This window comes from Pseudomonas sp. LBUM1660 (assembly GCF_059695935.1).
In genome coordinates this window covers 5,008,849-5,065,535 of the sequence record NZ_CP166795.1, presented here as the reverse complement: position 1 = coordinate 5,065,535, position 56,687 = coordinate 5,008,849, and the positions used below count along the sequence as shown (strand labels likewise).

Genomic DNA, 56,687 nt, shown 5'->3' with positions numbered 1-56,687 from the left:
GCAGTTCACTCTGGGTATCCCTGAGCTCGCGGGTGCGTTCTTCGACCCGTTGTTCGAGGTCGTCATTGGCGGTTTTCAGGGCTTTGTTGACGCGATTGATCACCGTGAAACTGCGCATCAGGTGAATCGCCAGGTACACCAGCAACATCACCAGCAGCACGGAAAACACCAACATGTAAAAGTGATAACGCTGATCGACCGCATCGGTGCGCTGCTGATCGTTGTTCAGCAGATCGGTGATGCCGTCCAGCCGCTCGGCCACGGGAACGGCCTCGATGTTTTCCAGCAAGCGGTTGACCACCGGTTGCTCACGCAGAATCAACTCAATGTGGTTACTGAGAACATCCAGCGGACTGTGGAACTCCTCCGGCAGTCGCAGTTTGTTCACTTTCAGTTTGCTCAACCCCACCAGGATTTCGGCGGCCTTGTAGTCAGAGGTGACCATGGCGAACTCCATGGTGCTGAGGACCAGGTCATAGGTGTCGTTGGCGATGTTCTGCAGTTGTAGCTTGTCGCCGTCCTGCAACTGGGCGAGGGGCTCCTGAATGTCGTCCTCGGCGGTTGGCAGAAACGCCAGTGAGTTGCGCAACACGGCATTGTGGGATTTGAACTGCTCCACCAGCCGGATCTTTTCCTCGAAGGCGCTCAGGTACGCATCATGGCTGGTCAGCCAGACAGGCGAGGCGTTGCGGCCATGATTCGACTCCATCGTGTCGAACCGTTCCCACAGCTGCGTCATCTCGGTCAGCGGCGTGACCAGCGGATCGTAGTTGTGGTTGATGGCAATCCTGGCCTTGAGGATTTCCGTTTCCCACTGCGCATTCAGCTGTTTCATTCGGGAAATCAGATCCCGGGACTCCGTGTACGTCGATGTCTGGTTCGAGCTGGATTTGAGGTACAAAAACAGCAGCGTCGAGGCCAGTAACAGGGCCACGACACCGAGAAGTGCCAAGCTGCGTCGGCGGGACATTTTCATAACGGTTTGCCGTCCCATTCACCGGTCAGGGTCTTGAGGAATTTGATAATCAGCACCTTGTCTTCGGCGGAGGGGATGCGCCCCAGCTGAAACTTGAACATCACGTCGACCGCCTCTTCGAGAGTTTTGGCCGAACCGTCGTGAAAGTACGGCGCGGTCACGGCGACGTTGCGCAGGCTTGGGACCTTGAACACGTTGCGGTCCTCTTCGTCCTTGGTGACCAGGTAGCGGCCCAGGTCGGTTTCGGTCGGGTTGCCCCGGGTCTTGAAGTAATCGCCCATCACTCCGAACTTCTGGAACATGTTGCCGCCGATGTTGACCCCCTGATGGCAGGTGATGCAGCCGTATTCCTTGAAGCGTTGGTAGCCGTATTTCTCTTCGCGGGTGAGGATGTCGGTATCGCCTTGCAGGTACTGATCGAAGCGCGAGTTGGCGCTGATCAGCGTGCGCTCGTAGGTGGCCAGGGCGTTTTGCACATTGTTCAGGGTCACGCCATCCGGATAGGCGTCGCCGAACGAGGCTTGATAAGCCGGATCGGCGGACAGCGTTTGCACCACGTGTTCCCAGTTGCTGCCCATTTCACTGGGGCTTTGCACCACGGCGTGGATCTGGGTTTCCAGGGTGGCGACGCGGCCATTCCAGAACTGCCGGAAGTTCAGGCTGGCGTTGAACACGCTCGGGGTGTTGACCACCACTGGCTGGCCGTTGAAACCGATGGAAAACGCCTTGTTATCGGCGCCACCGCTTTCCAGGCGATGGCAACTGGCACAGGACAGACTGCCGTTGACCGACAAGCGTGGTTCATTGAACAACTGGCGACCGAGTTCGACCCGCAGAGGGTTTTGCTTTGGCACGGCCGGTAGCGGTTTGAGCGGTTCGTTTAGTGGTGCGCCGCTGGCCGTCAGACAAAGCCCCAGCAGAGGCATCAGGAGCAAGCGGTGGAGAAATGGCGACATCTGATAATTCCTTGGCTGGTAGCCCGTGTGTCGCTGCTGATCGGTCATGTGGCGGCAGAGGGAGGGGATTTCACCGACATCAGGTACTGCACAAAGGCGTCCGGTGGCACGGCTTTGCTGAAGTAGTAGCCCTGGCCTTCTTCGCACTGATGGGCCTTGAGGAAGTCCAGTTGTTCGAGGGTTTCCACCCCTTCGGCGATGATGGTCAGCTTGAGGCTCTTGCCCAGGCTGATAATGGCGCTGACCAGGGCTGCGTCATTGCTGTCACGGCTCAGACCACGAATAAATGACTGGTCGATTTTCAGCACGTCGATGGGAAACCGTCGCAGGTAGCTCAGGCTGGAATAACCGGTGCCGAAGTCATCGATGGCCAGCCGCACCCCCAGTGCCTTGATCTGCTTCAGGGCGGTGACGGTGGCATCGACGTTCTGCATCAGCACGCCTTCGGTGATTTCCAGTTCGAGCAATGACGGGTCCAGACCGGTTTGTTCGAGGACCTGTTCAATGCCTTCGACAAAGCCTCGTTGGCGAAAGTCGATGGCCGACACATTCACCGACATGCACAGCCTCGGCAGCCCCGCCGCCTGCCAGGCGCAGGCTTGCCGACAGGCCTGGCGCAAAACCCATTTGCTCAACGGCACGATCAAGCCGCTGTCTTCGGCCACACCAATGAAATCCGATGGGTAAACCCAGCCATGCCCCGGTTTCAGCCAGCGGATCAAGGCTTCTGCACCGACCACCTCACCGGTGCCCAGATCGAGCTTGGGCTGGTAATGCAGCACAAATTCGTCCCGCTCCAAGGCCAGGCGAATACCCGACTCGATGGTCTGCTGGTCCCGGGCGCGCTGGTTCATGTCTTCAATGAAAAAGCGGAAGTCGTTGGGGCCGCTTTCCTTGACGTGGCGCATCGCGGTCTCGGCTTTCTTGATCAGTGCGACGGCATCGAAGCCGTCATCGGGGTAGATGCTGATGCCCAGGCTGGCGGTCACGCTCAGGTCATGGCCGGCGATGTGCTGTGTCGTACCGATGGCGTTCAAGAGTTTTTCGGCGATGCCTTTGGTCTGCTGGGGATGGCGGATGTCAGCGAGGATCACCACGAATTCATCAGAACCGTAGCGAAACACCGAATCGGATTCGCGCACCGTGGACACCAGGTTATGCCCGACCCGTTTGAGCATTTCGTCACCGGCCGGATGGCCCAGGGCATTGTTGATACGCTTGAAGCGGTCAAGGCCCAGGAACATCACCGCCAGCTGCTTGTCATGGCGACGGGACAACGCCAGGGACTGGTTCAGCCGATCACCGAGCAACGTGCTGTTGGGCAACTCGGTCAACACGTCGTATTGCAACAGGTGGGACACCTTGAGCAGTTCGTGGACCCGCGCCTCGATGGTTTGCTCCAGGCTTTGCACTTTCGTCTCCGCGTCCTGGGTCATCTGCCATTTCCAGGTCAGGGCGCTGGCCATCTGGCGGATTTCCAGACTGTCGAAGGGTTTTTTCAACACCAGTAACTGGTCGCCGAACTCCAGCCGTTCAGCAATGTCCTCCCAGCTGTAATCCGAATAGGCGGTGCACAGCGCGATTTGCAGGTGCGGGTCGATCTTCCAGAGCTGTTCGATGGTTTCCAGCCCGTCCCAACCCGGCGGCATGCGCATGTCGGTAAACGCCATGGCGTAGGGGCGACCTTCGGCCTGGGCCCGCTTGACCATTTCGAAGGCTTCCTGGCCCTGATAGGCAGAATCGAGCTGGAAGGTGAGCCGAGCCGGCTGTTGCGTGCCGAACAGCGCCTCTTCAGTACCGGCCAGGCTCTGTTCACCTTCGGTATCGGGGCCAAGGATCTTGCGAAAGTCCTGATGGATCGACGGCGTGTCATCGATGATCAGAATGCGCCGGTTGGTCTGGACGGACGAAGTTTTCATCCCTTGTCCTCCGTGGCGTGCGGATTGTCCAGGATCGGTCCGTTTTCGTGGCTTGCGGGCACGATGCTGCCGGCTTTGAGCAACTGGGCGGCTTGTTGGCTGCTGACCGCTTTACTGAAAAAGTAACCCTGAGCGTTCATTGGCGAGCCTGTGGCCATCAGCGAACTACGCTGTTCCTGGGTTTCGACACCTTCGGCGATGATTCCGATCCCTACCTCGCGAGCGAAGTTGATGATTGCGCGCAACGTGTTGGCGCTCGCCGGGTCGCGGGCAGCGGTGTCGATGAAGGCCTGGGCAAGTTTCAGGTGATTGACCTGGTAGGTCTTGAGGTAGTCGAACGAGGAGTATTCGGTGCCGAAGTCGTCGATGGCGATCTTCACCCCCAGCTCGCGCAAGCGCGGCAGCACGTCGTTGTGGGTCCATTTGGTCTGGGCCAGGGTTGCTTCGGTGACATCGAAGCGCAGGTCCCAGGCGCACAATTCCCAGCGCGCGGTGGTGCGCAGTACGTCATAGATCAGCTCGGGTCCGCTTTTCAGTTGGGCCAGGGACAGCTTGATGGCAATCACCGGGGGCGCCATGCCTTCGTCGCGCCACTGGCGCATTTGCTGGCAGGCGCGATCCAGCACCCAGTGACCGAGGGCAATGATGGCGCCGGTTTTTTCCGCGGCCGGCAGGAACGCCGGCGCTTCCAGCAAACCACGCTTGGGGTGGTTCCAGCTGACCTGGGCTTCCATGCCGAGGATCTTGCCGCTGCTCAGGTCGACTTCCGGCCAGTAATTGAGCTCGAGTTCTTCATGGTCGATGGCCGCGCGCAGTTCGCTGGCGATGGTCATGCGCTCGACCACCTCCTGATTGATCTCCTCGGAGTGGAAGTGATACTGGTTGCGGCCCTTTTCCTTGGAGCGATAAAGCGCCATGTCAGCCTGGTTCAGCAGGCCGTCGGCGCTGGTGATGAGCGGCGAATAACTGCTGATGCCGATGCTCACCGAAACGCGTACGTCATTGCCGGCCAGGGAGTAGGGGAGCACCAGCGCATCGCGGACCTTGGCGGCCAGGGACGCGGACTGGGTCGGGTCGCTGACGTCCAGTTGCAGGATGGCGAACTCGTCGCCGCCGAGGCGGGCGACCACGTCGTTTTCGCGCACACAGGCTTTGATGCGCCGGGCCACTTCCTGCAGCAACAGGTCGCCCACCGGGTGGCCGAGGGTATCGTTGATCCGTTTGAAGTGATCGAGGTCCAGGTAGAACATCGCGAACGGCGTTGCGCCGCGACGCGCGGCGGCGAACGCCTGGTGCAGACGCTCGATCAAGGTGGCACGGTTGTCCAGCCCGGTCAGCCCGTCGGTGCGGGCCAGCAGGGCGATTTTCTCCTCGGCGACCTTGCGTTCAGTGACGTCGATGATGATGCCTTCGACTTCCAGCAGACGTCCTTCGTCGTCACGCACCGGGATATAGCGGTTTTCGACCCAGCGCCAGGCACCATCGCCAGTGCGCATCCGGAACTCGATGGAAGCGCCCGCCGCATGGCGATCCAGCACCCGGGCCATGGCCGTGTCGACCTTCGGCTGGTCGTCCGGATGGATCAACTCCTGGGCCCAGTTGGCCGAGGCGACCAGGTTCGCCGCGACGTGACCGTACTTGGTGATGTTGTGGGAGATGTACATCAGCGGGAACAACGGTTCGCCCCGCAAGCGATACAGAATGGTCGGGCTGTTCTGCACGATGATGTTGGCGTCGGACAGCTCCCGGGTGCGTTCTTCGACGGCCTGTTCCAGCAGCGACATCTTCAGCTCGGCGTCTTCGGTCATCTGCCATTTGGCGGTCAGGGCGCTGGCCAACTGACGGATCTCGATGGCATCAAACGGTTTTTTGAGGATCAGCAGGCGATCGCCCAGCTCCAGGCGTTCATCGATGTCTTCCCAGGAATAGTCGGAATAAGCGGTACAAAGCGCCACTTGCAGCTTGGGATCGACTTGCCACAGCCGTTCGATGGTTTCCAGGCCGTCCCAGCCTGGCGGCATGCGCATGTCGATGAAGGCCATCGCGTAGGGCAGGTCGTTGGCCAGCGCTCGCTCGACCTTGTCCAGCGCTTCCAGGCCCTGAAACGCCGAGTCGAGCATGAAGCTTTGCAGCGTTGCCGTCGCTTGCGACCCGAACAGGGCTTTTTCGGCGCTGATCAAGTCGTCGTCATCGATCGAGGTCGGGCTGAGGATCTTGCTGAAGTCGGCATGAATCGACGCGGTGTCGTCGACGATAAGTATCCGACGGTTGGTTCGTGCCAGCAGCGTATTCATAGGCATACGCCGGGAGCGGTGGCAGTGTGGTGCGGTGTGCTCATAGGGGCATCCTTTCCCTGATCACGTGGCCAAGCGGTATAGATAATGGATCCGAGTGAACTGAGCATAGTCGCCCGTGCAGCACTTCGCCCGGCCGACGCTAACGAATCATTTCCAGGGGACTGGCTGAAAATCATCTAGCCTGTAGCTCAGGCAGGGCCAGAAACGGAATGTTTTGGCTGATGACTGACGCAACAATGCCCGTTTCGCTTGAGGTAATGCCATGGAAGAGCAACTCCCCACGACTGTCACCTATAAACCCACGGTTCTGCTGGTCGACGATGAGGAATCGATCCTCAACAGTTTGCGCCGGCTCTTGCGCGGCCAGCCCTACGACGTGCTGCTGGCCACCAGCGGGGCCCAGGCTCTCGACATCATGGCGAAACAGCCCGTCGACCTGGTGATGAGCGATGCGCGCATGCCCAATATGGACGGCGCCACGCTGCTGGCGCACATTCACCAGCGCCATCCCGGCACGCTGCGCATTCTGCTGACTGGTTATGCCGACCTGACGATGATCGTCAAAGCGATCAACGAGGGGCAGATTGACCGTTACATCAGCAAACCCTGGCACGATGAGGAATTGCTGCTGACGCTGCGACAATCCCTCGCCTACCAGCATTCCGAGCGCGAGCGGTTGCGTCTGGTGCAGGAGACCTGGGACCGGAACGAAGAATTGAAGTTGCTCAACGCGACCCTGGAAAAACACGTCGCGTCCCGCACCTCAGAGCTGCAGCAGACCGCTGACATGCTCGACCTGGCCTATGAAGAGCTCAAACACAGCTATGTGACCGGCACGGAGGTGTTCTCGCTGCTGGCCAACCTGCGGTTGCCGCCGGCCAAGCAGACGAACCGGCAGATCATCGAACTGGTGCGGGTGTACTGCAGACTTCATGGCCTGGACGAGGGCAGTACCCGCGACCTGACCATGGCCGCGGCGCTCTACAACATCGGCAAGCTGAGCTGGACCGACAGCATGATGACCGCGCCTGCTGACCTGCTGCACCACAACGATAAGGAGCGTTATCGCGGTTATCCGAAGCAGAGCGAGTCGTTGCTGATGACCCTCGACCCGATGAAAGACGCTGCACGCCTGATCCTTCACCATCAGGAGCGCTGGGATGGCACGGGATTCCCCGACCGGCTCAAGGGCGAGGCGATTCCGCTCGGGTCGCGGTGGCTGAAACTGGCGGTGGATTTCATCGAGTTACAGCGTGGGCTGATCCTTGAGCGCCAGATGAACAGCGATGAAGCCCTGGTCTACATCCGCCAGTACGCCGGTCGGCTCTACGATCCTGATCTGGTCGAGGACTTCATTCAGGTCTGCGCCGCCTACCTGAGCGATGTGTCGCTGGCCGATCCGACGGTGAGGGTCATGAGCACCCGGGACCTGGCGGCCGGCATGATTCTGGCGCACAACCTCAATGCCGATAACGGCATGCTGCTGCTCAATGCGGGCAAGGTACTGAGCGGACCGCTGGTGGAGAAACTGATCGCTTTCGAGGCGATGGAAGGGGCGAAATACAGTGTTTTTGTGAAAGTGCCGGAGGAAGTGGAGGGCGCGATGCTCGAGGCCGGTCCGCTGGTCCAGGCTCAGCCCTGAACCCCTTTGGAAGACTCAACCCTGAACCCCTGTGGGAGCGGGCTTGCTCGCGAAAGCGGTGTATCAGCCAAGTAGATATCGACTGACACGACGCCTTCGCGAGCAAGCCCGCTCCCACAATGGACTCCGTAGTGCCTGACAGCTATTTTTCCCCGTGACGCCGGCGCGACACCCATGTGATCCTTTGCGCCTTTCACCCAAGGCCCCTTCAGATCCATGACCTTTTCCACCACTACTTCCCCTCGCATCATCCGCATCGCCGCTGCCCTGTTGATCGGCCCCGACGGTCGCACGCTGTTGGTTCGCAAACGCGGGACCGAAGCCTTCATGCAACCCGGCGGCAAGATCGAGGCCCATGAACTGCCGGTTCACGCCCTGGCCCGTGAACTGGAAGAAGAGCTTGGGCTGGTCATCGACCCCGCGCACGCCACCTACCTGGGACCCTTCTCGGCACCGGCCGCCAACGAGCCGGGTTTTGTCGTCCAGGCCGAGCTCTTTCAGCTGACCATCGATTCAGACGTATCGCCAGCAGCGGAGATCGAAGAGGTGCGCTGGATTGATCCGGCCACCGACGGCGATCTCACGCTGGCGCCATTGACACGGGACCTGATCCTGCCGTTTTATCGAGCTTCGTTGACCGCGATCGCTTGATCGTCTACGGACCAGGACTGCCCATGATCCCGCTTCAAGATTTGCTGATTTTCGCCGCCGCCGCGTTGCTGATGGTACTGACGCCGGGGCCGAACATGATCTACCTGATCTCCCGCTCGATCTGCCAGGGGCGCAAGGCCGGCGTGACTTCGTTGCTCGGCGTGGTCGCGGGGTTTTTCGTGCATTTGTTCGCCGCAGCGGCCGGTTTGACCGCCGTGTTTCTGGCCGTGCCGTTGGCCTACGAAGTGCTGAAATGGGCCGGTGCGCTGTATCTGTTGTGGCTGGCGTGGCAGGCGGTCAAACCCGGTGCGCGTTCACCCTTTGAAGCGCAGCAGTTACCGCCGGACTCGTCGCGCAAACTGATCACCATGGGGTTTCTCACCAGCGCCTTGAACCCGAAGATCGCGGTGTTTTACCTGTCGGTGTTTCCGCAATTCATCACGCCTGAGCATGGCTCGGTGTTCACCCAAAGCATCGTGTTGGGCCTGACCCAGATCAGCGTCAGCTTCTGCGTCAATCTGCTGATCGCGATCTTCGCTGCGGGCATCGCGTCGTGGTTCGTCAACAACCCGACCTGGCTGGTGGTGCAGCGTTATTTCATGGGGTTTGTCCTGTCAGCGCTGGCGGTGCGGCTGATGCTTGAGCAACGACGGACGGCTTGACCATGTGGATTGAACGACTGGATGCCAGCCATGCCCTGGATTATCGGGCACTGATGCTTGAAGCCTACGACCTGCACCCGCAAGCCTTCACCTCGAGTGTGCGCGAACGTGCCGCGATGCCGCTGAGTTGGTGGGAATCGCGCCTGACCAGCAAACTGGATGTGGTGCTCGGGGCGTTTGACGAGGGCAAGTTGGCGGGCATTGTCGGCCTGGCCTTTGAACCTCGGGAAAAGGCCCGGCACAAGGCAACGCTGTTTGGCATGTACGTGTCCGGCAAGGTCCGGCAGCGGGGCTTGGGTCAGCAACTGGTGCAAGCCGCGTTGGATGAAGCGCAGAACCATAAAGGCCTGCGGCTGATCCAGTTGACCGTCACCGCCGGCAACGAAGCCGCGTTCAACCTGTACCAGCGCTGCGGCTTCATCCAGTTCGGCCTCGAACCCATGGCGGCCCGCGTCGGCGAAGACTACTTCGACAAAATCCACATGTGGCGTGAGCTCTAAACCCACCACACCCCTTGTAGGAGCCAGGCTTGCCCGCGAAGGCGTCGTGACAGTCGACATCGACTTGGCTGATACACCGCTTTCGCGGGCAAGCCTCGCTCCTACAGGGGTTGTGGGGTGTCAGCGTACGGCGCTGACCCCGTCAAGTGTCGAGAGCGACGTGTCCTTGGCCGTCAGCAAGAAATCGCGCATGTACGGTGCATCCAGCATGTCCGCGCGAATTCCCGCATACAGTGTCGCAAACAATCCCTTCTCGCCCAGCCGCTTGGCCTTCACATGACCCCGTGAGCTGTATGGCGCGAATTCCGAAATCACCATAATCCCTGTAGGAGCGAGGCTTGCCCGCGAAGGCGTCGTGACAGTCGACATCGACTTGGCTGATACACCGCTTTCGCGGGCAAGCCTCGCTCCTACAGGGGTTGTGGGGTGTCAGCGGACGGCGCTGACGCCGTCCAGTGTCGAGAACGACGTGTCCTTGGCCGTCAGCAAGAAGTCGCGCATGTACGGTGCATCCAGCATGTCCGCGCGAATTCCCGCATACAGTGTCGCAAACAATCCCTTCTCGCCCAGCCGCTTGGCCTTCACATGACCCCGTGAGCTGTATGGCGCGAATTCCGAAATCACCATAATCCCTGTAGGAGCGAGGCTTGCCCGCGAAGGCGTCGTGACAGTCGACATCGACTTGGCTGATACACCGCTTTCGCGGGCAAGCCTCGCTCCTACAGGGGTTGTGGGGTGTCAGCGTACGGCGCTGACGCCGTCAAGTGTCGAGAACGACGTGTCCTTGGCCGTCAGCAAGAAATCGCGCATGTACGGCGCGTCCAGCATGTCCGCGCGAATCCCGGCGTACAGCGTCGCAAACAATCCTTTCTCGCCCAGCCGCTTGGCCTTCACGTAACCCCGTGAGCTGTATGGCGCGAATTCCGAAATCACCATAATCCCTGTAGGAGCGAGGCTTGCCCGCGAAGGCGTCGTGACAGTCGACATCGACTTGGCTGATACACCGCTTTCGCGGGCAAGCCTCGCTCCTACAGGGGTTGTGGGGTGTCAGCGTACGGCGCTGACCCCGTCCAGTGTCGAGAACGACGTGTCCTTGGCCGTCAGCAAGAAGTCGCGCATGTACGGTGCATCCAGCATGTCCGCGCGAATTCCCGCATACAGTGTCGCAAACAATCCCTTCTCGCCCAGCCGCTTGGCCTTCACGTAACCCCGTGAGCTGTATGGCGCGAATTCCGAAATCACCATAATCCCTGTAGGAGCGAGGCTTGCCCGCGAAGGCGTCGTGACAGTCGACATCGACTTGGCTGATACACCGCTTTCGCGGGCAAGCCTCGCTCCTACAGGGGTTGTGGGGTGTCAGCGGACGGCGCTGACGCCGTCAAGTGTCGAGAACGACGTGTCCTTGGCCGTCAGCAAGAAGTCGCGCATGTACGGTGCATCCAGCATGTCCGCGCGAATTCCCGCATACAGTGTCGCAAACAACCCCTTCTCGCCCAGCCGCTTGGCCTTCACGTAACCCCGTGAGCTGTATTCATGCAGCGCCCAATGGGGCATGCCGCACACGCCGCGTCCGCTGGCCACCAATTGCATCATCATCACCGTCAGTTCCGAGGTGCGGACCTGCGCCGGTTCGATGTCGGCCGGTTCCAGAAAGCGAGTAAAGATGTCCAGCCGATCGCGTTCCACCGGGTAGGTGATCAGCGTTTCCGTGAGCAAATCTTCCGGAACGATGTAGGCCTTGCTCGCCAATCGGTGCTGGTTGGCCACCGCGAGCATCGCTTCATACGTGAACAACGGCACGTAAGTGATCCCGGCCAACTCCAGCGGATCGGAGGTCACCACCAAATCCAGATCACCACGGGCCAGGGCTGGCAGCGGTGCGAAGGAGAAGCCCGAAGCCAGGTCCAGTTCGACTTCCGGCCAGGCATCACGGAACTGATCGATGGTCGGCATCAGCCACTGAAAGCAACTGTGACACTCGATCGCCATGTGCAAGCGGCCCGCCGTGCCGCCCGCCAAACGCGCGATGTCACGCTCGGCACCGCGCAGCAGCGGCAGGGTCGCGTCGGCCAGTTGCAGCAGGCGCAAACCGGCGCTGGTGAAACGCACCGGTTTGGTCTTGCGCACGAACAACGGCATGCCCATGCGCTCCTCCAGCTCCTTGAACTGGTGGGACAGGGCCGACTGGGTCAGGTGCAGACGGTCGGCGGCATCGACCAGGCTGTCGGCTTCGCGCAAGGCGTGCAGGGTCTTCAGGTGACGGATTTCAAGCACCGGGGGCTCCATGAGGAAAACTTGTGATCAACACGAAAAGGTTGAGTTTGTCTCATGTTGGGTTGGCTGTCGACAATAGCGCCATGTTTTACAGCTTCTTTTATAGAGAGAATTCACCATGGCTCTGGCCCACACACTTGGTTTTCCACGCATCGGCGCGGACCGCGAACTGAAAAAAGCCCTCGAATCCTACTGGAAGGGCGACCTCGATCAGGACGCGCTGAAAAGCGTCGGGCGCCAATTGCGCGCCACCCACTGGCAGTTGCAGAAAGACGCCGGCATCGACCTGCTACCCGTCGGCGACTTCGCCTGGTACGACCAGGTGCTGACCCATTCCCTGACCTTTGGCGTGATCCCCGAGCGTTTCGACAGCGCCAAGGACTCGCGCGGCCTGCCGACCCTCGATACCCTGTTCGCCATGGCCCGTGGCGCCACGGCGACCTGCTGCGGCGGTGAACACACCAAGGCCCAATATGCCCAGGAACTGACCAAGTGGTTCGACACCAACTACCACTACCTGGTCCCGGAATTCAGTGCTGACCAACAATTCAAGCTGAGCTGGGAACAGCTGTTCGACGAAGTCGACGAAGCCAAGGCCCTGGGCCACAACGTCAAACCCGTCATCCTCGGCCCGCTGACTTACTTGTGGCTGGGTAAGGCCAAAGGCAACGACTTCGACAAGCTCGACCTGCTGGAACGCTTGCTGCCGATCTACGGTGAAATCCTCGGCCGCCTCGCCGCCCAAGGCGTGGAGTGGGTGCAGATCGACGAACCGATTCTGACCCTCGACCTGCCGCAAACCTGGAAAAACGCCTTCGAACGCGCTTATCACATCCTCCAATACTCGCCGCTGAAAAAACTGGTGGCGACCTACTTCAGTGGCCTGGAAGACAACCTCGGTCTGGCGGTCGGCCTGCCGGTGCAAGGCCTGCACATCGACGCGGTGCGGGCGCCCGATCAACTCGGCCAGGTGCTCGATCGCCTGCCGACCTACAAGATTCTTTCGGTGGGCCTGGTCAACGGCCGCAACGTCTGGCGCTGCGAACTGGAGCAAGTCCTCGCGCAACTGCAACCGGCGCAAGAGCGCTTTGGCGACAACCTGTGGGTCAGCAGTTCCTGCTCGTTGCTGCACAGCCCGGTAGACCTGGAACGCGAAGACAAACTCGATCCTGAACTGAAAAGCTGGCTGGCCTTCGCCGTCCAGAAGTGCGGTGAAATCGCCGTGCTGCGCGATGCCCTGAACGACCCTCAATCGCCCAAGGTGCAAGCGGCTTTGGCCCAGAGCCGAGCGATTCAGGCGAGCCGCGCCGAGTCGCCGCGTATCCATAAAGCCGAGGTGCAGGCTCGCATCAACGCCATCGGCGCAGCGGACAGCCAACGTCACTCGCCGTTCGCCAAACGCATCGAGCAGCAACGCGCGCGCCTGAAACTGCCGCCATTCCCGACCACCACCATCGGCTCGTTCCCGCAAACCGGTTCGATCCGTCTGGCACGCCAGGCGTTCAAGCAAGGCAAGCTGTCGGCCAACGATTACACCGATGCCATGCACAGCGAAATCCGCCACGCGGTGCACATTCAGGAACGCCTTGGCCTGGACGTGCTGGTGCACGGTGAGGCCGAGCGCAACGACATGGTCGAGTACTTTGCCGAGCAACTGGACGGCTACCTGTTCACCCGTTTCGGCTGGGTGCAGAGCTACGGTTCGCGCTGCGTCAAACCGGCGATCATCTACGGCGACTTGAGCCGCCCGAGTGCCATGACTGTCGACTGGATCACTTATGCACAGAGCCTGACCGACAAAGTCATGAAAGGCATGCTCACCGGTCCGGTGACCATGCTGATGTGGTCGTTCCCGCGTGAAGACGTCTCGCGCAAAATCCAGGCGCAGCAATTGGCGTTGGCCCTGCGTGACGAAGTGGTGGACCTGGAAAACGCCGGCATCAAGATCGTGCAGATCGACGAAGCCGCGTTCCGCGAAGGCTTGCCGCTGCGCCGGGCGCAATGGCAGGAATACCTGGACTGGGCGGTGGAAGCGTTCCGCTTGAGCGCGTCCGGTGTGCGGGATGAAACCCAGATCCATACCCACATGTGCTACAGCGAATTCAACGACGTGATCGAGTCCATCGCGGCGATGGACGCCGACGTCATCACCATCGAAACCTCGCGTTCGGACATGGAATTGCTCGAGGCTTTCGAAGCGTTCGACTACCCGAACGACATCGGCCCGGGCGTCTACGACATCCACTCGCCACGGGTGCCGGACACGGCTGAGATGGTCAAGTTGATGAGCAAAGCCGTGAAGCGGATCCCGGCGGAGCGGTTGTGGGTGAACCCGGATTGCGGGCTGAAGACCCGGGCGTGGCCGGAGACTGAGGCGGCGTTGGTCAACATGGTGGCGGCGGCAAGGCAGTTACGCAGTCAGTTGGCTTAACGACTAGCGGCATTTTGTGGCCAATGAAAACCCGCTGAACCGGTCAAGGTCAGCGGGTTTTTTTGCGCGTCTCGCCCGTTAATTGGAAAGCTGTCTGACGGTCAATAGGTGAATGTAAAAGTCATTGCCTATATCCCCTGCTTCATAATTATGTATATAGAAATTGGCGGAGGCAGCGGAGGCGGTGAACGTCCCGTGCACCGTGTTCCATCCGGTGTGTTTATTGATATTTGCATAGGCGGTGCTGAGCATATAGTCGACAAGTAAGCTTATTTTGGGATCGACGTCGTAACCGTTCACGGCGGTGTTGTATATCTGGCAAGAGAACTCGTATCTGGCGCCAATCACTAACGGAAAGTTACGTGAGAACAGCACGCCTGAATTGTTTATCTTGCCAGGCGTCCAGATATGAAAGAGATAGTTAGGCGCTGTGCCCAGCAAGCGACCCGTTTGTGCACCAACGCCTGGTGTCCAGCCATTGAAGTTGCCGTTGTTAAAGTCGGTAATGGAGCTCAAGTCTGCTTGCACAGTCACAACCCAGGGAGGGGACGCTTGAAGACCATCCTGCGTTTTCGCCGTCAAACTATGTCGACCCAGACCGACACTGATGTCTTTCGTCCAGATCCCGTTTGTGTTGGCAATGGCTGACCCCACTTGAGCCGCACCATTGAATAGATTCACAGTGCTATTGGGCGATGCAGTTCCGACCAGTGTTGGTGTGACGTCATCACACGTGCCTCCATTTCTGACCTGCCCGGTAATTGCCCCTTGATTGTCAATCAGTTGGGTAATCATTGGCTTGGCGAGCATTTCCGATTTGATCGTCAGTTCCCGCATCGGGAAGAACGTATCAACGCCGCCCTTATCGCTGAAATTGGCGACCGACAGCCCGAATACCTGCGTGCCGTCCTTGAACAGTTTTAGCTGTTCCCGGGAGATGACCCCGCTCAAGCCGGTGCTCAAGTGGTTGGCGGTGATCACCCCATCGAACAGCATGATGACGTTTTCGCTACCGTCGGATTTTTGCCCACTCAATGCCACCCGCATCCGGGTCCCGATGGCAATGAACAGCCAGGCAATCAGCGTCCAGTGAGCATCGCCCGTGAAGTTGTTGAGGTTCAGGACCTTGTGATCCGGCGCCTCCTTGATGCTCATGCGCGGGTAGTTGATATCTTCATTGGCAATCGAGGTGACTTCGTACCTGGTGGGTGCGGAGCTTTGATCATGTATGCCTTCCTGCGTCACGACATACCAGAAGGACATGAATGTACCCATGTTGGCGGGGACGGCGGTCAGGGGCAGGGTGAAGATCAATGTTCCGCTGGCGCTTCCTTTAAGTGTCGCAAGCACCGGGCTGCCAAAACCATCGCGCCCTTTGACGAAGAGGGTGACACGATGGGCGGGGTCCATCCCGGTGTAGGTGACTTTGACCGTGGCAAGTTTCTGAGTGTTTTGCGGATTGATAATCGTGCCAGGTGAAGCCTGCACGAGCGCGGGCGGCGGTAGCACCAAGGCCTTGGCGCCGATTCGCAACACCAGTTCGGGCGCTGTCAGCGGGAGTTCGCGCTCGCGCTCGATGTACCAGTCCACCGTGATCACTTGATTGAGCAGTGAATTGATGAGCTCGTAGGCCAGTCTGAATTCAATGTCTTTGTCGAGGTGGGCCGCCGTAATGGGCAACCTGTCTGCAAAAACAAGATTACCGTCGGGTCCCCGTACTTCCAGATGAACCGTGTCGCCGATACGCGTGTGAGCTTTGGCTGGGCAAATGGCTGGGGTACCGAAAGGAATGTCCTTCGGATCGAGTACACCGTTTTCGTCTCTGCCGACATCGACGATGCCCAGGAGATTGGTCACTTGCCCGATGCGCAGCCGACGGGTGTAGGACTCCAGAGGCGCGGCATGCCCGGTGCCGGTGACGGTATAGGACAGCTGGACCGAACCGTTCTGATAAGTCTCGAAATGGGTGGTTTCACAGTCGAATGGCACGACGATGCCCACCCCCGGAATCACCATGGACTGGGTAACAAACCGTTCGTAGGTTTGCAGGCGGGTGGTGCCGCCGGCGCTGGTACTCAAGCTGGTCAGTGTCACTTTGTCACCGACCTCCAGACCTTCGATTCCAGGTCCGGCATAGATCACCGTCTCTGCCAGAGCCGGCGACAGGACTGCCCCGTGAGCTTGCGGCGCAGTAGGCGCCGGCGCCCGGTATTTTTCGCCGATCAGCTCCAGAGAATAGGAGTAGGACGGAGTGCGTTCCTCTACACCCGCCACGACTCTGATGCGCTCGTAGTAGATTTCTATTGTCGCGTCGGCCAGATTCTTCACTATTTCGTAAAGCACCTCGACCGTGACGATGCCTCTTTGGTAATTAAACGGACCAAAGGACTGAGTGAGTCCAGTCTTGGGGTTGTAGATAAAGCATTCCACTTTATCTCCTGGGGTGGCGTCGGCTCGCTCTACGAAGATTTCAATTTCCATGGGATTGCCATTGAGATCGTCGATTTTTAGAACATTGCCGTTCGAGCGAACCACTGAAGGCGCTTCAAGATAGGTGATATTCGGAACCAGTTTTCCTTCACCTGTTTTGGAGGTGAGACTGCTGTTTTTTACTTGGTCACCGATCTTGTAACTCACCGATAACGGGTCAGCGGGGCCGATCAGCTCGAGGACGGCAGCCGGCACAAATACAACGATGTTCTGACCGACCTCCTCGGGCTTGAGGGTGTACTCGACGATTTGATTACCGAACATCAGGGTAATGACGTCACCGACGGTCATGATTCGCCAGGCAGGAATAGTGACGTCCACACCCACCTTCACCATAGCCTCATCAATAATGGCCGGGAACCGAGGGGCCTCCAGAGGCACTCGCTCGAGGGTGTTGCCGGTTCGATCAAGGCTGTCAGGGAAGGTTGGCTTGAACCATACGGTTATCTCTACTGAAGGATCCAGGTTGCCACTGGTGCGTTCGACGGTGTACCACATCAGATGGATGCCGGGTTTTTCGACCGCCGTCCTGGGAATGAAGCTGGCGATGTTCTCATTGTTGTGATTCTGGGGGACGATTTCGGTCTTGATCAATGTGCCTCGATCCGTCGGGTCCGGGGCCTGACCGGGCTCAAGGCGTTTGCCCATGTACAGGCGTAGCGTGTCAAATGCTGCCATTAACGTGTAGGAGGGGAAAAGCACCCACCATCCCCGGCCGGGACCGACAGTTTCGTCCGCGTTGACCCCATGGGAGGCAGTGGGGTAGTCGACTACATGCCAACCCGGAATCAGGATGGGGAATATGACGAATGCGCCATTTTCTGCGAACAGGCCCTGCGACCTGATTTCGGCAAACAGGTCGACCTGTTGTTGCGGGCTTTCTTTTTTCAGCGCGGCAAGTTGCTTTGGTGTGTAAATAAATAAAGCAGTCATAGAAGTTCTCCGACTCGCACGAAAGCGCGCGAACCGGGGGTGGCAAGGCGCGTCAGAGACTGATTGAAAGCTCAAACGGGCAGGCTGGCTACTGTCAGAAATAACAGGTACAGACTGTTTTCTGACCAACGGCAGGCGTCAACGCTTCACACGACCGCTCAGCAATCTTCATCAAACTGTCACGTAACTGTGGCAGCGCGCTTGATCAAACTTCATCAGACTCGCGCTCTACTGGGGTTCTGCGTTTCGGTGTTTTTTCATGCGTGCATTCATTTTTCTGGCCTTGCTGTTGTTTGGCCTGCCGTCCTTGGCGGCGTCTCGTTGCGATGTCAATGTTCCCACCCAACACGCCGATCTGGCGCAGGTGAGCCTGGCGTACCAGAGCATCGGCCGTGCGTCCGACCCGGCGTTGCTGCTGGTGATGGGCCTGGGCGGGCAGTTGATTCACTGGCCGGATGAGGTGGTGGTCGCGCTGTGTCAGCAGGGTTTTCGGGTGATTCGTTATGACAATCGCGATGTCGGCCTCTCGACCTGGCGGCAAGCGCCCGTCGACGCCAACCTGACCTTCGAAGTGCTGCGTTACAAGCTCGGTTTGCCGGTGTCGGCGCCGTACACCTTGACCGACATGGCCGACGATGCCTTTGGCCTGATGGATGCGTTGAAGGTTGAGCAGTTCCACGTCCTGGGCGCAAGCATGGGCGGGATGATTGCCCAGCACATGGCGGCGATGGCGCCGCAGCGGGTCGAGAGCCTGACCCTGATCATGACCAGTTCCGGTGCCGAAGGCTTGCCGGCACCGAGTGCGGCGTTGGTACAGCTGTTGTCCCGTCGTGGCGCGCCAAACCGCGAAGTGGCGCTGGAGCAACAGGCGGATTTGCTGGCGGCGCTGGGCAGCCCGACGGTGAGCGATGATCGGCAGGCGCTGCTGCATCAGGCGGCGCTGTCTTATGACCGGGCGTTCAACCCTGAGGGCGTGAAGCGCCAGATCATGGCGATCCTCGCCGAACGCAGTCGTGTGGCGCTGCTTAACCAGTTGCGCGTACCGACGCTGGTGGTTCACGGCACGGCCGATCCACTGTTGCCGGTGATGCATGGCGTGCATCTGGCGGCGCATATCCGTGGCAGTCAGTTGAAGCTGATTCCGGGTTTGGCGCATCGATTCCAGGAAGCGTTCAAGGCGCCGTTGCTGGCGGCGGTGTTGCCGTATTTGCAGACCCACCGCGAAGACACTTCGCATTGGGCGCAGATCGATCCGGTGCCGGTCCCCAATCTCCTATAACTCCCAATCACGATGTGGGAGCGAGCTTGCTCGCGATAGCGGCATGACATTCAGCATTAATGTTGACTGACACACCGCCATCGCGAGCAAGCTCGCTCCCACAGTTTTGATCTTTGGTGTTAGTGAAGCATCGCCAGACAGTTAGGTAGCTGAACCCGGTGGAACGAAGTTATCCAGCATCCGGTTCACCGCCAGTTCACCCAGCATGACGGACTGCTGAATGCCCAGCACGGTGTTGCGCTGCGGGCCTTCCAGCAACCCGGCGAAATCACTCAGCATCACGCTCGCCGACGCCAGGGATTCGCAGGCGTTGGCCAGCAGGGTTTCGTGATCGATGTCGGGGGCGATGGTGTAGATGGTGCTGGGGCGGCGGGGAGTGTCTTTGGGGATGACCGGTTTGAGGTAGTAATCGAGGGCGCGGTCGGCGGCTTCGTTGAGTTTTTTGGAGTCCGGGGTTTCGTAGGGGGAAACGTCGTCGGTTCCCGGTGGATTTGGTGTGATCTTGAACATTGGAGGGTACTCCTGATAGTGGAGCCGCAACCTGTCTCGCTACTAAACGGAAGGGTGGCGGCTGTACGCAAGTTAGTAGACCGGCCACCCACCAAAACCGGCGCGCCCGAGGGCGCCATGCGCACAGCCACCATCAAGTGCAGGCGAATGCCTGACTAGATGACACTTATGCGGTCGGTAGGAAAAGCCGGGCTACTAAACCCGATCACTGGAAATCAGTGACGGAACCAAGTTACCGACGGGCCTCCAGGCGCACAAGCCGGCGGATTCTGACGCGGTTGTAGGCGACGGCGCAAGGCGCTGTAGCTTTCAGGAAGTAACCTTAAACAGAACTAAACACACGTCCAAAAACACCGAAAATCCCCTGTGGGAGCGAGCCTGCTCGCGATGGCGGTGTATCAGTCAAGCGGATGGCGACTGACACGACGCCATCGCGAGCAGGCTCGCTCCCACAGGGGGATGGGGAATGGCTGCCACCCCGGTCTTTCAGGTGTATCGTTCAAACTTTCCGGCGCGATTCAAGCCTGCGAGGTGAATGATGAGTACCCCTTTGAAAATCGATTTCGTCAGCGATGTGTCCTGCCCGTGGTGCGTGATCGGCCTGTATGGGCTGACCCGGGCGCTGGAAGTGTTGCGTGATGAGGTCCAGGCCGAGATCCGTTTCCAGCCGTTCGAACTGAACCCGAAGATGGGGCCAGAGGGGCAGAACATCACCGAACACATCACTGAAAAGTACGGCTCGACCCCCGAGCAATCGCAGAAGAACCGCGAGATGATCCGTGCCCGTGGCGCCGAGGTCGGGTTTGCGTTTCGCACCGATGGCAACAGCCGCATCTACAACACCTTTGATGCGCACCGATTGTTGTACTGGGCGGGGCAGGAAGGGTTGCAGTTCAATTTGAAAGAAGCGCTGTTCAAGGCGTATTTCACTGAGGGCGGCAATCTGTCCGACCACGGGCAGTTGGCGCAGATTGCTGAAAGCGTCGGGCTGGATCGGCAGCGGGCCGAGGCGATTCTGGCATCCGATGAGTTTGCCAAAGAGGTACTCGAAGAAGAGCAGTTGTGGCTGTCGCGCGGGGTGAGTTCGGTGCCGACGGTGGTGTTTAACGGCCAGTACGCGGTGACGGGCGGGCAGCCGGTCGAGACCTTTGTCGGAGCGATTCGGCAGATCATGAGTGAATCAAAGGGCGGGACTGTGAGCTAATTGCCGGGAGTGCTTCTGTGGCGAGGGAGCTTGCTCCCGCTGGGCTGCGAAGCGGCCCCAATGTCAGCACCGTTGTAGCCAGGCAGACCAGCATTCGCTGGATTTACGACTGCTGCGCAGCCGAGCGGGAGCAAGCTCCCTCGCCACAGGGGGGGCGGTTACCTGACGATTTTGTCTACGTGGATGCCCAGTTTCTTCAGGCGATACCAGAAGCTGCGCTCCGAGATCCCGATCAACTGCGCCGCCGCAGCCTGCACGCCATTGCTCTGCGCCAGTGCCGCCAGAATGTAAGCCTTCTCGACCTCGGCCAACGCCGCTTCCAGATCCGCCGGTACGCTGCCTTCGGTGACCAGCGCACCGCTGCTGCCGGCATTTGAGGCAAACAGATACGCCGGCAAATCTTCCTCTTCAATCACCGCCCCCGACGCCACAATCGTCGCCCGCTCCACGCAGTTCTGCAGCTCGCGAATATTCCCCGGCCACGAATAATGGGCCATGGCCTGCAAGGCTTGCGCGCTGAACCCGGTAAAACGCTTGCCCGCCGTGGCGCCCAGGGTGTGAGCAAAATGCCGGGCCAGCGGCGCGATGTCTTCCACCCTTTCGCGCAAGGCCGGCAGCGGGATCGGGAACACGTTGAGGCGGTAATAAAGGTCCTCGCGAAACTCCTTGTTGGCCACCGCGTCCAGCAGGTTCTTGTTCGTCGCGGCAATCACCCGCACATCGACCTTGCGCTCACGCGGATCGCCCACCGGCTCGATCACCCGTTCCTGCAAGGCCCGGAGGATTTTCGCCTGCAAGGCCAGCGGCATTTCGCCGATTTCATCGAGGAACAACGTGCCTTTGTCAGCCTGCATGAAGCGCCCGACGCGATCCGCCACGGCGCCGGTAAACGCGCCTTTGCGGTGGCCGAACATTTCGCTTTCCAGAAGTCCTTCCGGGATCGCCGCACAGTTCACCGCTACAAACGGTTTGTCAGCGCGATTGCCGTGTTTGTGGATCGCCCGGGCGACCATTTCCTTGCCGGTGCCGCTTTCGCCGGTCAGCAGAATCGTCGCGCTGCTCTCGCGTACCGAATCGATCGCGTGCAGCACCCGCCGAAAGCTCGGGCTGTCCCCGATCAGGCTGTCGATCTGCTGGTGTTCGTCGAGCTCGGCGCGCATGCGCTGGTTGTCTTTGAGGATGTCGCGAAATTGCAGGGCCTTGCTGACGGTGATGTCCAGTTCGTCAATGTCGAATGGCTTGGCGATGTAGTCGAAGGCGCCGTTGCGCATCGATTGCACGGCGTTTTTCACCGTGCTGTAGGCGGTCATGACGATCACCGGCAGTTGCGGAAAACGGCTTTTGATTTCCGCCAGCAATTGCGGGCCGTCCATGCCGGGCATGCGCCAGTCGCTGATTACCAGGTCGATGTCCTCGCACTCCAGCACCTTGAGCGCGTGCAGGCCATTGCCGGCGGTGAACACCTGGAGGCCGTTCTGACCCAGTGCCGATGCCAGCAAGTCGCAGAGCTTGGGCTCGTCGTCGACCACCAGTACGTTATGTGTCATCGCTGCCCTCGTCGAAGTCTTCACCATTGGCCGGAATGTACAGGCTGAAGGTGGTGCCGGCATCTTTTTCACTCACGCATTCGATGCGCCCGTCATGACTTTCCATGATCGAGAACACCTTCGCCAGCCCTAGGCCGGTGCCTGAGGCCTTGGTGGTGACGAACGGCGTGAAGATCCGTTCGAGCATGTCCGGTTCGATGCCCTGGCCGGTGTCGCTGATGCTGATCACGGTGTACGGCGATTCGCTGCTGATCGCCACGGTCAGCCGCCCACCGTCGGGCATGGCGTCGATGGCGTTGACGATCAGGTTCAGGCCGGCCTGCTTGAGTTGCCGCGCGTCGGCGTGAAGGGTCGCGCCGGGGGCCTGATCGTCGATTTGCACATCGATGGTGTGGCTGGCCAGTTCCGGGGCGCAGAAGCCCATCAACTCATTCACCAGCGGCCGCGCCGGTTGCGTCGAGCGCATCGGCGCGCTGGGTTTGGCGAAGTCGAGGAAGTCGGTGATCAGGTCGTTGATGCGGCTGACTTCACTGACCACGTATTCCAGATGACGCTTGTCGGTCTCGGGCAAATCGGCCCGCCGGTGCAGCAGTTGCGTGGCGGTTTTGATGATGCCCAGCGGGTTGCGGATTTCATGGGCCAGGCCCATGGCGACTTCGCCCAGCGCGTGCAGACGGTCGCGGCGGCGCAGTTGCGATTCCAGGTGCTGCAACTCGCCGAGGCGTTCGCTCATGTGGTTGAAGGTGCTGCTCAATTCCGCCAGTTCGTCGCCGCCGGTGACCATCAGGCGTTGGCGGTAATCCCCGGCAATCACCGCTTGCACGCCTTTGGACAACCCGCGCAAGGGCTTGGTCAGGCGTTGCGAGACAAACCAGCCAACCGTCAGGGACGCCGCCGAGCTGAGCAGGAAAATCAGGATGAACAGGTTGCTCTGGTTCACCAGCCCGACCAGGCTGGTGTGGCGCAGCAGGCCGCTGAAGATTACGCCTTGCAGCTCACCGTTTTCATTGAGGATCGGCCGGTAGATGCCGCTGTAGCGATTGGTGAATTGTTCGATCGGCTGCTTGGTGTTGCGCAGGATCTGTTCGATGTTCTCCGGCACCGCCGCCGGGTGATCTTCGAAACGCTGGGTGGAAAAGATCTCAGAGAAGTCATTCGCCTTGGCCAGGTACAGCCGCAGGTCGAGGGAATGCACGTCGGCGACGCTGGTGAGGAAACTGCTGTCGAGGTAGGTGGCGATGACCAGTTTGTAATCGACGCCGTCCTGATCGGTCTCGAAGGTCGAGACCACCGTGCCGGTGGGGATGCCGCCGACTTGCAGGGTCTGCAACAACGCCTTGGACTCGGTGCTGATCTGCCGGACGATGTCATCGGCGGCGGTGCTGAACACCACTTTGTGATCGCTGTTGCGCACCAGCGCCACCACGTCGATGCCCATGGAATCAGCGATGTCGGTGGTCAGTTTGTCGTGTTTGCTCGACAACCGATCGGTGGGCGAGCGTGTGTAGCGCAGGAACAACTGCGCGGCCCGGGCGTTATCCCGGCGGATTTCAGTGATCTCGTCCTCGACGATCTGGGTCGATTCCTGCAGCCAGATCCGCACGTTGCTGTCGAAAATCTGCGACAGGGTGGTGGCCGCCAGTTCCGCGGCGATCATCGTCGGAATCACGCTGACCAGCCAGAACGCCAGCACCAGTTTGCGCTGCAGGCTCCAGCCGGAGAGGGCGAAAGGTCGGGCGGTGGCGGGGCGGTTTTTGATCATGAGGTTTCGCTTATTGCAGCAGCCATGGCAGGGTCGGAACGGTCCGGTCGAATGAACATTTTCACCAGTCGCAACAGACCGTCGAGCACGCGGTTGCGATGGCGGAAAAACACGGTGTTGCCGGTGAACGAGCAACCCAGGCGCAGCTTACTGGCATAGCCGGCCTGACCGCACGCGTAGATCGGGATGCCGTGTTCAATACAGTAGTCGACATTGGCCAGCCAGCTGCGCACGTACAGGTTGTGCTCGCGGGTTCGGGTCAGGTCGTGGGCGAAGAATTTGTCGACCAGGCGTTGCTCGTCCAGCAGCACCAGGTTGAACGCTACCAGCTCATCGCCGACCCAGTACAGCACGCACGCGGCGCGTTCATCGAGGTGTTCGAGGACCTGACGGAAGTAGTCCGGTGGCAGGCGTTCGAAGGTCAGATCGCTGCGCTCGAGGGTGGCTTCGTAAAGCGCCATCATTCTCGGGAGCAGGTCTTCCACGGTGCGCCGCCATTCGATGCGCGGACCTTGCCCGCGCAACGTGCGGCGCAGGTCTTTACGGGTGGATTTGCCGAGGGTGCCGAGGTACGCGTCCACGGAGCCAAAACGGATCGGCAGTTCGGCGCTGGGCAGGCCGGGCATGCTTTGCAGACCGACCGCCTGGCACACCTGCAACCACTGCGGATCCCGGTGAGACGCATCCTTGACCGCCAGCAGACCGATCCCGGCCTGTTCGGCGTCGTTGCGCGCCAGGGTCAATAATTGCTCAAGCAAGGCCGGGCGCCGGGCGGCGTCGATCTGGCGCGCGGTCCCGACATGGCATTGCTCGGCCACTGGCGAACCGAGGGCGTACAGGCGCACGTCGAACAGCCCCGGCCACCAGCGGCGCAACTGTTCGGTGACGCGTTTACCCGGTCCCTGAACCGTGGTGTCCAGCGAATACAAGGTGGTGAATGCCACCGCCGCCGCGACCAACACCTCGTCTTCGTACAGCGCCAGATAGCGCCATTGGAAATCCGCAATGCCCGCCTGTTCGACGGCCCGGTAATAATCCCAGTCCTCCAGTTCTGCGGGGAAACAGTCATTCCAGGCACCGCGGTCGATGGCTTCGATGGTCGAAAAGGCAAGGGCAGTGATCACTTCAGTTCCTTGAGTTACGCCAGCTGCCGGTATGCCTGGCGAATGGGTTGCGGGGCGGTGACTTGTTGCATGAACCGGTGCTGGATGAAGTCCGCGCTCAGCTCCACCACGCGGCGGTATTGCAGGTCGACGGTGATCATGTGGTAACAGTCGTCGAGCAGGATTTTCACCACCGGGCCGCCGAGTTTGCGTTCCACATAGTCGGCGTTCCAGCGGCTGGTGATGTCGTCTTCCCGTGAGTGCAGAACCAGCGCCTGCGTGGTGATCTGCGGCATGCGCTTTTTCACCGCCGCCACCAATCGATGCAGTTCCCGCACACTCACCCCGTACATGGTCAGCAATCCGGCATTGGCGCTTTCACCGGCCTTCATCTGCCGTTCGACGATGGCGCGCAAGCGTTCGTCCTTGATGCCGAACGGTGATTTTTCGTTGAAGCGGCACAGGTGCACGCCAAACGGAATCGACATCACCAGGCTGCTCAATTTGGCGACCCAAGGCATGTTCCAGCCGTCGTAGCGCAGGGTGGTTGAATACAGTAGCAAGCCTTCGATCTGCCCCGGATGCTCGGCCGCCAGGTACATCGCCAGCACCGCGCCCATCGACAAGCCGCCGACGAACACATGCTCATGCTTGCGCCGCACACCGACGAAGGTGTTGCGTGCGCTCTCGTACCAGTCGCGCCAGCCGGTGGCTTGCAGGTCGGCGTTGTCCCCGCAGTGGCCGGCCAGGGTCGGCACGTAGACCGTGCAACCGGCCTTGGCCAGGCCCATCGCGACCCGACGCAACTCGGTCGGCGTGCCGGTGAGGCCGTGGATCAACAACACCGCGACCTCCCCGTTGCCGAGAACGAAACCGGCGCTGCCTTCGCCCATGTCGATCTTTTCGGTGTTCATCGTTTCATGGCTCGATCAAGTAGACGGTCGAGCAGCGTGATGCCGAGGTCGATTTCCGGGTAGCTGATTTCCAGCGACGGTGCGAGGGTGATCACGTTTTTGTAGTAACCGCCCACATCGAGGATCAGGCCCAGGCGTTTGCCGTCGATTTCGATGTCGCCTTTCATGCCTTCTTCGACCATGAAATCGAGCGTTGCCTTGTCCGGCGTGAAGCCGTCCGGCCCGCAGATTTCACAGCGCAGGGCCAGGCCCAGGCCGTCGACGTCGCCGATGATCGGATAGCGTTTCTGCAAGTCTTTCAAGCCTTCGAGGAAGTACTTGCCCTTGTTCATGACCATCGCACCGTAGTCGATTTCGCTGGTCATTTTGAACATTTCCAGGCCGACCGCCGTGCCCAACGGGTTGGAGGCGAAGGTCGAATGGGTCGAGCCTGGCGGGAAGATCTTCGGGTTGATCAATTCTTCCTTGGCCCAGATACCGCCCAATGGGTTGAGGCCATTGGTCAAGGCTTTACCGAAGACGATGACGTCCGGTTTGACGTCGAAGTGTTCGATCGACCACAGCTTGCCGGTGCGCCAGAAGCCCATCTGGATTTCATCGACCACCATCAGGATGCCGTGCTGATCCAGCACGTGCTTGAGTTCGCTGTAGAAGTTCATCGGCGGAATCACGTAGCCGCCGGTGCCCTGGATCGGCTCGACGTAGAAGGCTGCGTATTCGCTCTGGCCGACTTTCGGGTCCCAGACGCCGTTGTATTCGGTCTCGAACAGGCGGGCGAATTGCTGCACGCAATGGCTGCCGTACTCTTCCTTGGTCATGCCTTTCGGGCCGCGGAAGTGGTACGGAAACGGGATGAAATTGGCGCGCTCGCCGAAGTGGCCGTAGCGGCGGCGATAGCGGTAGCTGGAGGTGATCGACGACGCACCGAGGGTGCGGCCGTGGTAACCGCCTTCGAAGGCGAACATCAGGCTTTTGCCGTTGGTGGCGTTGCGCACGACTTTCAGCGAGTCCTCGATGGACTGCGAACCGCCGACGTTGAAGTGCACGCGACCGTCGAGGCCGAACTTCTTCTTCGCGTCCACGGCGATCATTTCCGAGAGCTCGATCTTGCCTTTGTGCAGGTACTGGCTGGCGATCTGCGGCAGGGTGTCGATCTGCTGTTTCAGCGCGTTGTTCAGGCGCGGGTTGGCGTAACCGAAGTTGACCGCCGAGTACCACATTTGCAGGTCGAGGTAGGCCTGGTCTTCGGTGTCCCAGACGTAGGAGCCTTCGCAGCGGCTGAAAATGCGCGGCGGATCGATGTAGTGAACGGTGTCGCCGTAGGAGCAGTACTTGGCTTCTTTATCCAGAAGGACCTGGTCTTCAGGTGTGGCGATTCGAATATCAGACATGGTGGAAGAGTTCCTGATTTTCTGGGTTGAAAGTTTCTATGTTGAAAGAGGTGGCGTTGGCGGCGCTGGCGCTTGGCAGCAGGGCGAGCAACGCGGGCAGTTCGGCGAAGCTGTCGAAGCGGGCGTAGGCGATGCCGTTGCGCTCGCAGTGCTCGGCCAGGCGATCCTTGGCGAACACGAAATCGGCGGTGGCGGCCACGCACATGTCGGACTGGCCGTCGCCGATCACCAGCACCCGTTTGGCGCTGGGGGTGGATTTGCATTTGCAGTTGCCGGAGGCGGCGCGGCAGGCGTCGCTGGCATGGGGAAAGTCGATGCGCCAGCTCTGGTGGTCGAGTTGCCGCAGGCGGTTGGCGAGGATCGGCAAGAGGCTGACGTAGTGGCGCGCCAGGATCCGTGCGATGCCTTGCTCGATGCCGTCGCTGACCACTTCAAGGGAAGCGCCGAGGCCGATGACGTGGTCGACGAAGTCGGGGAAGTCAGGGTCGATCTCGATGGTGTCGAAGAACCGTAGCAGTTCGCCCGGTGTGGCCTTGACCAGCGAGAGCTGGCGGCTGAGGCATTCACGGGAACCGATGTCACCTGCCAGCCACTCGTTTTCGATTGCTTCCCAGCTCGGGTCGGCGAACCGTTGGAGGATGCTGTCGATCACGTCGGTGCGGGTGATGGTCCCGTCGAAATCACACACGATATGCCAGTCAATCATCTGTTGTACCTATCTTGGCAGGAGGCGCTGTTTGCGCTTGCCAAGGGGGTAGAGCAGGGACTGTGCCAACCGGGTTCGGCCCAGCGGGGCTGGGGTTCTGGCGTGTGTGGGTATCGGTGAAGCTACAATTTTTGTAGGTCGCTACAAACAACATGAGTGCTTGCGCGGGAGGGGCGATTCGGGGATTGATGCGCGCACATCCAGATCAAGGAATGGCCTCATGTCGAGGATTACTGTTGCTCTATTTGCCGCGCTGACGTGCCTTTCGGCCAACGTTTCAGCGGACGGCATCACCGGTGAAGCAGGGGCTGGCCTCAGCTATCAGCCGCACGATCCGACTGGTAGCCGCTACGAAACCCGGCCGGTGCCGTACCTCGATCTGGATTGGGGCGATGTCAGCCTCAGTACGGACGACGGGCTGACCTGGGACGCGTTGAGCGCCAATGGTTTCAGCGCCGGACCGTTCGTGAATTACCTGCCGGGGCGCACGTCCAACGGCGAATTGCAGGGGTTGCGCGATGTGCCGGACATGGCCGAGGTGGGCGGCTTCGTGCAGTACGCGCCCGCTGATTTCTGGCGGGTGTTTGCGTCCGTCGGGCAAGCGGTGGGCGGGCGTGGCGGGCAGGGCGGGGTGTTGGGGCGCGTCGGCGGGGAGTTGGGTTATCCACTGGGCGGCGGGGTAATTGGCAGCTCCAGTCTGACCGCGCATTTTGCTGATGCGCGGCAGAATCAGACGTTTTTCGGGGTGAGTGCCAATGAGTCACAAGCCTCGGGGATTCGGCCGTACAACGCTGGCGGTGGATTGCAGAATGTGGCGTTGACCCAGAGCTTTGAGTTCCCGCTGGCGCCGCAGTGGTCGTTGCTGACGAGTGCGAGCTGGGTTCATCTGACGGGCTCGGCGGCGGATAGCAGTATTGTCAAAGCCGTCGGGGAGACCAACCAAGGGGAAGTGCAGGCGGCGGTTGCTTATAAGTTTGACTGAGGATTATTCGTTGCCTGAGTTGACGCCTTCGCGAGCAAGCCCGCTCCCACATTCGACCGAGCTCTTTCAGTAAGAACTCGGTCGAATGTGGGAGCGGGCTTGCTCGCGAAGGGTCCCTTACATTCAACAAGTATCTATTTTTCTTCACCCTCGGCCAGCAACGCAATCCCCCCCATAATCACCGCCACCCCCACCCAGTGCAGCACGCTGATCTGCTCCCCCAGCCCCAGCCACGACCCGAGCAAAACCCCGACAAACACCAGCGAACTCAGCGGAAACGCCAGGGACAAACTGCTGCGCCGCAAGATCAGCATCCACACGAAAAACGCGCCGATGTAGCAGACAATCGCAAACCACACCCCGGCATTTACCGCCACGGCCAGCAGCCATTGCAGGTTGAAATCCATCTGCCCCAGTTGATCGCCTCCGACCTTGGTGGCGATCTGGCCGGCACTTTCAAAACCGATCAACAACGCCCACAGCACCACCGTACCGAGGCGCTCATGCAGCCAATCGGTCTTGTTTCTGATCATCGCTTGAGCCTCATGCATGGGTGACACACACGAGCATCACCCCCGCCGTAATCACTAAAGTGCCGAGCCAGCGCCGGCGGCTGACGGTCTCGCCGAGGATCAGCTTGCCAGCCAACACCACGCCGCAATACGCCAGCGCCGCCGCCGGAAACAACAGGCTCAGCGGCGCCCGCGACAGGGCTTCGAGCCAGACGAAAAATTCGATCACGTAGGCGCCGATCCCGCACCACAGCAGCGGCGCGTTGAACACTTGGCCCCAGAACGCATTCAAGCGAAACCCGCCTTCGAGCTCCGGTAAACGGTCCAGGCCGAGCTTGAAACAGAGCTGGCCGATGACGTCCAGCACGATGGAAAACGCCACCAGCACAATCACGGTGAAGGTCATGGAAACAACTCCTCGAACAGATCGATCAACGCCTGGTTGGTCGCCGCGTTGCGCAGCAGATCCGCTTCGCTCCAGCGTTCGGCCGGGGGCTGGTCCGACTTGGCTTCCCAGCGCTTGAGGGCGTTGCTGAAGGCCGGCCGGGCGTACTCGCCGCAGATGTCGATGCCGAGGATTCGCTTGCTGGCCGCCAACGCTCTGATGGCTTGCAGCAAGTGGCTCAGGCGCATGCCGCCCTGGTCCCAGTTGGTCGCCGCGTCTTCGCTGGCCAATACATCCTTGTCGACGGTGATCCACACCGCGCGGGAGGGCAGGCTGGCGATCATTTGTTCGAGAAAAACCGGCCAGTCGAGCTCCGCCAGATTGCGCCAGTGCAGCAGGTTTTCCTGTTGTTGATGACCGGCGCCGTCACCGACCCGGCCCCACACTTTCGAGGGCGGGCGCTGCCACGGAAACAGCTGCAACACGCCGCGTTTGAGCGCCCTGACATTGCCGCCCTTGAGCTGCGGATTCTGCAGGTCGTCGCTGCACGGGCCGAGGGTGACGATGCGCTGGATGTTCGGCAGTTTCAGCGCCTGATTGACCCACGAACCGCAATGCCGGCGCGGGGCGAAGCGGACCCAGTCGGGGTGGTTGTCGAAGTGGATCAGGCTTACCGGCTCCGGCAAATCAGTCAGGAACGCCGGGGTCAGATGGTGGTAATCACCGGAGCCGACGAAGAAGATTTCCGGCTGCGGGCCGCTGTGTCGGGGCCGTTGCTGCAAGCGTTCGGCGAACCGGCGCCAGGTCCGTTCGCTGGACCACAGCCGCAGTTTCGGGCCGAGGTCGAGCAAGTCGAGGCGTTTGGCACGGCCGCTTTCCAGCAGCCGCGAGATGGGCGCCTGGGCCGTCAGGCTGTGGTCGAGATCTAAAATGTTCAAGGTCGCAATTCACCCTTGGCAGACCCTCCCAGACACCGGCTTCATCCATCATGAAGGCCGGCCGAGGGGGCTTTGGGGGTAAATGCAAGGGACGGGCCAGCCGCCACCGATCAGACACCGCAGATCCTTTGATGATCATTCCCACGCTCCGCGTGGGAATGATCACACACCGCAGACCCTGTAGGAGCGAGGCTTGCCCGCGAAGAGGCCGGTGCGTCCGATGCATCTCCTGCGATAGGAACACCGCCTTCGCGGGCAAGCCTCGCTCCTACAGAACCTGCGGGATCAGGCGTGCAGGCGGACCCAGACGGTGACGAGGACGGTGGCGGCCATCAGCCACGCCACTGCCGCCACGGCGAGCGATGCTTCAAGCCGCATCCGGTCGACCATCACATACAACGTCGCCAGGTAAACGAAGTACGGAATGATCGACCACATCCCGAACACGATGGTGGTCTTCAAGTCATCCAGCGAACGCCCCTTGCCGACGATGTAGTGCGCAATCAGCGCAAAGGTCGGAAACAGCGGCACCAACCCTGCGATGTAATAGTTTTTGGTCTTGGCCAACGCAGCCAGAATCACCACTACCGCCGCACCCAGCGCTGCTTTGAGGATCAGGTCCATCAGTGGCTCAGCCCGTACTTCTTCACTTTGTCGAACAGCGTGGTCTTGGCCATCCCGAGTTCCAGGCTGGCCTGGGTCAGGTTGCCGCCGCTGCGTTGCAAGGCGTCGCTGAGCAGGTTGCGTTCGAACGCTTCCACCGCTTCAGCGAAGGCCAGCCCCTGAGCGCTGCCGCTGGCGCCGGATTTCTTGAAGGCCGGCAGGCCAAGGGCAAAACGCTCGGCGACGTTGCGCAGTTCGCGCACGTTGCCCGGCCAGTCGTGGCTCATCAGGTGCGACAGGGTCTGGTTGTCCAGCTCCGGCACGGCGCGGTCGAAGCGCAGGGACGATTGCTGCAGGAAGTGTTCGAACAGTTGCAGGATGTCTTCGCGACGTTCGCGAAGGGGCGGCAGTTCCAGGGTCACCACGTTCAGGCGGTAATACAGGTCGCTGCGAAACTCGCCGGCCTTGCTCGACTCGTCGAGGTCGGACTTGGTCGCTGCGATCACCCGGCAATCCACGGCCACGCTCTGGTTCGAACCCAGGCGTTCGAGGGTGCGTTCCTGCAACACCCGCAGCAGTTTGATCTGCAAGGGCAGGGGCATGCTTTCCACTTCATCGAGGAACAGCGTACCGCCGTCGGCGTGTTCGATTTTGCCGATCCGCCGTTTGCCGGCGCCGGTGAAGGCGTTGGCTTCATGGCCGAAGATTTCACTCTCGAAGAGGTTCTCCGGCAGGCCGCCGCAGTTCAGCGCGACAAATTGTTTGGTGTGGCGGCGACTGAAATCGTGCAGGCAGCGCGCAACCAATTCCTTACCGGTGCCGGTTTCGCCTTCGATCAGCACGTTGGCCGACGTATCGGCGACGTTGGCAATCAGTTCGCGAAGGTTCTGCATGGCCGGCGAGCGGCCAATGATCCGGCCTTCGAGGGAATCGCGCTCCGCCAGTTGCCGACGCAACGAAGACACTTCCCGCGCCAGGCTGCGTTGTTCCAGCGCGCGGCGGGCGACATCGACGAGGCGTTCCGGGGAGAAGGGTTTCTCCATGAAGTCGTAAGCGCCTTTCTGCATGGCGCCGACGGCCATGGAAATGTCGCCGTGACCGGTGATCAGCACCACCGGCAGGCTGCGATCGCGGGCCTTGAGCCGGGTCAGCAGTTCCAGGCCGTCGATGCCCGGCAGGCGGATGTCGCTGATGACGATGCCGGCAAAGTTGTCGCCAACCCGCTCCAGCGCTTCTTCGGCGCTGCCCACGCCCACGCAGGGAATGTCTTCCAGGGTCAGCGCTTGTTGGCAGCCGAGCAGCACATGGGGGTCGTCTTCGACGATCAGCACACTAAGGTCGTTGTTCATATTGGCTCGGCGTGAATGGGGCTTACCAACGGTAAACTGAGGACGAAGGTGGTGCCACCGCTGGCCGGGTGTTCGACACCCAGGTGCCCGCCGGTGGCGGCGGCCAGGCTGGCGGAAAGGGTCAGGCCCAGGCCCAGGCCTTGTTCGCCGGGCTTGGTGGTGAAGAACGGTTCGAACAAATGCTTGCGCGCTTCGGCATCGATACCGTGGCCGTTGTCGCGCACGCGCAGGCGATATTTGCCATCGAATGCTTCGCCCTCCAGCCACAACTCGGGCAACGGTTGCGCCTGCATGGCGTCGAGGGCATTGCCGATCAGGTTGACCAGAATCTGCTCGAGGCGGGTCTGGTCGATCTGCACCTGCACGTCTTTGAAGTCACGATGCAGTTGCAGATGGACACTTTCCACGCGACCGCCGAGCAATTGCAACGCGGCGTCTACCGCTTTGCCCAGGCAGGCCTGGCCCTTGTCGTCACCGCGACGGGCGAAGGAGCGCAGGCTGGCGGTGATTCGGCCCATGCGGTCGATCAATTCGTTGATGGTCTTGAGGTTGGTGCTGGCCACGTCCAGTTGACCGCGCTCTAAAAAGCGCACGGTGTTGCCGGACAAGGTGCGCAGCGCCGCCAGCGGCTGGTTCAGTTCGTGGGCGATGCTGGTCGACATCTGGCCGATGGCGGCGAGTTTGCCGGCCTGCACCAGCTCATCCTGGGCGCGGCGCAGTGTCTCTTCGGCCTGGCGCCGTTCGCGGATCTGGCCCTTCAGGCGTTCGTTGCTGGCGCGCAGATCCGTGGTGCGTTCGGTAATCCGACGCTCCAGTTGATTATTGGCTTCCTGCAGGGCTTCACGGGCGGCGAGGCGGGTGGCGATCACCTTGCGCCGCTCGTTCCAGGCAATCAGCAGGAACGCCACCAGGGCAAACGCCACCGCCACCAGAATCCCCTGATTGATCGCTTCACGGCGCAAATCCTGAAGCGGCGTGAGCAGGGTGAAATTCCATGGGGTGTCGCTCAAGGGGCGGGTCTGCGAGAGGTAGCTGATGTCCTCTTCGTCGGACTCCACTTCACTGTTGGCAGGGAAGGTCAATTTTTCCTCGCCTTCGGCCAGTTGCTCCCGGGCCAGTGGCTGCAATTCGTTCAGCGGGAACCAGTAGTACTGCAGGCTGCGGGCGAGTTTTTCCTTGGTTTCGTCGCTCAACGGAACCACCGATTTCAGCCGTCGCGCCGGGTCGCTGGAGAGAATGATGATGCCATTCTCGTCGCTGACAAAGGCTTCGAGGCGCGCACGCTGCCAGCGTTCTTCCATGGCTTCGAGGCGCACCTTGACCACCGCGACGCCGATGATCTTGCCGTGCTCTTCGAGGCCGTGGGCCAGGTAGTAACCGGGTTCGCCGTTGGTGCTGCCGATGCCGTAGAAGCGCCCCGGCTGACCGCGCACGGCGTTCTGGAAATAGGCGCGGAAGGACAGGTCTTCGCCCAGGTAACTGTCGACATCGCGCCAGTTGCTGGTGGCCATGACGCGGCCGGTGGTGTCCATCACGTAGATGGCCCGACTGCGGCTGCGCCGGTTCAGGCCTTCGAGGTAATCATTGACTGTCTGCCGGTGTTCCGGTGACGGATTGGCCAGCAGTTTTGAAACACTGGATTCAAGTTCCAGCAGGCTGGGGAGGTAGGTGTATTTGCTGATCTCGCTCTCGACGGCGCGGGCGTGCAGTTCGAGCTGACGCTGGCCGTTCTCGCTGAGGCTGCGAATCCCGTAGTGTTCACTGACCCAGAAGCCGAGGTAACCCAATCCGATCATCAGGGCGATGACCAGGGGTGGCAGGAACAGATGGCGAATCAGACGGGGTTTCACGGCGAGTGATGGCGGCGCGGCGCGATAGAGAGTGGGGTCGCATTTCATCACAGATGCCTTGGGTCAACCAGCGTGGCAACAGGCTTGCTCTGGTTTCCAGTCGAATGCGGAACCTGTGGCGAGGGAGCTTGCACCCGCTCGGCTGCGAAGCAGTCGTAAAGCCGGTCAATGCGGTATGTCAGACATCATGCATTGGCAGGTTTTGGGGCCGCTGCGCGGCCCAGCGGGAGCAAGCTCCCTCGCCACAAGGGCAAGCCAGTACCGTCTTAGTGCTGCAGAATCTTGTTAAGGAAGTGCTGTGTACGCTCGGCGCGGTGGGTGATGTCGCCGAAGAAGTCCTCTTTCTTGCAGTCTTCGATGATTTTGCCCTGGTCCATGAAGATCACGCGATCCGCCACTTTGCGGGCGAAGCCCATTTCGTGGGTCACGCACATCATGGTCATGCCTTCGTGGGCAAGTTGCACCATCACGTCGAGCACTTCGTTGACCATTTCAGGGTCCAGCGCCGAGGTCGGTTCGTCGAACAGCATGACGATCGGGTCCATCGCCAGCGCACGGGCAATCGCCACACGCTGTTGCTGGCCACCGGAGAGCTGGCCCGGGTGCTTGTGGGCGTGAGCCGAGAGGCCGACACGTTCAAGCAGTTGCAGGCCTTTCTTGGTGGCTTCTTCCTTGCTGCGGCCCAACACCTTGATCTGCGCGATGGTCAGGTTTTCGGTGATGGTCAGGTGCGGGAACAGTTCGAAATGCTGGAACACCATGCCCACGCGCGAACGCAGTTTCGGCAGGTCGGTCTTCGGGTCAGCGATGGACGTGCCATCGACCACCACGTCGCCTTTCTGGAACGGTTCCAGGGCGTTGACGCATTTGATCAGGGTGGATTTGCCGGAGCCGGACGGCCCGCACACCACGATCACTTCGCCTTTTTTGACCTCGGTGCTGCAGTCAGTCAGCACCTGGAAGTCGCCATACCACTTGTTGACATTCTTGATAGAGATCATACGGCAAACCTTTTTTGCAGACGCTTGACCAGCAGCGAGGCGGCAAAGCTGATTGTGAAGTACGTGAGACCTGCAAAGATCAGGAACTCATTGGAGCGACCGATGATGTCGCCACTGGCACGCGAGGCATTGAGGAAGTCCACCAGGCCGACCGCGTAGACCAGCGAAGTGTCCTGGAACAGGATGATGCTCTGTTGCAGCAGCAGCGGGGTCATCTTGCGGAACGCTTGCGGCAGGATGATCAAACGCATCATCTGGCTATACGTCATGCCCAAAGCCTGGGCAGCACCCATCTGACCCTTGGGAATCGACTGCACGCCGGCCCGGACGATTTCGCAGAAGTACGCCGCTTCGAACATCATGAAGGCCACGATGCAGGAGGCGAACGCGCCGATCGGGGTGTCTTCGCCGGTGATCCAGCGCAGCACGAACGGCACCGCCAGGTAGAACCAGGTGATGACCAGCAGCAATGGAATCGAACGGAAGTAGTTGACGTAGGCGCCGGCGATGTTCGACAGCAGCTTGCTGTGGGACAGGCGCATCAGGGCCAGGATCGTGCCGAGGATGATCCCGCCGACGACGCCCAGCGCCATCAGTTGCAGGGTCATGACCATGCCGTTCCACAGGCCCGGCAGGGACGGGACGATGCCCGAGAAGTCGAATTCCATCATTTACCCCCTACGGAGATCAGGCCCGGTACGGCGACTTTCTTCTCGACCCCACGCATCAGCAGCATCAGGCTCATGTTCAGGGTGAAGTAGATCAGGGTGGCCAGGGTGAACGCTTCGAACAGGTTGGCGGAGAACTCGGCGGTCTGTTTGGTCTGCGCGAGCAACTCCATCAGGCCGATCAGCGATGCCACGGACGAGTTCTTGAACACGTTCAGGAATTCCGAGGTAAGCGGCGGAATGATGATCCGGTAGGCCTGGGGCAACAGCACGTTCCAGTAGATCTGCGGCAGTTTGAAACCCATGGCGCGAGCGGCCGCTTCCTGGCCACGAGGCAGCGCCTGGATGCCGGTACGCACTTGTTCGCACACGCGGGCGGCGGTGAACAGGCCCAGGCAAACGACAACGCTCAGGTACGCCGAGGTGGTCGGGTTCAGATCCTGCTTGTACCAGTCCTGCAGGTTTTGCGGCAGCAGATCGGGCACCAGGAAGTACCAGATGAACAGCTGAACCAGCAGCGGCACATTACGGAAGAGTTCGACGTAGCAGGTCGCGATGCCCGATACGATGCGATTCGGCACGGTGCGCATGACACCCAGAATCGAGCCCAGCATCAGGGCAATGATCCAGGCCACGACGGCGATGGCGATGGTCCAGCCCAAACCGGAGAGGTACCAGTCGAAATAAATTTCGCTGCCCACGCCGGTGGACTTGAAGAACACGCTCCAGTCCCAGTTGTAATTCATTAGGGTCTCCCCTCAGATCGTTCGATGTACAAGTGCCCGCCTGGGGAAGCTCCGTTCCCGCCCTAACCTTGACGGTCAGGCACACACGAGCGGCTCGACAGCCACCGGTTCGAGTGTTTCCAAAAATGCCAGCAGGGAGTGACTATCCCCCGAAAGGGCAGTGGCCCTCTCAGGAGATAAGGTTAGTCAGAAATCAGGATTTCTTGTCGTCAGCCGCTTTATCGGTCGGATTGGCAATCAGGGCCTTGAGCTCGTCGCTCATCGGGAAGTTCAGGTTCAGGCCTTTTGGCGGGATTGGCGCCATGAACCATTTTTCGTAGATCTTGTTGATCTCGCCGGACTTGTAGGTCGCAACGATCGCGTCGTCCACGGCTTTCTTGAACGGTGCGTCGCCCTTGCGGACCATGCAACCGTAGATTTCGTAGGACTGTGCAGTACCGGTCACGGACCAATCGGTTGGCTTCTTGGCCTTGGCCATTTCACCGGCCAGCAAGGCGTCGTCCATCATGAAGGCAACGGCACGGCCCGATTCCAGCATCTGGAAGGACTCACCATGGTCTTTGGCGGAGATGACGTTCATGCCCATTTGCTTGTCGGCGTTCATCGACTTGAGGATGCGCTCGGACGTGGTGCCGGCGGTGGTCACGACGTTCTTGCCTTTGAGGTCGGCAAAGTCTTTGTAAGGCGAATCTTTCTTGGCCAGCAGCTTGGTGCCGATTTCGAAGATGCCGACGGAAAAGTCAACTTGCTGCTGACGTTCGACGTTGTTGGTGGTGGAGCCGCACTCGACGTCCACGGTGCCGTTCTGCACCAGCGGGATACGGGTTTGCGAGGTGACCAGGTTGTATTTGACCTGGAGGTTGGGCATGTCCAGGTCTTTCTTGATGGCTTCGACGATTTTCAGCTGGATATCGTGGGAGTAGCCGACTGGTTTGCCGGAAGCATCAGCGATATAGGAAAACGGGATGGAAGCGTCACGATGCCCGAGGGTGATCACACCGGACTCTTTGATCTTCTTCAGTGTGCCGGTGAGCTCGGCAGCGAAAACTGGAGTGCTAATCAGAGCGGCAGCAATGGCTGCGCCCAGGATATGGGGAACGATGCGCATCAAATTTTCCTCGACATTGTTTTTTTTATGGAGCCAGTTCATCGGCCCTTTTGTGCTTCGAATGCCTGACGGCTCCTGAAGGGGGCGTAAGGGCATTCGTCCAAGAGTGTAGAGCATGACTCGTGCCAGGCCAGGCTGGCAAGGTCAAGTTATTGATTTATAAGGGTATTAAATATTTATAGCGTTCTTTTTTTGCGAAGGATAATCCGGTTAACCGAATCGACCGACAGGTCGCGTTCGGAAAACCGAATAGTGTTTGGGGGGGGCTGCCAGCTGTTCATACGAGAATCAGCTTTCCTGGCTTGACTGCGTTTCATGCAGGTAGATCCATTGGGCGTTGTGGTGATGCAAACCAATGATCGCCACCGAAACCCGTGAGCTCTCGCTTTGGTCGAGGCGATGGGTTTCCGTGTAGCGGATCGCCACGCTGTGGCCTTCCTGCCAGACCGTCTGCAGGTCGCTGATGACGATCTCCAGGCCGGGCTTGGCGCCGACTGCACCCTTGAACATCTGTTCGACCATCGCCCTGCTGACAATGGCGGCCGAGGTGGTGACCATCGTGAAGTGCTCGGCGAATGCCGACATCAGCGGCTCGAGCGCGGCCTGCCCCTGTTCGTTTGCGTCGGTGAACAGGGTGTGGATCAACTCGTGCACGTGATGAATGCTGTGGTGCGCCTGTTCAACTATTTTGTTGTGCATGACAGTCCTTTTGAGTGTTCAACTGACTCAGTTGAAAGAGAGGAAACAGGCCCACCAGCGCGGCGATGGCGAAGGTCACGTGATAGGCCTGGGTGGTATCGAAATGCTTCAAGAGCAGGTTGAAAACCATCAGGAAGAGGGCGGCGCCGATGCTGAATGACATCTGTCGGTTGATGTTCCAGATGACACTGGCCTTGTGGGTGTCATTGCCCTCGAAGTCCATCAGCGACGTGGTTTGTGCGGTGTTGGCACCGATGCCACCGCCAATCCCCATCAAGCTGTAGGCGATGACGATCACCCAGAGGTCCGAGGGATCGTTGACCATTAACAGGGTGGCGATGCCGGCGCTGTGCAAGAGCATGCCGAGGGCAAACAGCCGCTTGGCGCCCATCCGGTTGTAGACCCGGCCACAGATCAGCATCGCGATGAATGCGCCGATGGCGTAGAGGATCATGAACATCCCTGTCAGTCGGGCGCTGAAGTGCAAGGTGTTTTGCAGGAAGAAGATGCTCATCAGGTTGACCCCCGTGAACACACCGGGAATCGCGTAATAGATAAAGATAGAGGTGCTGAGCTTTTTGCTTTTGAGCAGGCTCAGTTCAATGATCGGGTTTTTGCAGCTGCGGTAGTGCAGCCCGTACAGCACGACAAACGTAACGCCGGCCATGACGAAGAGGGTGGCCACCCAGGCCGGAGCGTCGCCGCCATACAGCGACATGCCCATCAGCAGGCTGCCGAGTGCGGCGCTGACCAGCAGTAAGCCCTTGATGTCGGGACGGGGCAAACTTATGGGCCGCGCTTCGTTAATCCAGCACCAGGACAGCAATGCCGCGATCAGCGAGAACGGGATGTTGCTGTAGAACACCCAGCGCCAGGAACTGCTGTCGACGATGATGCCGCCGATGGTCGGTGAAATGGCGGGCGCTATCAGGGCAACAGCCATGACCAGCGTGGATATTTTCGCCCGCTGCTCACCGTTGAACAGGTTGAATGTCAGCGCCTGGCCGACCGGAATCAACAGGCCGCCGCCAATCCCCTGGACGAAGCGCCAGATCACCAGCTCGTTGAAACTGTCGGCTAGCCCGCACATCCACACCGAGGCTGTGAACACGATCATCGAGGCGGTGAGGATTTCCCGACTGCCAAAACGACCGGCCAGCCAGGTGCTGACCGGAATGATCAGTGTCAGCCCCAGAATATAAGCGTTAGCCACCCAGGCAACGTCTGAAGTACTAACATGCAGCGCCGCCGATATACTCGGTAGTGCGACCGCCGACATAAAGATGTTAATGCAGTCTATAAAAAAGCCGATCAGAAATATCAGTGCAACTTTGTAGCGATAGGTCATGTTATTTCCCCTTTGCCGCAAAGCATAGGGGCGTTGGACTTGAACTGTCGATACGACTATCCTTGAAACAATGTTTGACGGGATTTAACAGTGAGTTCTATTGCTATGCACACTCATCTTAATCGGGTTCAGACATTCCTGGCGGTGGTCGATTTTGGTTCTTACACCAAGGCCGCCAATTACCTGAGCATCAGCAAGGCCATGGCCAGCCTGCATGTCAAGGCGCTGGAGGACGTGCTGTCCGCGACGTTGTTGATTCGAAATACCCGAAATATCTCCCTCACTGAAATAGGTCTGGATTTTTATGAAGAGTTCAAAGGTATTGTCGCGGACATCGATAATGCTTTTGATAATGTATTAAAAGGTCATGATCGCGTTACCGGAAAGTTGCGTTTCAGTTCCACCAGTGAATACGGCGAGGCTTATATTCTTCCGTTGATACCGCAATTTATAGAGCGCTATCCGGAAATAAAGCTCTGCTATAACTTCAACTCTTCACTCAATGACCTGGTGGCGGAAAAGTTAGACCTGGTTATTCGTCTGGGCAGCTTGGCGGACTCGGCTTTCAAGAGCCGTAAACTGGCGGATTATGAAATTGTCCTGGTGGCTACGCAGACGTTTTTTGCACGTCACCCGGTGCAAACGCCTCAGGACCTGAACTCGGTCCCGTGGATCGCCAACAGCAACCTGCAGGCACCGACCCAGTGGACGTTGCGTCATCCGCACCTGGGGACTGTCGAGATCAACGGGATCAATCAGTTTGAATCCAACTCTTCCACGGCCATTCGCTCCATGACGTTGTCGTCGCTGGGCGTCTCGGTGCTGCCCGCCTGGGTGGTCAAGGACGACATTGCCAACGAGCGGTTGATTCGTCTGTTTCCCGACTATTCTCTGCCCTCGCAGTCCGTCAACGTGGTGTTTCCCAACAGCCCGCATTTGCCCCACAAATCGAGGGCATTCATTGATTTCCTGTTGCTGCATCTGGCGCAATGAACACCTGCAAAAAAGCCCCTGAATCGTCGAATTCAGGGGCTTTCGTTCAAGCGGCTTTCGTTTAGACGGATTGCGATCAGGCCGCTTCGATCTTGCTGCGGCTCTGCTCGACCTTGCTCAAGTAATCCACCAGTTTCTGCTGTTCGGCAGGCGTGGTGAACAAGCCCAGCTTGCTGCGACGCCACAGAATGTCGTGCGCGGTTGTCGCCCACTCATCGCTGCACAGATAGTCGACTTCGCGGGTGTAGAGACCGCCGCCGATGTGTTCGCCCAGGTCGCTGAGGTTCTGCACGCCTTCCATCATGCGCCAGGTGCGGCTGCCATAAGTGGTCGCCCAGCGGCGTGAGATCTCAGTCGGGACCCAGTCGAACTTGTCGCGAATCAGCGAGCTCAGCGCCTGCGGGGTGGTCATGTCTTCGCCGCCCGGCAGGGTGGCGCTGGCGGTCCAGCTTGGCTTGATGTGCGCAAAGTACGGCGCCAGTTGTGCCAGCGCCGACTCGGCCAGTTTGCGGTAGGTGGTCAGCTTGCCGCCGAACACCGACAGCAACGGCGCTTCTTCACCAGTGCCCGAGAGCGCCAGGGTGTAATCGCGGGTGACGGCCGACGGGTTGTCGGATTCGTCGTTGCACAGCGGACGAACACCGGAATAGCTGTGCAGGATATCGTCTCGGCTGATCTGCTTCTTGAAGTGGGCGTTGACCACTTTCAGCAGGTAATCGGTTTCGCCTTCGGTGATCGCCACTTTGGCCGGATCGCCGGTGTACTCACGGTCGGTGGTGCCGATCAGGGTGAAGTGGTTCAGGTACGGAATGGTGAAGACGATGCGCTGATCTTCGTTTTGCAGAATGTGCGCGTGTTCGCCTTCATACAGTTTCGGCACGATCAGGTGGCTGCCCTGAATCAGGCGGATGCCGTAGGGCGATTCCATCTTCAGGTCATCACGAATGAACTTGGCGACCCATGGGCCGGCGGCATTCACCAGGGCCTTGGCGCGGATCGAAAACAGACTGCCATCGGCGCGTTCCAGGTGCAGATGCCACAAGCCTTTGGTGCGACGGGCGCTGACACAACGGGTCTGGGTGTGAACGTGGGCGCCTTTCTCGCGGGCAGCCATGGCGTTCAGCACCACTAGACGCGCATCGTCGACCCAGCAATCGGAGTATTCGAAGCCTTTGGTGATTTCGCTTTTCAGCGGGCTGTCTGGACCGAACTTCAGGCTTTTCGAGCCTTCGAGTTTTTCCCGCTTGCCAAGGTGGTCATACAGAAACAGGCCGGCGCGGATCATCCAGGCTGGACGCAGGTGCGGACGGTGCGGCAACACGAAGCGCATTTGCTTGACGATGTGCGGCGCCTTGGCCAACAACACTTCGCGCTCGGCCAGGGCTTCTCGCACCAGGCGGAACTCGTAATGTTCGAGGTAGCGCAGACCACCGTGGATCAGCTTGCTGCTGGCCGACGAGGTATGGCTGGCCAAGTCGTCTTTTTCACAAAGGAACACCGAAAGGCCGCGACCGGCGGCATCCGCTGCGATCCCCACGCCATTGATCCCACCACCGATGACGGCGATGTCGTAGATCTCAGCGAGAGGGGGCGTAGGCAAGGTAGAAGTGGGCATCGGCTGGCCTCGGGCTCTTTTGATTTTCTGTATTGGAATTCGAACATTAATGTTCATTTGCGAAAATGGTAGCCCATAAAGCCGTCCACAGCCAGTCAACTTCGATTGAAAATACTGATCGAAGGGCTGGGAAAGGAAAATTTACGAACATTTAAGTGCGCGATCAGGCGCGAAAGGTGTGCCGAATGGGCGACCGTATTCGCGAGCAAGTCGAATCGTCGCACCGCCGCTCCCGCAGGGTATGCACATAACCTGTGGGAGCGAGGCTTGCCCGCGAAGGCGCCAGAACAGGCACCCAATATGTGGGGGGGTTAAACGACTTCCAGCCGAATCTTGTGCTGACTCAACAACTGCGCCAGCGCTGGCGAAGGCTGCTGATCGGTCACCAGGCAATCAATCAGACTGATCGGACCCAGGCGAATCATGGCGTTGCGCCCGAACTTGCTGGAGTCAGCCGCCAGAATCACTTTCCGGGCATTGGCAATGATCGCCTGTGACACCCGCACTTCCTGATAGTCGAAGTCCAGCAGGCTGCCGTCTTCATCGATACCGCTGATGCCGACCAAGGCAAAGTCGACCTTGAACTGGTTGATGAAGTCGACACTCGCCTGACCGACCACGCCGCCATCGCGCCGCACATTGCCACCGGTCAGCAGAACGTCGAAGTCGTCCTTGGCGCTGAGCATCGAGGCCACGTGCAGGTTGTTGGTGATGATTTTCAGGTGGTTGTGGTTGAGCAACGCCCGGGCAATCGATTCGGTGGTGGTGCCGATATTGATGAACAGCGAGGCGTGATCAGGGATCTGAGCCGCAATGGCTTCGCCGATACGCTGCTTCTCATCGCGCATCTGGTCGGCGCGCATGGCGTAGGCGGTGTTTTCGACACTGGAATCGTAGGCGGCGCCGCCGTGGTAGCGACGCAACAAATTGGCTTCCGCGAGCTGATTGATATCGCGGCGGATGGTCTGCGGTGTAACGACGAACAGCGTAGCCATTTCCTCGATGCTGACATAGCCGCGTTCGCGGACAAGTTCGAGGATTTGCTGCTGACGGGGAGGCAGATTCATGGGGCTTCCTTTGGCTGCCGTGCAAAATTTGCCCATGATGCCGCAGGAATCTGCTCCCTACCAGTTACATACCGATACGAGTACTCAGGTTGGCTTATTCAGCGCCTTCATGTGGTTCCCAGTCGCGGGTGCGGCTGACGGCTTTTTTCCAGCCGGCGTAGAGTTTTTCCTTGGCGGTTTCGTCCAGGGTCGGTTCGAATTCGCGCTCGATTACGGCCTTGCCGCGCAACTCGTCCAGGCTGCCCCAGAAACCACACGCCAGGCCGGCCAGGTAAGCGGCGCCCAGTGCGGTGGTCTCGCGCATTTGCGGACGCTCGACCTGAGTGCCGAGGATGTCGGCCTGGAACTGCATCAGGAAGTTGTTCGCGACCGCGCCGCCGTCCACGCGCAGGGATTTCAAACGTTCGCCGGAATCCTGTTGCATGGCGTCCAGAACGTCGCGGGTCTGGTAGGCAATCGACTCCAGGGCTGCACGAATAATGTGATCCACGCGCACGCCGCGGGTCAGGCCGAAGAGGGCGCCACGGGCATACGGGTCCCAGTAGGGAGCGCCGAGACCGGTGAAGGCTGGCACCAGGTACACGCCGTTGCTGTCCTTGACCTTGTTGGCGAAGTATTCGGTGTCGTGGGCGTCGTTGATGATCTTCAGTTCGTCACGTAGCCATTGAACGGTGGAACCACCGTTGAACACTGCGCCTTCGAGCGCGTAAGCCACTTCGCCGCGCGGGCCGCAAGCGATGGTGGTGAGCATGCCGTGCTTAGACTTCACGGCTTTGTCGCCCGTGTTCATCAGCAGGAAACAACCGGTGCCGTAGGTGTTTTTCGCCTGGCCTGGCTCGACGCACATCTGGCCGAAGAGGGCTGCTTGCTGGTCGCCGGCGATACCGCCGATAGCGATGCCGCTTTTGGTGTGGCCATAGATTTCCGACGAGGACTTAACTTCCGGCAGCATCTCGCGCGGAATATCCAGCACCTCCAGCATCTTCGCGTCCCACTCCAGGGTGTGGATGTTGAAGAGCATGGTGCGCGAGGCGTTGGTGTAGTCGGTCACATGGACTTTGCCGCCGGTGAATTTCCAGATCAGCCAGCTGTCGACCGTGCCGAACAGCAACTCGCCGTTGCGCGCACGCTCGCGGCTGCCTTCGACGTTGTCGAGGATCCACTTGAGTTTGGTGCCGGAGAAATACGGGTCGGTGACCAGGCCGGTGGTCTCGCTGATGTATTGCTCATGGCCATCGCGCTTGAGCTGCTGGCAGATCTCGGTGCTGCGGCGGCACTGCCAGACGATCGCGTTGTAGATCGGGCGGCCGGTGGTCTTGTCCCAGACCACGGTGGTTTCGCGCTGGTTGGTGATGCCGATGGCTGCGACCTGGTCGTGATGCAGACCGGCTTGAGCCAGGGCCTCGACCATCACGGCACTTTGGGTGGCGAAGATTTCCATCGGGTCGTGTTCAACCCAACCGGCTTGCGGGTAATGCTGGACGAATTCGCGCTGGGCGGTGCAGACCACGTTCGCATCGCGGTCGAAAATGATCGCGCGGGAGCTGGTCGTACCCTGATCGAGGGCAATGATGTAGTTCTTATTCTGAATGTCGGTCATGTCGATTGCCTTGGACGAAAAAAGGGAGAGAGGTCCGGCGCGCGATCTTATGGGCAGGATCACGCGCCTACGGTATCAAGAAGTTCTTGGTTTGCCGTCAATGGCCGGTGTTGCGTCCTTTGTAGCAGGTATGGCGCTGGGCAGATGACGGGCAATGAGCCCGCGATACGCGGCAGCGCCGAGGCAGGCACCGACAATCGGTGCAAAAATCGGAATCAGGAAATACGGGATATCGCGGCCGCCGGTGAAGGAAATTTCACCCCACCCAGTGAAGAAAGTCATCAGCTTCGGACCGAAATCACGTGCCGGGTTCATCGCGAAACCGGTCAGCGGGCCCATCGAGCTGCCAATCACGGCGATCAGCAGGCCTATCAGCAGCGGTGCCAGAGGCCCTTTCGGCAGACCATTGTTGTCATCGGTCAGGGACATGATCACGCCCATCAGGATGGCGGTGATGATCACTTCAACCAGGAAAGCCTGGGCGGTGGACAGGGCCGGATTGGGGAAGGTGGAGAACACCGACGCCAATTCGAGGCTGGCCTGAGTGCCACGAACCATATGGTGAGTTTGTTCGAAATCGAAGAATAGATTGCTGTACAGCGTGTAGACCAAAAACGCGCCACAGAAAGCGCCGGCCACTTGAGAGAAGATATAGAGCGGCAGTTTGCGCTTTTCGAAGTCAGCGAAAATGCTCAGTGCGATGCTCACGGCAGGATTGAGATGAGCACCGGAAACGCCGGCGGTCAGGTAGATCGCCATGCTCACGCCGATACCCCAGATGATGCTGATTTCCCAAAGGCCAAAGCTGGCACCCGCGACCTTGAGCGCGGCAACACAACCGGTGCCGAAAAAGATAAGCAGTGCAGTGCCCAGAAACTCGGCCATGCATTGGCTTGAGAGCGACGGTTGTTGTAAAGCAGTTGTCATTGAAAACCTCGTTTTTGTTGTTGTCCGGCGCTTCTTTCGTCATGGCCAAAGCGCGTTTTCCACCGAGGCAGAATCCCCATCCTGTTCTCGGTCTGCTGCTGGGTGCTGCGATGACACATTCGTACAGTATTCAGATTCGAAAAAATATAGACAAGAAACGCTGCTGTCAAAGGTCGAAAGTGAACTGTCAGTCACAATTCAACTATTAGTCACGTGAATGATCGTATCGTTCACGCGGCGGGTCGATCACGGACGAGTGGCAGGCGACGCTGCCAAACCGTGAAACAGTGGCGCAATAGAGCCTTTTGCCGATCAATGTCCTAGAATCCAGCGCAGAATTTTTCTACTGCCGCCCAGTCTGGAGCTGCCATGACCCCCGCATTGGATTTGTTGAAAAAAGTTCGAGCCGAACATCGCGTGCACAGTTATGAACATGATCCTAAGGCCGCTTCCTATGGGCTGGAGGCTGCGGAGAAACTGGGGCTGAACCCGACGCAAGTGTTCAAGACGCTGCTGGCGGCCAGTGAGAAAGGTGAGTTGCTGGTGGCGGTGGTGCCGGTCGTCGGAAGTCTGGACTTGAAGCACCTGGCTCACGCGGCGGGCGTGAAAAAAGTCGAAATGGCCGATCCTGCCGCTGCGCAACGTGCGACGGGTTATCTGTTGGGCGGGATCAGTCCGTTGGGGCAGAAGAAGCGCTTGCGCACGTTTATCGATAACTCTGCTCAGCCCTTTTCGACCATTTTCGTCAGCGCCGGTCGGCGCGGTCTGGAAGTTGAATTGGCGCCGGCGGTGCTGGCCGAGCACACTCAGGCAACGTTCGCCGATATTGGCCGCGCCTGAATCAGGGAGAAGGTTATGCAGCTTGAGTTCCATCAAGTCGATGCGTTCAGTGATCGACCGTTCAGTGGTAACCCGGCGATGGTGTATCGGCTTGAGGCCTGGCTCGCCGATGAGTTGATGCAGAAGATTGCCGCCGAGCACAATCTGGCCGAGACCGCCTTCTTGGTGCGCGAAGGGCAGGGCTGGCACATTCGCTGGTTTACCCCGACGACTGAAGTGCCGTTGTGCGGTCATGCGACCCTGGCCAGCGCGTATGTATTGTTTGAAATCTATAAGGAGCCGGTGGAGCGCCTGGAGTTCATCTGCAAGTCCGGCCCATTGAGTGTGAGCCGTGAGGGTGGGCGCCTGTGGCTGGATTTCCCGGCCATCGTGCCGTCTGAAGTGGGTGTGACACTGGATGTCGAGCGCGCCTTGGGCGTCGAAGTGGTCGATGTGCTGGGTTCAAATGAATTGTTTGTCGTGCTGGAGTCCGAGCAGGCTGTGCTCGATTGTCAGCCAGACATGATCGCCCTGGCCAAACTGCCGTGGCCGGGCGCAATCGTCACCGCCAAGGGAGGCAAGCATGATTTTGTGTCGCGGTACTTCGCTCCGGCGATCGGTATTCATGAGGACCCGGTGACCGGTTCGACCCATTGCAGTTTGATTCCGTATTGGTCGAGGCGATTGGGCAAGTCAAGCCTCACGGCGTTTCAGTGCTCGAAGCGAGGCGGGGAGTTGTTTTGCCGGCTGGAAGGGGATCGGGTGAAGATTGGCGGGAATGCGACGCTGGTTGCGAGTGGAGCGCTAATGCTCGGATGATTTTCTGATTTTCTGATTTTCTGATTTTCTGATTTTCTGATTTTCTGATTTTCTGATTTTCTGATTTTCTGATTTTCTGATTTTCGATCGATTTCTGTAGGAGCGAGGCTTGCCCGCGAAGGCGTCGTGTCAGTCGACACCTTTTTTGGCAGGCCTGACGCCTTCGCGGGCAAGCCTCGCTCCTACAGATTTTTTAGTCAGCTGGCGGTGCTGTAGCGGCGGACACCGGACTCTACCGCCGGAATCTGCGCCGCCGTGCTGCCCGATGCCTGGAACAACACCAGGTGTTCGGCCGCGACTCGAATACCCACCTCGGCGCCGACTTGATGATCGGCATGGCTCGGGAAAATCGACTCCAGCTGCGCCCCGGTCGGCAATTGCAAACGGTACAACGTCGAGGCTCCCTGGAAGGACTTGCCGACAATCCGCGCCTTCAAACTGCTGTCGGGTGCATAAACGATATCGTCCGGTCGCAGCAACACGTCCACCGCACCGCCCACGGGCCAGGTGTAGGCACGATTACCGCGCAACTCACCTAATTCGGTCTGCACCGACTCGGGGCTGCTCAGCTGGCCGCGGATGAAATAACCCTGGCCAATGAAGCTGGCCACAAACGGCGTCAGTGGTTCGTGGTACAGGTTGTAGGGCGTGTCCCATTGTTCCAGCCGACCTTCCTTGAACACCCCGACGTGATCGCTCACCGCGAACGCTTCTTCCTGGTCGTGGGTCACCAGAATTGCGCTGGTGCCACGGGCTTTGAGGATGTCGCGCACCTCATGGCTGAGCTTGCGTCGCAGTTCGCCATCGAGGTTGGAGAACGGTTCGTCGAGCAACAGCAATTGCGGTTCCGGTGCCAGTGCGCGGGCCAGTGCGACACGCTGCTGCTGGCCGCCGGACAACTCGTGCGGGAAGCGCTTGCCGAGGTTTTTCAGGTTGACCAGTTCCAGCAGTTCTTCGGTGACGCGATCCTTTTGCGGGTGCTTGCGGATCCCGAAGGCGATGTTCTCGGCCACGCTCAAATGCGGAAACAGCGCGTAGTCCTGGAACACCATGCCGATCCGGCGTTTTTCCGGGGCGAGGGTGAAGCCGGGGCGTGAGAGGGTCTCGCCCGCCAGGGTGATTTCACCTTCGTGCACCGGTTCGAAACCGGCAATCGCCCGTAGCGTGGTGGTCTTGCCGCAGCCCGAGGAGCCCAGCAGGCAACCGATGTCACCGGCATTCAAATGCAGGTTGAGGTTCTGCACGACTCGCTGGTCCTGATAGCCGCAGGCGAGGTTGCGCAGGTTGAGCAGTAATGGATGGCTCATGCGTGGTGATACGAAGGCGGGACGAGAAACTCGAGCAGGGCCTTTTGTGCGTGAAGACGGTTTTCCGCTTGATCCCACGCGACGGAGCGCTTGTCATCGAGTACGTCGAGGCTGATTTCCTCGCCACGGTGGGCCGGCAGGCAGTGCATGAACAGCACATCCTCGGCAGCCAGGTCGAGCAGGGCGCGGGTCACCTGGAACGGCGCGAACAGCTTCAGGCGCTTGGCGGTTTCTTCTTCCTGGCCCATGGAGGTCCAGACGTCGGTGCTCACCAGGTGGGCGCCGCGCACGGCGTCCTTCGGATCGCGGACGATGGTGACCCGATCGCCGGCCTTTGCCACAAACTCGGGGCTGGGCTCAAAACCTTCAGGGCAAGCAATGCGCAACTGGAAGTCGAACTGGATCGCCGCTTCTATATAGCTGTTGCACATGTTGTTACCGTCGCCGATCCAGGCCACGGTCTTGCCCTGGATCGAGCCGCGATGTTCGAGGAACGTCTGCATGTCGGCCAGCAACTGGCACGGATGCAGGTCATCGGACAGGCCGTTGATCACTGGAACGCGGGAATTGGCGGCGAATTCGGTCAGGGTGCTGTGGGCAAAGGTGCGGATCATCACGGCGTCGAGCATGCTCGACATCACGATGGCGCAGTCGCCGATCGGCTCGCCACGGCCCAGTTGCGTGTCGCGTGGTGACAGGAAGATGGCCTGGCCACCGAGCTGGATCATGCCGGCTTCGAACGAAATACGGGTGCGGGTCGAGGACTTCTCGAAAATCATCCCGAGTACGCGGTTTTTCAGAGGCTCGAACAGTACGCCGCGGTTACGCAGGTCCTTGAGCTCAACGCCTCGACGGATCACGCTGACCAGCTCTTCGGGCGTGCAATCCATCAGGGAGAGAAAGTGCCTTGCGCTCATCATTGACTACCTTTTTGCAACAGACCGCAGATACTCAAAGCCTTGTTTAACTGAAAAACGGGCGAGACCTGCGGCGTAAGCCGCACGGGGCGACGAAATAGGGGGAGGCGCGATATTGACATTAAATGTCGCGTTTTTCCAATAGGAGGCTTTTTTTACGGCGTCCAACATGTTTCAAGCTTTACAACGCGATCCGCGCTGCGAGGTGGAGAGCAGCATTTGTACACGTTGCCGAAGCTCGATTGCAATAAATGCCGTGTCTGGCTCGATATCCGGCGAAGGATGAAAGACCGCCGGACATCGGTCTCCGGGCCCCGTTACAAACTCGCGGAGTTGTTTGCTGTTACGTTTTCGGGTGCCGGGTATCGGACTGCGCTCAGGTAATATCTGCCCCGTTGCGGATTCTCGACTGAGCAAAGTCAAACACTCCCAGGGAGGGAGCGCTGTATGGCGATCAATAAACCCAGACACACTGGCCTTACACGTCTTCGTCGTGTTTCACCGGCGTTCGATATGGCTGTGATTTCTACGGTCATGGGCTTCGCGATTATCGCAAGTACGATTTACCCAGGCGTTCCGAGCGCAGTGGTTGGCGCCATCGTCGGCGCTTTTATCGGCGTGAAGAATTTCAGGGATGACGCGATTGCAGATTGATTCGACCCAGCTTTTGGTAGTGGGGGGATTGGTCGCAATTGGAATCTACCTGGGGGCTTCGCTACTCGCGCGATCGACGCCGGACCTGAAGCATGGAGCTGCCCTGGTGGTGGCGTGGTTCACCGTGGTGAGCGTCGTTGATATCGCTTTGCAGGTCTATCAAGCCGAGCCTCATCAACTGGGCATCCTGGCAAACCAGAAAGCGATCATCCTGATCGGGTCCGGCGTGATGCTTTGGCTGGCGGTCGGCGGAATCTGGACGGCCTTGACCTCACCTCTAAAAAAGAAGGCGTCGAAGATTTCTCAACCGCAGTAAGTCTGTCTGTGTGCTCGTACGTATTTTTTGACAAGGTCGTTTCGTGTCTTGTCTGTTGTTCAAGGCGCCGGCGGTCACCGTGTCTTGGATGAAACATTTGCTAATGCAAAGTGCTGGGTTATAACTAACTCACGAGTGACGCAGGAAGCCTTCGGAATGGAATCGAAAGAACCGCTATTAATGGAATTACTTGGCCTCACGGCCCGCTCCTTGACCCACCTCACCGCTTCCATGACGTCGATGTCCTTCGAATTGATGCGCAGTGAAGACGAAGTGACCAAGGCGGCCGGTCGACGCATGATCGATCGCATGGCAACCATCAGCACCGGGCTCGACGAGCATTGGCGACTGATCGGCGAGCTCACCGGCATACACATCGCCCAGGAACAGATCGAAACCATTCAGGAGATCCAGTTGCAGGCGCCGCCCAGGTTGCCGCCGAACTGAGGGTGCGTGGTCATCGGCTGGCCTGATGGTCGCCGATTCACAAGACGAACGTCGCTGGCGCAGTCGCGGGTCACGCGCCATAGTTTTGTTCCCGCGGCCGATATTGCCCGCCCAGAACAAAAGAGACTGGCCATGACCAAGACTCTCCATCACCGTGCCTGCCACCTGTGTGAAGCCATCTGCGGCCTGACCATCGAGACCTCCGAGGTCGAAGGCAATGGCGTGCAGATCACCTCAATCAAGGGCGACCCGCTGGACACGTTCAGTCGTGGGCACATCTGCCCCAAGGCGGTTGCCCTGCAAGACATCCAGAGCGATCCGGATCGCCTGCGTCAACCGATGTTGCGAGTGGGCAGCGAATGGCAGCCTATCGAGTGGGAAGACGCCTTCAGCCTTGTCGCCGAACGTCTGGCGGCGATTCAGGAGCATCACGGCCAGAACGCGGTGGCGGTTTATCAAGGCAACCCCAGCGTGCACAACTATGGGTTGATGACCCACAGCAATTATTTCCTGGGCCTGCTGAAAACCCGCAATCGGTTTTCCGCGACCTCGGTCGATCAGTTGCCTCATCACCTGACCAGCCATTTGATGTACGGCCACGGTCTGCTGCTGCCGATTCCGGACATCGACCACACCGATTTCATGTTGATCCTCGGTGGCAATCCCCTGGCCTCCAATGGCAGCATCATGACCGTGCCGGATGTGGAGAAGCGCCTGAAGGCAATTCAGGCCCGGGGCGGAAAAGTGGTGGTGGTCGATCCGCGCCGCAGCGAAACGGCAGCGATGGCCGATCAGCATCTGTTCGTGCGCCCCGGTGGCGATGCGGCGCTGTTGTTCGGGTTGCTCAATACCTTGTTCGCCGAAGGCCTGACCCGCGACAGCCATTTGCCGGTAGACGGTCTGGATGAAGTCCGTCAGGCGATCGCCACATTCACTGCCGACACCATGAGCCCCTTGTGCGCGGTGCCGGCAGAACAGATTCGCCAACTGGCCCGGGATTTCGCGGCGGCGCCGACAGCGGTGTGCTATGGCCGGATGGGGGTTTCGACCCAGGCCTTCGGCACGCTGTGTCATTGGCTGGTGCAATTGATCAACCTGGTCACCGGCAACCTCGACCGCGTCGGCGGTGCGTTGTGCACCGAACCTGCGGTGGACCTGGTGGCCTCGACGTCGGGCGGGCATTTCAATCTGTGGCAGAGCCGCGTGTCCGGGCGTCCCGAGTACGGCGGCGAGTTGCCGGTGTCGGCGCTGGCTGAAGAGATGCTGACGGGCGGGGAAGGGCAGGTCCGTGCGCTGATCACCGTGGCCGGCAATCCGGTGCTGTCCACGCCCAATGGCCGGCAGTTGGAGCAGGCGCTGGACGGTCTGGAGTTCATGGTCAGCATCGACCTTTACATCAATGAAACCACGCGTTATGCCGACCTGATCCTGCCGTCGACTTCGGCACTGGAAAACGACCACTACGACACCACGTTCAACATGTTCGCGGTGCGAAACGTAACCCGTTTCAATCGGGCGATTTTGGCGAAGCCAGAAGGCGCGTTGCATGACTGGGAGATCTTTGTCGGTCTGGCTCAGGCGTTCGCGGCGAAGACCGGCAAGGAGCTGAAACCGACCATTGCACCGGCGCAGATGATCGATCGTGGGCTGCGGATGGGGCTGTATGGCGATGCCTCGGAGCACAAGCTTTCGTTGGCGACGCTGTTCGATCACCCGCACGGCGTCGATCTGGGCGCGCTCAAATCAAACCTGGCGCTACGCCTGAAAACTGCCAATCAGCGAGTCCAGGCCGCGCCGGCTGCGATTCTCGCCGACCTGGCCCGCTTCGCCGCGCTGCAAGCACCGGCCGCCGACGAATTGCTGATGATTGGTCGTCGCCATGTGCGCAGCAACAACTCGTGGATGCACAACTATCACCGTCTGGTGAAGGGCAAGCCGCGTCATCAATTGCTGATGCACCCGGATGACCTGGCTAGCCGTGGACTCGGTGATGGGCAGCGCGTGCGTGTCAGTTCGCGGGTCGGCGTGATCGAAGTGGAGGTGGTCGCCAGCCTGGACATGATGAAAGGCGTGGTCAGCCTGCCTCACGGCTGGGGCCATGCGCGTCCGGGCGTGCAGATGACGATCGCCAGTAGTCAACCGGGCTCCAGCGCCAATGACTTGACCGATGAATGTCAGCTCGACGAGTTGTCGGGGAATGCGGCGTTGAACGGTGTTCCGGTAACGGTGGCGGCGGCTTGATTGTGTCTATCGGGGAGACCGAGCATGGCGCTCGGGTTTCCGTTACAATGCGCCACCGTGCCGACCTCTGAGTCGGAAAGTTCAGCCGAGGTGCTCCATGGATATCATCGAAACGATTAAAGAGCAGATTGCTAACAACACCATTCTGCTTTACATGAAAGGTTCGCCGAATGCCCCGCAGTGTGGCTTCTCCGCGAAAGCCGCGCAGGCCGTGATGGCATGTGGTGAAAAGTTTGCTTACGTGGACATCCTGCAGAACCCGGAAATCCGCGCCAACCTGCCGAAATACGCCAACTGGCCAACCTTCCCGCAACTGTGGGTCGGTGGTGAGCTGGTCGGCGGTAGCGACATCATGACTGAGATGGCTGGTGACGGTTCGTTGCAGACCACGATCAAGGCGGCTGTTGAAGCGGCTGCTGCCAACAAGACCGAAGCCTGACCCGGTACCTGTAGGAGCGAAGCTTGCTCGCGAAAGCGGTACAACATTCAGCACATAAGTTGACTGGACTACCGCTTTCGCGAGCAAGCTTCGCTCCTACAGGGGCATTAAAAAGCCCCGCCTCTATAAAAGAGTGCGGGGCTTTTTTATGTCTCGAGTTCAGCAGGCGCTAACTTACTCTTCGCCCATCTGCGATTGCAGATAGTTCTCAAGACCGACTTTATCGATCAGGCCCAGTTGGGTTTCCAGCCAGTCGATGTGTTCTTCTTCGGACTCAAGGATATCTTCGAGCAATTCACGGCTACCGAAGTCACCAACGGTTTCGCAATGAGCGATGGCAACCTTGAGGTCGGCATGACCGGTTTTTTCGATACGCAGGTCGCACTCAAGCATTTCCTGGGTGTGTTCGCCGATCTGCAGCTTGCCTAGGTCCTGGACGTTCGGCAGGCCTTCGAGAAACAGGATGCGCTTGATCAGCTTGTCCGCGTGTTTCATCTCGTCGATGGATTCGTGGTATTCGTGCTTGCCGAGCTTGTTCAGACCCCAATCTTCGTACATGCGCGCATGCAGAAAGTATTGATTGATCGCGACCAGCTCATTGGCAAGGATCTTGTTGAGATGCTGGATGACTGTAATGTCGCCTTTCATGATGGGGTCCTGCCCTGTATTAGCTGTCTATAAAGCAGAGTTTGAGCCGCACAACTAAGAGTGTCAAACCTAAGTTATTGAAACTTAAGTGAAAATTAATCGGAATAAGAATGTTTGTGTTCCGCGTCTAGAGCGTAAGCGGTTGATTTCCAGACATAAAAAAACCGGACATCAAGTCCGGTTCTTTGGAATACGGTATTTACGCGGCAGTAAATTCTACAGGGAAAGGAATCGCAGCCTGGGTCGATTGCAATTTGGTCAGGGTTTCACGCACCACTTCCTTGGCAAGGCAGGCGCATTTACCGCATTGGCTGGCTACGCCGGTAGCCTGACGGACTTCCTTGTAGCTGCAGCAACCTTCATAGATTGCATCGCGGATTTGACCGTCGGTGACGCCAGTGCAGAGGCAAACATACATAAGCTAAGAACCGTCGCTGGTGGTGACTCAGTTGCGATGGATCTTAATGTTAACGAGAATGATTGTCAAAGTGGTTTCTGAAAGCTTTGCGTTATAAGCGCGTATGACTGACGAACGGTTTTCATCCAGGCATCTGCCATTACCTGCCGCGATGGCCAATTTGGTGCGCCGATGAAAAACCGTTGAGGACAGCTGAAAAACGCCGTGTATGATGGTCGGTCCTTGCGAAGGGGGTCGTGTCACAGGGCTGTCGCCTGAGGGTGGCAGGCTGACGCGAACCCAGTTCTTCACGATATATAGACCAGGAGATATTCAATGAGCGTACTCGTAGGCAAACAAGCCCCGGACTTCACCGTACCTGCCGTCCTCGGCAATGGCGAAATCGTAGACAGCTACACCTTGTCCTCGGCCATCAAAGGAAAATACGGCCTGGTGTTCTTCTACCCACTGGACTTCACTTTCGTTTGCCCATCCGAGCTGATCGCTCTGGACAACCGTATGGCTGACTTCAAGGCGCGTAACGTAGAAGTGGTCGCGGTGTCGATCGATTCGCACTTCACCCACAACGCATGGCGCAACACTCCGGTGAACAATGGCGGTATCGGCCAGGTTCGTTACACCATGGCTGCCGACATGAAGCACGAAATCGCCAAGGCCTACGACGTTGAGTCCGAAGGCGGTGTGGCTTTCCGTGGCGCGTTCCTGATCGACGACAAAGGCATTGTCCGTTCGCAGATCATCAACGACCTGCCGCTGGGCCGTAACATGGAAGAGCTGATCCGTCTGGTCGACGCGCTGCAATTCCACGAAGAGCACGGCGAAGTTTGCCCTGCCAACTGGAAAAAAGGCGACAAAGGCATGACCGCTTCGACCGAAGGCGTCGCGGCTTACCTGACCGAGAACGCTGCGGCGCTGTAAGCCCAAGCGTCAGGCATAAAAAAACCGGCCGATGAGGCCGGTTTTTTTATGGGCGGGATAAACCCAGCGACCGGAATCAGTCGTTGAAGTCTTCCCAGCCGCCCATTTGTTTCCAGCGATTGACGATGCCGCAGAACAGCTCGGCCGTCTTCTCGGTGTCGTAGCGCGCCGAGTGAGCCTCTCGACCGTCGAAGTCGATGTCCGCC

Annotated in this window: 51 protein-coding genes and 4 pseudogenes (2 of these 55 only partly in view); 17 read left to right on the top strand and 38 right to left on the bottom strand. The window is 59.4% G+C overall.

Going from position 1 to position 56,687, the window contains the following annotated elements:
* The 4 genes in view from ACA068_RS23530 to ACA068_RS23515 are tightly spaced (at most 44 nt apart) and all read right to left on the bottom strand, a layout consistent with a single transcriptional unit that may run on beyond the window.
* Positions 1-976, bottom strand: the 5' portion of a protein-coding gene (locus ACA068_RS23530; RefSeq protein ID WP_497305151.1) for a DAHL domain-containing sensor histidine kinase. Its footprint begins 836 nt before the window's first position; only the first 976 of its 1,812 coding nucleotides appear in the window; the start codon lies at positions 974-976; the stop codon falls past the left edge of the window.
* On the bottom strand, positions 973-1,932 hold the full coding sequence (locus ACA068_RS23525) for a cytochrome-c peroxidase (protein WP_497305149.1): 960 nt from the start codon (positions 1,930-1,932) through the stop codon (positions 973-975). Before ACA068_RS23525 ends, ACA068_RS23530 begins: the two co-directional genes overlap by 4 nt.
* A gap of 44 nt (positions 1,933-1,976) precedes the next feature.
* The gene (locus ACA068_RS23520) at positions 1,977-3,851 is read right to left on the bottom strand and encodes a putative bifunctional diguanylate cyclase/phosphodiesterase (protein WP_497305147.1); all 1,875 of its coding nucleotides are present in this window, start codon (positions 3,849-3,851) and stop codon (positions 1,977-1,979) included.
* Positions 3,848-6,151, bottom strand: coding sequence for a GGDEF/EAL domain-containing response regulator (locus tag ACA068_RS23515; RefSeq protein ID WP_497305145.1), 2,304 nt, complete (start codon positions 6,149-6,151; stop codon positions 3,848-3,850). The genes ACA068_RS23520 and ACA068_RS23515 overlap by 4 nt, the downstream gene beginning before the upstream one ends.
* Positions 6,152-6,410: 259 nt before the next feature.
* Here ACA068_RS23515 and nosR point away from each other — a divergent pair, with 259 nt between their 5' ends.
* The 4 genes from nosR (at position 6,411) to ACA068_RS23495 (ending at position 9,603) form a co-directional block, all read left to right on the top strand.
* Entirely contained in the window at positions 6,411-7,790 is a 1,380-nt protein-coding gene (nosR, locus tag ACA068_RS23510; protein ID WP_497305144.1) for a response regulator c-di-GMP phosphodiesterase, NosR family, read from the top strand.
* A 216-nt stretch (positions 7,791-8,006) separates the two neighbouring features.
* Positions 8,007-8,441 (top strand): NUDIX hydrolase, encoded by a 435-nt coding sequence (locus ACA068_RS23505; RefSeq protein WP_497305143.1) that lies wholly within the window; start codon positions 8,007-8,009, stop codon positions 8,439-8,441.
* Between the two features lie 23 nt (positions 8,442-8,464).
* On the top strand, positions 8,465-9,103 hold the full coding sequence (locus tag ACA068_RS23500) for a LysE family translocator (protein WP_497305142.1): 639 nt from the start codon (positions 8,465-8,467) through the stop codon (positions 9,101-9,103).
* A gap of 2 nt (positions 9,104-9,105) precedes the next feature.
* Positions 9,106-9,603: a GNAT family N-acetyltransferase gene (locus ACA068_RS23495; protein ID WP_497305141.1), complete on the top strand. Its 498-nt coding sequence runs from the start codon at positions 9,106-9,108 to the stop codon at positions 9,601-9,603.
* A gap of 120 nt (positions 9,604-9,723) precedes the next feature.
* Here the strand turns inward: ACA068_RS23495 and ACA068_RS23490 are convergent.
* The 5 genes and pseudogenes from ACA068_RS23490 to metR form a co-directional block, all read right to left on the bottom strand.
* A pseudogene (locus ACA068_RS23490) lies at positions 9,724-9,897 on the bottom strand (LysR family transcriptional regulator); the annotation flags it as partial.
* Positions 9,898-10,032: 135 nt separating this feature from the next.
* A pseudogene (locus ACA068_RS23485) lies at positions 10,033-10,206 on the bottom strand (LysR family transcriptional regulator); the annotation flags it as partial.
* A gap of 135 nt (positions 10,207-10,341) precedes the next feature.
* Positions 10,342-10,515 (bottom strand): annotated as a pseudogene (locus tag ACA068_RS23480) (LysR family transcriptional regulator); the annotation flags it as partial.
* A gap of 135 nt (positions 10,516-10,650) precedes the next feature.
* Positions 10,651-10,824 (bottom strand): annotated as a pseudogene (locus tag ACA068_RS23475) (LysR family transcriptional regulator); the annotation flags it as partial.
* 135 nt (positions 10,825-10,959) lie between these two features.
* Positions 10,960-11,877: a transcriptional regulator MetR gene (gene metR / locus ACA068_RS23470; RefSeq protein WP_008155262.1), complete on the bottom strand. Its 918-nt coding sequence runs from the start codon at positions 11,875-11,877 to the stop codon at positions 10,960-10,962.
* Between the two features lie 118 nt (positions 11,878-11,995).
* Between metR and metE the strand changes: the two genes are divergently transcribed.
* Positions 11,996-14,308 (top strand): 5-methyltetrahydropteroyltriglutamate--homocysteine S-methyltransferase, encoded by a 2,313-nt coding sequence (gene metE, locus ACA068_RS23465; RefSeq protein WP_497305139.1) that lies wholly within the window; start codon positions 11,996-11,998, stop codon positions 14,306-14,308.
* Between the two features lie 78 nt (positions 14,309-14,386).
* Here metE and ACA068_RS23460 read toward each other — a convergent pair whose 3' ends face one another.
* Positions 14,387-17,731, bottom strand: a complete 3,345-nt coding sequence (locus tag ACA068_RS23460) for a hypothetical protein (RefSeq protein ID WP_497305137.1) — start codon at positions 17,729-17,731, stop codon at positions 14,387-14,389.
* A gap of 259 nt (positions 17,732-17,990) precedes the next feature.
* Between ACA068_RS23460 and ACA068_RS23455 the strand changes: the two genes are divergently transcribed.
* On the top strand, positions 17,991-19,010 hold the full coding sequence (locus ACA068_RS23455) for an alpha/beta fold hydrolase (protein WP_497305135.1): 1,020 nt from the start codon (positions 17,991-17,993) through the stop codon (positions 19,008-19,010).
* A 141-nt stretch (positions 19,011-19,151) separates the two neighbouring features.
* Here the strand turns inward: ACA068_RS23455 and ACA068_RS23450 are convergent, their stop codons facing one another.
* Complete coding sequence (locus ACA068_RS23450) at positions 19,152-19,520, bottom strand: DUF6124 family protein (RefSeq protein WP_497305133.1); 369 nt, start codon at positions 19,518-19,520, stop codon at positions 19,152-19,154.
* A 538-nt stretch (positions 19,521-20,058) separates the two neighbouring features.
* Here ACA068_RS23450 and ACA068_RS23445 point away from each other — a divergent pair.
* Positions 20,059-20,724 carry a DsbA family oxidoreductase gene (locus tag ACA068_RS23445; protein WP_497305131.1) on the top strand — a complete coding sequence of 222 codons (666 nt, stop codon included), beginning with the start codon at positions 20,059-20,061 and terminating at the stop codon, positions 20,722-20,724.
* A gap of 158 nt (positions 20,725-20,882) precedes the next feature.
* Here the strand turns inward: ACA068_RS23445 and ACA068_RS23440 are convergent, their stop codons facing one another.
* The 6 genes from ACA068_RS23440 to ACA068_RS23415 are packed head-to-tail and all read right to left on the bottom strand — an operon-like array spanning position 20,883 to position 28,147.
* Positions 20,883-22,271, bottom strand: coding sequence for a sigma-54-dependent transcriptional regulator (locus ACA068_RS23440; protein ID WP_497305130.1), 1,389 nt, complete (start codon positions 22,269-22,271; stop codon positions 20,883-20,885).
* The gene (locus ACA068_RS23435) at positions 22,261-24,033 is read right to left on the bottom strand and encodes a sensor histidine kinase (protein WP_497305128.1); all 1,773 of its coding nucleotides are present in this window, start codon (positions 24,031-24,033) and stop codon (positions 22,261-22,263) included. Before ACA068_RS23435 ends, ACA068_RS23440 begins: the two co-directional genes overlap by 11 nt.
* Complete coding sequence (locus ACA068_RS23430) at positions 24,030-25,157, bottom strand: GNAT family N-acetyltransferase (protein ID WP_497305126.1); 1,128 nt, start codon at positions 25,155-25,157, stop codon at positions 24,030-24,032. Before ACA068_RS23430 ends, ACA068_RS23435 begins: the two co-directional genes overlap by 4 nt.
* Positions 25,158-25,171: 14 nt before the next feature.
* Complete coding sequence (locus ACA068_RS23425) at positions 25,172-26,050, bottom strand: alpha/beta hydrolase (RefSeq protein WP_497305124.1); 879 nt, start codon at positions 26,048-26,050, stop codon at positions 25,172-25,174.
* Positions 26,047-27,441 (bottom strand): aspartate aminotransferase family protein, encoded by a 1,395-nt coding sequence (locus ACA068_RS23420; RefSeq protein WP_497305122.1) that lies wholly within the window; start codon positions 27,439-27,441, stop codon positions 26,047-26,049. Before ACA068_RS23420 ends, ACA068_RS23425 begins: the two co-directional genes overlap by 4 nt.
* Positions 27,434-28,147, bottom strand: coding sequence for an MtnX-like HAD-IB family phosphatase (locus tag ACA068_RS23415; RefSeq protein WP_497305121.1), 714 nt, complete (start codon positions 28,145-28,147; stop codon positions 27,434-27,436). The genes ACA068_RS23420 and ACA068_RS23415 overlap by 8 nt, the downstream gene beginning before the upstream one ends.
* Before the next feature lie 220 nt (positions 28,148-28,367).
* Between ACA068_RS23415 and ACA068_RS23410 the strand changes: the two genes are divergently transcribed.
* On the top strand, positions 28,368-29,129 hold the full coding sequence (locus ACA068_RS23410; RefSeq protein ID WP_497305120.1) for a MipA/OmpV family protein: 762 nt from the start codon (positions 28,368-28,370) through the stop codon (positions 29,127-29,129).
* A gap of 134 nt (positions 29,130-29,263) precedes the next feature.
* Here ACA068_RS23410 and ACA068_RS23405 read toward each other — a convergent pair whose 3' ends face one another.
* The 12 genes from ACA068_RS23405 to ACA068_RS23350 form a co-directional block, all read right to left on the bottom strand.
* Positions 29,264-29,662, bottom strand: coding sequence for a DMT family transporter (locus ACA068_RS23405; protein ID WP_497305118.1), 399 nt, complete (start codon positions 29,660-29,662; stop codon positions 29,264-29,266).
* 10 nt (positions 29,663-29,672) lie between these two features.
* Complete coding sequence (locus ACA068_RS23400; protein ID WP_010457711.1) at positions 29,673-30,047, bottom strand: DMT family transporter; 375 nt, start codon at positions 30,045-30,047, stop codon at positions 29,673-29,675.
* Positions 30,044-30,964 carry an arginase family protein gene (locus ACA068_RS23395; protein ID WP_497305116.1) on the bottom strand — a complete coding sequence of 307 codons (921 nt, stop codon included), beginning with the start codon at positions 30,962-30,964 and terminating at the stop codon, positions 30,044-30,046. The genes ACA068_RS23400 and ACA068_RS23395 overlap by 4 nt, the downstream gene beginning before the upstream one ends.
* Positions 30,965-31,249: 285 nt before the next feature.
* Entirely contained in the window at positions 31,250-31,579 is a 330-nt protein-coding gene (locus ACA068_RS23390; protein WP_219094616.1) for a GlpM family protein, read from the bottom strand.
* Positions 31,580-31,587: 8 nt separating this feature from the next.
* Entirely contained in the window at positions 31,588-32,916 is a 1,329-nt protein-coding gene (gene aauR / locus ACA068_RS23385) for a two-component response regulator AauR (RefSeq protein ID WP_497305114.1), read from the bottom strand.
* Positions 32,913-34,814, bottom strand: coding sequence for a two-component sensor histidine kinase AauS (aauS, locus tag ACA068_RS23380; RefSeq protein ID WP_497305112.1), 1,902 nt, complete (start codon positions 34,812-34,814; stop codon positions 32,913-32,915). Before aauS ends, aauR begins: the two co-directional genes overlap by 4 nt.
* Before the next feature lie 218 nt (positions 34,815-35,032).
* Positions 35,033-35,767, bottom strand: a complete 735-nt coding sequence (locus tag ACA068_RS23375; RefSeq protein ID WP_219094577.1) for an amino acid ABC transporter ATP-binding protein — start codon at positions 35,765-35,767, stop codon at positions 35,033-35,035.
* Positions 35,764-36,435, bottom strand: a complete 672-nt coding sequence (locus tag ACA068_RS23370) for an amino acid ABC transporter permease (RefSeq protein ID WP_497305110.1) — start codon at positions 36,433-36,435, stop codon at positions 35,764-35,766. Before ACA068_RS23370 ends, ACA068_RS23375 begins: the two co-directional genes overlap by 4 nt.
* A complete protein-coding gene (locus ACA068_RS23365) occupies positions 36,435-37,181 on the bottom strand; it encodes an amino acid ABC transporter permease (RefSeq protein ID WP_497305109.1) in 747 nt (248 codons plus the stop codon). The genes ACA068_RS23370 and ACA068_RS23365 overlap by 1 nt, the downstream gene beginning before the upstream one ends.
* 193 nt (positions 37,182-37,374) lie before the next feature.
* The gene (locus tag ACA068_RS23360; RefSeq protein WP_497305107.1) at positions 37,375-38,289 is read right to left on the bottom strand and encodes a glutamate/aspartate ABC transporter substrate-binding protein; all 915 of its coding nucleotides are present in this window, start codon (positions 38,287-38,289) and stop codon (positions 37,375-37,377) included.
* A gap of 288 nt (positions 38,290-38,577) precedes the next feature.
* Positions 38,578-38,988: a DUF4440 domain-containing protein gene (locus ACA068_RS23355; protein ID WP_497305105.1), complete on the bottom strand. Its 411-nt coding sequence runs from the start codon at positions 38,986-38,988 to the stop codon at positions 38,578-38,580.
* On the bottom strand, positions 38,969-40,336 hold the full coding sequence (locus ACA068_RS23350; protein ID WP_497305104.1) for an MFS transporter: 1,368 nt from the start codon (positions 40,334-40,336) through the stop codon (positions 38,969-38,971). Before ACA068_RS23350 ends, ACA068_RS23355 begins: the two co-directional genes overlap by 20 nt.
* Positions 40,337-40,441: 105 nt before the next feature.
* Here ACA068_RS23350 and ACA068_RS23345 point away from each other — a divergent pair, with 105 nt between their 5' ends.
* A complete protein-coding gene (locus ACA068_RS23345) occupies positions 40,442-41,329 on the top strand; it encodes a LysR family transcriptional regulator (protein ID WP_497305102.1) in 888 nt (295 codons plus the stop codon).
* A gap of 76 nt (positions 41,330-41,405) precedes the next feature.
* On the opposite strand, the gene glpD is transcribed toward ACA068_RS23345, so the two are convergent.
* The 4 genes from glpD to ACA068_RS23325 form a co-directional block, all read right to left on the bottom strand.
* On the bottom strand, positions 41,406-42,944 hold the full coding sequence (gene glpD / locus ACA068_RS23340) for a glycerol-3-phosphate dehydrogenase (protein ID WP_497305101.1): 1,539 nt from the start codon (positions 42,942-42,944) through the stop codon (positions 41,406-41,408).
* A gap of 311 nt (positions 42,945-43,255) precedes the next feature.
* Positions 43,256-44,011, bottom strand: a complete 756-nt coding sequence (locus ACA068_RS23335; protein WP_010457697.1) for a DeoR/GlpR family transcriptional regulator — start codon at positions 44,009-44,011, stop codon at positions 43,256-43,258.
* 94 nt (positions 44,012-44,105) lie between these two features.
* Positions 44,106-45,611 (bottom strand): glycerol kinase GlpK, encoded by a 1,506-nt coding sequence (glpK, locus tag ACA068_RS23330; RefSeq protein WP_497305099.1) that lies wholly within the window; start codon positions 45,609-45,611, stop codon positions 44,106-44,108.
* 75 nt (positions 45,612-45,686) lie between these two features.
* Entirely contained in the window at positions 45,687-46,538 is an 852-nt protein-coding gene (locus ACA068_RS23325; RefSeq protein WP_497305097.1) for an MIP/aquaporin family protein, read from the bottom strand.
* Between the two features lie 369 nt (positions 46,539-46,907).
* On the opposite strand from ACA068_RS23325, the gene ybaK reads away from it, so the two are divergent.
* Together ybaK and ACA068_RS23315 are read left to right on the top strand one after the other, a co-directional pair.
* Positions 46,908-47,378, top strand: coding sequence for a Cys-tRNA(Pro) deacylase (gene ybaK / locus ACA068_RS23320; protein ID WP_497305096.1), 471 nt, complete (start codon positions 46,908-46,910; stop codon positions 47,376-47,378).
* 15 nt (positions 47,379-47,393) lie between these two features.
* Positions 47,394-48,176 carry a PhzF family phenazine biosynthesis protein gene (locus ACA068_RS23315; RefSeq protein WP_497305094.1) on the top strand — a complete coding sequence of 261 codons (783 nt, stop codon included), beginning with the start codon at positions 47,394-47,396 and terminating at the stop codon, positions 48,174-48,176.
* A 197-nt stretch (positions 48,177-48,373) separates the two neighbouring features.
* On the opposite strand, the gene ACA068_RS23310 is transcribed toward ACA068_RS23315, so the two are convergent.
* Positions 48,374-49,483, bottom strand: coding sequence for an ABC transporter ATP-binding protein (locus ACA068_RS23310; RefSeq protein WP_497305093.1), 1,110 nt, complete (start codon positions 49,481-49,483; stop codon positions 48,374-48,376).
* Positions 49,480-50,400 carry an ornithine carbamoyltransferase gene (gene argF / locus ACA068_RS23305; RefSeq protein ID WP_497305091.1) on the bottom strand — a complete coding sequence of 307 codons (921 nt, stop codon included), beginning with the start codon at positions 50,398-50,400 and terminating at the stop codon, positions 49,480-49,482. Before argF ends, ACA068_RS23310 begins: the two co-directional genes overlap by 4 nt.
* 447 nt (positions 50,401-50,847) lie before the next feature.
* On the opposite strand from argF, the gene ACA068_RS23300 reads away from it, so the two are divergent.
* From ACA068_RS23300 to grxD, 5 genes are all read left to right on the top strand, one after another.
* Positions 50,848-51,054, top strand: coding sequence for a hypothetical protein (locus tag ACA068_RS23300; RefSeq protein WP_094470898.1), 207 nt, complete (start codon positions 50,848-50,850; stop codon positions 51,052-51,054).
* Entirely contained in the window at positions 51,035-51,370 is a 336-nt protein-coding gene (locus ACA068_RS23295) for a hypothetical protein (RefSeq protein ID WP_497305089.1), read from the top strand. The genes ACA068_RS23300 and ACA068_RS23295 overlap by 20 nt, the downstream gene beginning before the upstream one ends.
* A gap of 156 nt (positions 51,371-51,526) precedes the next feature.
* The gene (plzR, locus tag ACA068_RS23290) at positions 51,527-51,817 is read left to right on the top strand and encodes a PlzR type 4 pili assembly inhibitor (RefSeq protein ID WP_497305087.1); all 291 of its coding nucleotides are present in this window, start codon (positions 51,527-51,529) and stop codon (positions 51,815-51,817) included.
* Between the two features lie 132 nt (positions 51,818-51,949).
* Entirely contained in the window at positions 51,950-54,058 is a 2,109-nt protein-coding gene (locus ACA068_RS23285) for a molybdopterin oxidoreductase family protein (protein ID WP_497305085.1), read from the top strand.
* A 97-nt stretch (positions 54,059-54,155) separates the two neighbouring features.
* Positions 54,156-54,497: a Grx4 family monothiol glutaredoxin gene (grxD, locus tag ACA068_RS23280; protein WP_497305083.1), complete on the top strand. Its 342-nt coding sequence runs from the start codon at positions 54,156-54,158 to the stop codon at positions 54,495-54,497.
* A 174-nt stretch (positions 54,498-54,671) separates the two neighbouring features.
* Here grxD and bfr read toward each other — a convergent pair whose 3' ends face one another.
* Positions 54,672-55,145 carry a bacterioferritin gene (gene bfr / locus ACA068_RS23275; RefSeq protein ID WP_064679481.1) on the bottom strand — a complete coding sequence of 158 codons (474 nt, stop codon included), beginning with the start codon at positions 55,143-55,145 and terminating at the stop codon, positions 54,672-54,674.
* A 199-nt stretch (positions 55,146-55,344) separates the two neighbouring features.
* Entirely contained in the window at positions 55,345-55,563 is a 219-nt protein-coding gene (locus tag ACA068_RS23270; RefSeq protein WP_497305082.1) for a bacterioferritin-associated ferredoxin, read from the bottom strand.
* A 315-nt stretch (positions 55,564-55,878) separates the two neighbouring features.
* Between ACA068_RS23270 and ACA068_RS23265 the strand changes: the two genes are divergently transcribed.
* Entirely contained in the window at positions 55,879-56,481 is a 603-nt protein-coding gene (locus ACA068_RS23265; RefSeq protein ID WP_109634439.1) for a peroxiredoxin, read from the top strand.
* Between the two features lie 76 nt (positions 56,482-56,557).
* On the opposite strand, the gene rnt is transcribed toward ACA068_RS23265, so the two are convergent.
* On the bottom strand, positions 56,558-56,687 hold the 3' portion of the coding sequence (rnt, locus tag ACA068_RS23260; RefSeq protein WP_064679478.1) for a ribonuclease T. It continues 548 nt past the right edge of the window; the window shows 130 of its 678 coding nt (coding positions 549-678); its start codon lies off the right edge, out of view — the gene reads right to left on this strand; the stop codon is at positions 56,558-56,560.

What these genes read in the sequence shown, in the direction of transcription:
- plzR (WP_497305087.1), top strand. Translation starts at nt 51,527, where the DNA reads ATGGAATCGAAAGAACCGCTATTAATGGAATTACTTGGCCTCACGGCC.
- ACA068_RS23350 (WP_497305104.1), bottom strand. Translation starts at nt 40,336, where the DNA reads ATGACCTATCGCTACAAAGTTGCACTGATATTTCTGATCGGCTTTTTT.
- ACA068_RS23365 (WP_497305109.1), bottom strand. Translation starts at nt 37,181, where the DNA reads ATGAATTACAACTGGGACTGGAGCGTGTTCTTCAAGTCCACCGGCGTG.
- grxD (WP_497305083.1), top strand. Translation starts at nt 54,156, where the DNA reads ATGGATATCATCGAAACGATTAAAGAGCAGATTGCTAACAACACCATT.
- aauR (WP_497305114.1), bottom strand. Translation starts at nt 32,916, where the DNA reads ATGAACAACGACCTTAGTGTGCTGATCGTCGAAGACGACCCCCATGTG.
- glpK (WP_497305099.1), bottom strand. Translation starts at nt 45,611, where the DNA reads ATGACCGACATTCAGAATAAGAACTACATCATTGCCCTCGATCAGGGT.
- ACA068_RS23520 (WP_497305147.1), bottom strand. Translation starts at nt 3,851, where the DNA reads ATGAAAACTTCGTCCGTCCAGACCAACCGGCGCATTCTGATCATCGAT.
- ACA068_RS23415 (WP_497305121.1), bottom strand. Translation starts at nt 28,147, where the DNA reads ATGATTGACTGGCATATCGTGTGTGATTTCGACGGGACCATCACCCGC.
- ACA068_RS23500 (WP_497305142.1), top strand. Translation starts at nt 8,465, where the DNA reads ATGATCCCGCTTCAAGATTTGCTGATTTTCGCCGCCGCCGCGTTGCTG.
- ACA068_RS23300 (WP_094470898.1), top strand. Translation starts at nt 50,848, where the DNA reads ATGGCGATCAATAAACCCAGACACACTGGCCTTACACGTCTTCGTCGT.
- ACA068_RS23455 (WP_497305135.1), top strand. Translation starts at nt 17,991, where the DNA reads ATGCGTGCATTCATTTTTCTGGCCTTGCTGTTGTTTGGCCTGCCGTCC.
- ACA068_RS23315 (WP_497305094.1), top strand. Translation starts at nt 47,394, where the DNA reads ATGCAGCTTGAGTTCCATCAAGTCGATGCGTTCAGTGATCGACCGTTC.
- aauS (WP_497305112.1), bottom strand. Translation starts at nt 34,814, where the DNA reads ATGAAATGCGACCCCACTCTCTATCGCGCCGCGCCGCCATCACTCGCC.
- ACA068_RS23375 (WP_219094577.1), bottom strand. Translation starts at nt 35,767, where the DNA reads ATGATCTCTATCAAGAATGTCAACAAGTGGTATGGCGACTTCCAGGTG.
- ACA068_RS23420 (WP_497305122.1), bottom strand. Translation starts at nt 27,441, where the DNA reads ATGTCTGATATTCGAATCGCCACACCTGAAGACCAGGTCCTTCTGGAT.
- ACA068_RS23460 (WP_497305137.1), bottom strand. Translation starts at nt 17,731, where the DNA reads ATGACTGCTTTATTTATTTACACACCAAAGCAACTTGCCGCGCTGAAA.
- ybaK (WP_497305096.1), top strand. Translation starts at nt 46,908, where the DNA reads ATGACCCCCGCATTGGATTTGTTGAAAAAAGTTCGAGCCGAACATCGC.
- ACA068_RS23310 (WP_497305093.1), bottom strand. Translation starts at nt 49,483, where the DNA reads ATGAGCCATCCATTACTGCTCAACCTGCGCAACCTCGCCTGCGGCTAT.
- ACA068_RS23400 (WP_010457711.1), bottom strand. Translation starts at nt 30,047, where the DNA reads ATGACCTTCACCGTGATTGTGCTGGTGGCGTTTTCCATCGTGCTGGAC.
- ACA068_RS23345 (WP_497305102.1), top strand. Translation starts at nt 40,442, where the DNA reads ATGCACACTCATCTTAATCGGGTTCAGACATTCCTGGCGGTGGTCGAT.
- ACA068_RS23440 (WP_497305130.1), bottom strand. Translation starts at nt 22,271, where the DNA reads ATGACACATAACGTACTGGTGGTCGACGACGAGCCCAAGCTCTGCGAC.
- ACA068_RS23435 (WP_497305128.1), bottom strand. Translation starts at nt 24,033, where the DNA reads ATGATCAAAAACCGCCCCGCCACCGCCCGACCTTTCGCCCTCTCCGGC.
- ACA068_RS23335 (WP_010457697.1), bottom strand. Translation starts at nt 44,011, where the DNA reads ATGAATCTGCCTCCCCGTCAGCAGCAAATCCTCGAACTTGTCCGCGAA.
- ACA068_RS23495 (WP_497305141.1), top strand. Translation starts at nt 9,106, where the DNA reads ATGTGGATTGAACGACTGGATGCCAGCCATGCCCTGGATTATCGGGCA.
- bfr (WP_064679481.1), bottom strand. Translation starts at nt 55,145, where the DNA reads ATGAAAGGCGACATTACAGTCATCCAGCATCTCAACAAGATCCTTGCC.
- ACA068_RS23525 (WP_497305149.1), bottom strand. Translation starts at nt 1,932, where the DNA reads ATGTCGCCATTTCTCCACCGCTTGCTCCTGATGCCTCTGCTGGGGCTT.
- ACA068_RS23405 (WP_497305118.1), bottom strand. Translation starts at nt 29,662, where the DNA reads ATGATCAGAAACAAGACCGATTGGCTGCATGAGCGCCTCGGTACGGTG.
- ACA068_RS23270 (WP_497305082.1), bottom strand. Translation starts at nt 55,563, where the DNA reads ATGTATGTTTGCCTCTGCACTGGCGTCACCGACGGTCAAATCCGCGAT.
- argF (WP_497305091.1), bottom strand. Translation starts at nt 50,400, where the DNA reads ATGAGCGCAAGGCACTTTCTCTCCCTGATGGATTGCACGCCCGAAGAG.
- ACA068_RS23265 (WP_109634439.1), top strand. Translation starts at nt 55,879, where the DNA reads ATGAGCGTACTCGTAGGCAAACAAGCCCCGGACTTCACCGTACCTGCC.
- ACA068_RS23425 (WP_497305124.1), bottom strand. Translation starts at nt 26,050, where the DNA reads ATGAACACCGAAAAGATCGACATGGGCGAAGGCAGCGCCGGTTTCGTT.
- ACA068_RS23325 (WP_497305097.1), bottom strand. Translation starts at nt 46,538, where the DNA reads ATGACAACTGCTTTACAACAACCGTCGCTCTCAAGCCAATGCATGGCC.
- ACA068_RS23505 (WP_497305143.1), top strand. Translation starts at nt 8,007, where the DNA reads ATGACCTTTTCCACCACTACTTCCCCTCGCATCATCCGCATCGCCGCT.
- nosR (WP_497305144.1), top strand. Translation starts at nt 6,411, where the DNA reads ATGGAAGAGCAACTCCCCACGACTGTCACCTATAAACCCACGGTTCTG.
- ACA068_RS23295 (WP_497305089.1), top strand. Translation starts at nt 51,035, where the DNA reads ATGACGCGATTGCAGATTGATTCGACCCAGCTTTTGGTAGTGGGGGGA.
- ACA068_RS23450 (WP_497305133.1), bottom strand. Translation starts at nt 19,520, where the DNA reads ATGTTCAAGATCACACCAAATCCACCGGGAACCGACGACGTTTCCCCC.
- glpD (WP_497305101.1), bottom strand. Translation starts at nt 42,944, where the DNA reads ATGCCCACTTCTACCTTGCCTACGCCCCCTCTCGCTGAGATCTACGAC.
- ACA068_RS23285 (WP_497305085.1), top strand. Translation starts at nt 51,950, where the DNA reads ATGACCAAGACTCTCCATCACCGTGCCTGCCACCTGTGTGAAGCCATC.
- ACA068_RS23355 (WP_497305105.1), bottom strand. Translation starts at nt 38,988, where the DNA reads ATGCACAACAAAATAGTTGAACAGGCGCACCACAGCATTCATCACGTG.
- ACA068_RS23360 (WP_497305107.1), bottom strand. Translation starts at nt 38,289, where the DNA reads ATGCGCATCGTTCCCCATATCCTGGGCGCAGCCATTGCTGCCGCTCTG.
- ACA068_RS23445 (WP_497305131.1), top strand. Translation starts at nt 20,059, where the DNA reads ATGAGTACCCCTTTGAAAATCGATTTCGTCAGCGATGTGTCCTGCCCG.
- metE (WP_497305139.1), top strand. Translation starts at nt 11,996, where the DNA reads ATGGCTCTGGCCCACACACTTGGTTTTCCACGCATCGGCGCGGACCGC.
- ACA068_RS23515 (WP_497305145.1), bottom strand. Translation starts at nt 6,151, where the DNA reads ATGCCTATGAATACGCTGCTGGCACGAACCAACCGTCGGATACTTATC.
- ACA068_RS23370 (WP_497305110.1), bottom strand. Translation starts at nt 36,435, where the DNA reads ATGGAATTCGACTTCTCGGGCATCGTCCCGTCCCTGCCGGGCCTGTGG.
- ACA068_RS23410 (WP_497305120.1), top strand. Translation starts at nt 28,368, where the DNA reads ATGTCGAGGATTACTGTTGCTCTATTTGCCGCGCTGACGTGCCTTTCG.